The 56,789-nt window shown below is 72.2% G+C and carries 49 protein-coding genes, 3 tRNA genes and 2 pseudogenes (2 of these 54 only partly in view); 42 read left to right on the top strand and 12 right to left on the bottom strand.

Annotated elements, in window-relative coordinates; translation table 11 throughout:
• Window positions 1-17, bottom strand: the 5' end (the start) of a protein-coding gene (locus ACF07V_RS13900) for a M48 family metallopeptidase (protein ID WP_392153989.1). The gene continues 1,144 nt to the left of window position 1, outside the view; the window shows 17 of its 1,161 coding nt (coding positions 1-17); it begins with the start codon at window positions 15-17; its stop codon lies off the left edge, out of view.
• A gap of 129 nt (window positions 18-146) precedes the next feature.
• Here ACF07V_RS13900 and ACF07V_RS13905 point away from each other — a divergent pair, with 129 nt between their 5' ends.
• From ACF07V_RS13905 to ACF07V_RS13935, 7 genes are all read left to right on the top strand, one after another.
• The gene (locus ACF07V_RS13905) at window positions 147-377 is read left to right on the top strand and encodes a hypothetical protein (protein ID WP_392154211.1); all 231 of its coding nucleotides are present in this window, start codon (window positions 147-149) and stop codon (window positions 375-377) included.
• Between the two features lie 83 nt (window positions 378-460).
• The gene (locus tag ACF07V_RS13910) at window positions 461-622 is read left to right on the top strand and encodes a hypothetical protein (RefSeq protein ID WP_392153990.1); all 162 of its coding nucleotides are present in this window, start codon (window positions 461-463) and stop codon (window positions 620-622) included.
• 52 nt (window positions 623-674) lie between these two features.
• Entirely contained in the window at window positions 675-1,295 is a 621-nt protein-coding gene (nadD, locus tag ACF07V_RS13915; RefSeq protein WP_392153992.1) for a nicotinate-nucleotide adenylyltransferase, read from the top strand.
• A gap of 19 nt (window positions 1,296-1,314) precedes the next feature.
• Complete coding sequence (locus ACF07V_RS13920; protein WP_392153994.1) at window positions 1,315-3,027, top strand: LCP family protein; 1,713 nt, start codon at window positions 1,315-1,317, stop codon at window positions 3,025-3,027.
• Between the two features lie 84 nt (window positions 3,028-3,111).
• A complete protein-coding gene (rsfS, locus tag ACF07V_RS13925) occupies window positions 3,112-3,576 on the top strand; it encodes a ribosome silencing factor (protein ID WP_392153995.1) in 465 nt (154 codons plus the stop codon).
• Window positions 3,573-4,226, top strand: a complete 654-nt coding sequence (locus tag ACF07V_RS13930; RefSeq protein ID WP_392154202.1) for a histidine phosphatase family protein — start codon at window positions 3,573-3,575, stop codon at window positions 4,224-4,226. Before rsfS ends, ACF07V_RS13930 begins: the two co-directional genes overlap by 4 nt.
• 95 nt (window positions 4,227-4,321) lie before the next feature.
• Window positions 4,322-4,394, top strand: a tRNA-Ala gene (locus tag ACF07V_RS13935).
• Between the two features lie 47 nt (window positions 4,395-4,441).
• On the opposite strand, the gene ACF07V_RS13940 is transcribed toward ACF07V_RS13935, so the two are convergent.
• Window positions 4,442-5,311, bottom strand: a complete 870-nt coding sequence (locus ACF07V_RS13940; RefSeq protein ID WP_392153997.1) for a helix-turn-helix transcriptional regulator — start codon at window positions 5,309-5,311, stop codon at window positions 4,442-4,444.
• Between the two features lie 101 nt (window positions 5,312-5,412).
• Between ACF07V_RS13940 and ACF07V_RS13945 the strand changes: the two genes are divergently transcribed.
• Both ACF07V_RS13945 and ACF07V_RS13950 read left to right on the top strand, forming a co-directional pair.
• Entirely contained in the window at window positions 5,413-6,846 is a 1,434-nt protein-coding gene (locus ACF07V_RS13945; RefSeq protein ID WP_392153998.1) for an MFS transporter, read from the top strand.
• 137 nt (window positions 6,847-6,983) lie between these two features.
• Window positions 6,984-7,217 carry a hypothetical protein gene (locus ACF07V_RS13950; RefSeq protein ID WP_015033559.1) on the top strand — a complete coding sequence of 78 codons (234 nt, stop codon included), beginning with the start codon at window positions 6,984-6,986 and terminating at the stop codon, window positions 7,215-7,217.
• Here the strand turns inward: ACF07V_RS13950 and ACF07V_RS13955 are convergent.
• On the bottom strand, window positions 7,196-8,416 hold the full coding sequence (locus tag ACF07V_RS13955; protein WP_392153999.1) for a glycosyltransferase 87 family protein: 1,221 nt from the start codon (window positions 8,414-8,416) through the stop codon (window positions 7,196-7,198). The genes ACF07V_RS13950 and ACF07V_RS13955 overlap by 22 nt on opposite strands.
• A 121-nt stretch (window positions 8,417-8,537) precedes the next feature.
• Between ACF07V_RS13955 and ACF07V_RS13960 the strand changes: the two genes are divergently transcribed.
• The 11 genes from ACF07V_RS13960 (at window position 8,538) to ACF07V_RS14010 (ending at window position 21,352) form a co-directional block, all read left to right on the top strand.
• A tRNA-Ala gene (locus tag ACF07V_RS13960) sits at window positions 8,538-8,610 on the top strand.
• 73 nt (window positions 8,611-8,683) lie between these two features.
• Window positions 8,684-8,756, top strand: a tRNA-Ala gene (locus ACF07V_RS13965).
• Window positions 8,757-9,035: 279 nt separating this feature from the next.
• Window positions 9,036-11,909 (top strand): leucine--tRNA ligase, encoded by a 2,874-nt coding sequence (gene leuS / locus ACF07V_RS13970; RefSeq protein WP_392154000.1) that lies wholly within the window; start codon window positions 9,036-9,038, stop codon window positions 11,907-11,909.
• Between the two features lie 124 nt (window positions 11,910-12,033).
• Window positions 12,034-12,822 (top strand): hypothetical protein, encoded by a 789-nt coding sequence (locus ACF07V_RS13975; protein ID WP_392154002.1) that lies wholly within the window; start codon window positions 12,034-12,036, stop codon window positions 12,820-12,822.
• 97 nt (window positions 12,823-12,919) lie between these two features.
• Window positions 12,920-13,765, top strand: a complete 846-nt coding sequence (locus ACF07V_RS13980; protein WP_392154003.1) for a DegV family protein — start codon at window positions 12,920-12,922, stop codon at window positions 13,763-13,765.
• 484 nt (window positions 13,766-14,249) lie between these two features.
• Complete coding sequence (locus tag ACF07V_RS13985) at window positions 14,250-14,999, top strand: helix-hairpin-helix domain-containing protein (protein WP_392154005.1); 750 nt, start codon at window positions 14,250-14,252, stop codon at window positions 14,997-14,999.
• Window positions 14,996-17,509, top strand: a complete 2,514-nt coding sequence (locus ACF07V_RS13990) for a ComEC/Rec2 family competence protein (RefSeq protein ID WP_392154007.1) — start codon at window positions 14,996-14,998, stop codon at window positions 17,507-17,509. The genes ACF07V_RS13985 and ACF07V_RS13990 overlap by 4 nt, the downstream gene beginning before the upstream one ends.
• Window positions 17,510-17,630: 121 nt before the next feature.
• Window positions 17,631-18,251, top strand: coding sequence for a winged helix-turn-helix domain-containing protein (locus ACF07V_RS13995; RefSeq protein ID WP_392154009.1), 621 nt, complete (start codon window positions 17,631-17,633; stop codon window positions 18,249-18,251).
• On the top strand, window positions 18,248-19,519 hold the full coding sequence (locus tag ACF07V_RS14000; RefSeq protein ID WP_392154011.1) for an MFS transporter: 1,272 nt from the start codon (window positions 18,248-18,250) through the stop codon (window positions 19,517-19,519). The genes ACF07V_RS13995 and ACF07V_RS14000 overlap by 4 nt, the downstream gene beginning before the upstream one ends.
• Before the next feature lie 40 nt (window positions 19,520-19,559).
• Window positions 19,560-20,369, top strand: a complete 810-nt coding sequence (locus ACF07V_RS14005) for an arylamine N-acetyltransferase (protein WP_392154012.1) — start codon at window positions 19,560-19,562, stop codon at window positions 20,367-20,369.
• Window positions 20,370-20,467: 98 nt separating this feature from the next.
• A complete protein-coding gene (locus tag ACF07V_RS14010; protein ID WP_392154014.1) occupies window positions 20,468-21,352 on the top strand; it encodes a YceI family protein in 885 nt (294 codons plus the stop codon).
• 18 nt (window positions 21,353-21,370) lie between these two features.
• Here ACF07V_RS14010 and ACF07V_RS14015 read toward each other — a convergent pair whose 3' ends face one another.
• Entirely contained in the window at window positions 21,371-21,613 is a 243-nt protein-coding gene (locus tag ACF07V_RS14015) for a hypothetical protein (protein ID WP_392154015.1), read from the bottom strand.
• Window positions 21,614-21,675: 62 nt separating this feature from the next.
• Here ACF07V_RS14015 and holA point away from each other — a divergent pair, with 62 nt between their 5' ends.
• Window positions 21,676-22,665 carry a DNA polymerase III subunit delta gene (gene holA / locus ACF07V_RS14020; protein ID WP_392154017.1) on the top strand — a complete coding sequence of 330 codons (990 nt, stop codon included), beginning with the start codon at window positions 21,676-21,678 and terminating at the stop codon, window positions 22,663-22,665.
• A gap of 686 nt (window positions 22,666-23,351) precedes the next feature.
• On the opposite strand, the gene rpsT is transcribed toward holA, so the two are convergent.
• Window positions 23,352-23,618, bottom strand: a complete 267-nt coding sequence (gene rpsT, locus ACF07V_RS14025) for a 30S ribosomal protein S20 (RefSeq protein ID WP_188270270.1) — start codon at window positions 23,616-23,618, stop codon at window positions 23,352-23,354.
• A gap of 185 nt (window positions 23,619-23,803) precedes the next feature.
• On the opposite strand from rpsT, the gene lepA reads away from it, so the two are divergent.
• The 4 genes from lepA (at window position 23,804) to hemW (ending at window position 34,791) form a co-directional block, all read left to right on the top strand.
• On the top strand, window positions 23,804-25,669 hold the full coding sequence (lepA, locus tag ACF07V_RS14030) for a translation elongation factor 4 (protein WP_391903709.1): 1,866 nt from the start codon (window positions 23,804-23,806) through the stop codon (window positions 25,667-25,669).
• A gap of 182 nt (window positions 25,670-25,851) precedes the next feature.
• A complete protein-coding gene (locus ACF07V_RS14035) occupies window positions 25,852-27,729 on the top strand; it encodes an AMP-dependent synthetase/ligase (RefSeq protein ID WP_392154020.1) in 1,878 nt (625 codons plus the stop codon).
• A gap of 505 nt (window positions 27,730-28,234) precedes the next feature.
• On the top strand, window positions 28,235-33,496 hold the full coding sequence (locus ACF07V_RS14040) for an AAA domain-containing protein (RefSeq protein WP_392154021.1): 5,262 nt from the start codon (window positions 28,235-28,237) through the stop codon (window positions 33,494-33,496).
• 53 nt (window positions 33,497-33,549) lie between these two features.
• The gene (hemW, locus tag ACF07V_RS14045; RefSeq protein ID WP_392154023.1) at window positions 33,550-34,791 is read left to right on the top strand and encodes a radical SAM family heme chaperone HemW; all 1,242 of its coding nucleotides are present in this window, start codon (window positions 33,550-33,552) and stop codon (window positions 34,789-34,791) included.
• A 58-nt stretch (window positions 34,792-34,849) separates the two neighbouring features.
• Here hemW and ACF07V_RS14050 read toward each other — a convergent pair whose 3' ends face one another.
• The 3 genes from ACF07V_RS14050 to ACF07V_RS14060 all read right to left on the bottom strand — a co-directional run bounded on the left by ACF07V_RS14050 (window position 34,850) and on the right by ACF07V_RS14060 (window position 36,900).
• Window positions 34,850-35,224, bottom strand: coding sequence for a peptidoglycan-binding protein (locus ACF07V_RS14050; protein WP_392154025.1), 375 nt, complete (start codon window positions 35,222-35,224; stop codon window positions 34,850-34,852).
• 124 nt (window positions 35,225-35,348) lie between these two features.
• Entirely contained in the window at window positions 35,349-36,161 is an 813-nt protein-coding gene (locus ACF07V_RS14055; protein WP_392154027.1) for a DUF3097 domain-containing protein, read from the bottom strand.
• Between the two features lie 10 nt (window positions 36,162-36,171).
• Window positions 36,172-36,900 carry an MBL fold metallo-hydrolase gene (locus ACF07V_RS14060; RefSeq protein WP_392154028.1) on the bottom strand — a complete coding sequence of 243 codons (729 nt, stop codon included), beginning with the start codon at window positions 36,898-36,900 and terminating at the stop codon, window positions 36,172-36,174.
• 146 nt (window positions 36,901-37,046) lie between these two features.
• Here ACF07V_RS14060 and hrcA point away from each other — a divergent pair, with 146 nt between their 5' ends.
• The 4 genes from hrcA (at window position 37,047) to ACF07V_RS14080 (ending at window position 41,121) form a co-directional block, all read left to right on the top strand.
• Window positions 37,047-38,066, top strand: coding sequence for a heat-inducible transcriptional repressor HrcA (gene hrcA / locus ACF07V_RS14065; protein ID WP_189801870.1), 1,020 nt, complete (start codon window positions 37,047-37,049; stop codon window positions 38,064-38,066).
• On the top strand, window positions 38,067-39,206 hold the full coding sequence (dnaJ, locus tag ACF07V_RS14070; protein WP_093876158.1) for a molecular chaperone DnaJ: 1,140 nt from the start codon (window positions 38,067-38,069) through the stop codon (window positions 39,204-39,206). It begins immediately after the preceding gene.
• Between the two features lie 83 nt (window positions 39,207-39,289).
• A complete protein-coding gene (locus ACF07V_RS14075; protein WP_392154030.1) occupies window positions 39,290-40,381 on the top strand; it encodes a nitronate monooxygenase in 1,092 nt (363 codons plus the stop codon).
• Window positions 40,378-41,121, top strand: coding sequence for a 16S rRNA (uracil(1498)-N(3))-methyltransferase (locus tag ACF07V_RS14080; protein WP_369144187.1), 744 nt, complete (start codon window positions 40,378-40,380; stop codon window positions 41,119-41,121). Before ACF07V_RS14075 ends, ACF07V_RS14080 begins: the two co-directional genes overlap by 4 nt.
• Here ACF07V_RS14080 and ACF07V_RS14085 read toward each other — a convergent pair.
• Window positions 41,118-41,477: a hypothetical protein gene (locus ACF07V_RS14085; RefSeq protein WP_392154032.1), complete on the bottom strand. Its 360-nt coding sequence runs from the start codon at window positions 41,475-41,477 to the stop codon at window positions 41,118-41,120. The two genes, ACF07V_RS14080 and ACF07V_RS14085, sit on opposite strands and share 4 nt — an antisense overlap.
• A 75-nt stretch (window positions 41,478-41,552) precedes the next feature.
• Here ACF07V_RS14085 and ACF07V_RS14090 point away from each other — a divergent pair, with 75 nt between their 5' ends.
• The 6 genes from ACF07V_RS14090 to ACF07V_RS14115 all read left to right on the top strand — a co-directional run bounded on the left by ACF07V_RS14090 (window position 41,553) and on the right by ACF07V_RS14115 (window position 47,477).
• Complete coding sequence (locus ACF07V_RS14090; RefSeq protein ID WP_392154033.1) at window positions 41,553-42,914, top strand: ATP-binding protein; 1,362 nt, start codon at window positions 41,553-41,555, stop codon at window positions 42,912-42,914.
• On the top strand, window positions 42,911-44,005 hold the full coding sequence (locus ACF07V_RS14095; protein ID WP_392154035.1) for a tetratricopeptide repeat protein: 1,095 nt from the start codon (window positions 42,911-42,913) through the stop codon (window positions 44,003-44,005). The genes ACF07V_RS14090 and ACF07V_RS14095 overlap by 4 nt, the downstream gene beginning before the upstream one ends.
• Window positions 44,006-44,103: 98 nt before the next feature.
• Window positions 44,104-44,463 (top strand): histidine triad nucleotide-binding protein, encoded by a 360-nt coding sequence (locus tag ACF07V_RS14100; protein WP_392154037.1) that lies wholly within the window; start codon window positions 44,104-44,106, stop codon window positions 44,461-44,463.
• A 3-nt stretch (window positions 44,464-44,466) separates the two neighbouring features.
• Window positions 44,467-45,372, top strand: a complete 906-nt coding sequence (locus ACF07V_RS14105) for a ribonuclease Z (protein ID WP_392154038.1) — start codon at window positions 44,467-44,469, stop codon at window positions 45,370-45,372.
• Between the two features lie 2 nt (window positions 45,373-45,374).
• A complete protein-coding gene (locus tag ACF07V_RS14110) occupies window positions 45,375-46,373 on the top strand; it encodes an adenosine deaminase (protein WP_392154039.1) in 999 nt (332 codons plus the stop codon).
• 168 nt (window positions 46,374-46,541) lie between these two features.
• Window positions 46,542-47,477, top strand: coding sequence for an RICIN domain-containing protein (locus ACF07V_RS14115; protein ID WP_392154040.1), 936 nt, complete (start codon window positions 46,542-46,544; stop codon window positions 47,475-47,477).
• Window positions 47,478-47,529: 52 nt separating this feature from the next.
• Here ACF07V_RS14115 and ACF07V_RS14120 read toward each other — a convergent pair whose 3' ends face one another.
• The gene (locus ACF07V_RS14120) at window positions 47,530-48,885 is read right to left on the bottom strand and encodes an MFS transporter (protein WP_392154042.1); all 1,356 of its coding nucleotides are present in this window, start codon (window positions 48,883-48,885) and stop codon (window positions 47,530-47,532) included.
• Window positions 48,886-49,140: 255 nt separating this feature from the next.
• On the opposite strand from ACF07V_RS14120, the gene ACF07V_RS14125 reads away from it, so the two are divergent.
• Window positions 49,141-50,259: a carbohydrate kinase family protein gene (locus tag ACF07V_RS14125; RefSeq protein WP_369144179.1), complete on the top strand. Its 1,119-nt coding sequence runs from the start codon at window positions 49,141-49,143 to the stop codon at window positions 50,257-50,259.
• A gap of 396 nt (window positions 50,260-50,655) precedes the next feature.
• A pseudogene (locus tag ACF07V_RS14130) lies at window positions 50,656-51,078 on the top strand (PhoH family protein); the annotation flags it as partial.
• Here ACF07V_RS14130 and ACF07V_RS14135 read toward each other — a convergent pair.
• A pseudogene (locus ACF07V_RS14135) lies at window positions 51,072-51,167 on the bottom strand (hypothetical protein); the annotation flags it as partial. The pseudogenes ACF07V_RS14130 and ACF07V_RS14135 overlap by 7 nt on opposite strands.
• Before the next feature lie 484 nt (window positions 51,168-51,651).
• Between ACF07V_RS14135 and ACF07V_RS14140 the strand changes: the two are divergent.
• Genes ACF07V_RS14140 through ACF07V_RS14155 form a run of 4 tightly spaced genes read left to right on the top strand, consistent with a single transcriptional unit; the run spans window position 51,652 to window position 54,613 of the window.
• A complete protein-coding gene (locus ACF07V_RS14140) occupies window positions 51,652-52,452 on the top strand; it encodes a PhoH family protein (protein WP_392154204.1) in 801 nt (266 codons plus the stop codon).
• Window positions 52,453-52,464: 12 nt separating this feature from the next.
• Window positions 52,465-52,962: an rRNA maturation RNase YbeY gene (gene ybeY, locus ACF07V_RS14145; RefSeq protein WP_389206018.1), complete on the top strand. Its 498-nt coding sequence runs from the start codon at window positions 52,465-52,467 to the stop codon at window positions 52,960-52,962.
• Window positions 52,963-52,967: 5 nt separating this feature from the next.
• Window positions 52,968-54,263, top strand: a complete 1,296-nt coding sequence (locus ACF07V_RS14150; protein WP_392154045.1) for a hemolysin family protein — start codon at window positions 52,968-52,970, stop codon at window positions 54,261-54,263.
• Complete coding sequence (locus ACF07V_RS14155) at window positions 54,260-54,613, top strand: MmcQ/YjbR family DNA-binding protein (protein ID WP_392154046.1); 354 nt, start codon at window positions 54,260-54,262, stop codon at window positions 54,611-54,613. Before ACF07V_RS14150 ends, ACF07V_RS14155 begins: the two co-directional genes overlap by 4 nt.
• A 37-nt stretch (window positions 54,614-54,650) precedes the next feature.
• On the opposite strand, the gene ACF07V_RS14160 is transcribed toward ACF07V_RS14155, so the two are convergent.
• Window positions 54,651-56,072, bottom strand: coding sequence for an MFS transporter (locus ACF07V_RS14160; RefSeq protein WP_392154048.1), 1,422 nt, complete (start codon window positions 56,070-56,072; stop codon window positions 54,651-54,653).
• Between the two features lie 157 nt (window positions 56,073-56,229).
• On the opposite strand from ACF07V_RS14160, the gene ACF07V_RS14165 reads away from it, so the two are divergent.
• A protein-coding gene (locus tag ACF07V_RS14165) for a helix-turn-helix transcriptional regulator (protein WP_392154206.1) crosses the window boundary here: on the top strand, window positions 56,230-56,789 show its 5' portion. Its footprint extends 262 nt past the window's final position; 560 of the gene's 822 nt are visible here — the first part of the coding sequence; it begins with the start codon at window positions 56,230-56,232; its stop codon lies off the right edge, out of view.

A 56,789-nucleotide genomic window follows, 5' to 3' on the forward strand; every position in this document is an offset into this window, starting at 1 on the left:
TGGTCGTTCTCGGTCATGGATGCCCCCTGTTCGTACGAGTCGGTGCTCGTCCCCCTGACTGAGCCCAGCGTAGGCGCTGGCGCTACCGTGTGGCGGGGGCCTGTGGATAACTTGGGCGCCGAGGACGACCGAAGGGCACGACCGACATGCCGGACACCGCCGACGCGGCGAGCGCACTGCTCGCGGCCGCCGCACAGCAGGGGCCTGGCGACACGCTCCGGATCCTGCTGCTCGTCTCGATCGTGGGCGGTGCGCTGCTCGCCTGGTTCCTGCTGCGCGGGTACCGCAGCGACGGCACGGACGGCGACGGCACCGCCGCCGGCAGCGACACCGAGGCCGAGCGCGACGCCGACGCGGAGCGCGACGCCAACGCCTGAGTCGGCGTGAGCGCGCCGCGACCGCCCGCATACGATGTGCGCGAAGTCTCCGCTCCCATCCCCGATCGATAGGTCTGCCGAAGATGAGCCTCCACAGCACCGCCGCCCACCTGGTCACCCTCGCCGAGGGCGCCGAGCACGGCGGCAACCACGACAGCCTCAGCCCCTACCTCACCGGCTTCGGTGCCCTCGGCACCCTGCTTCTGCTGCTGTGGATCACCACCCGCTTCAACCGCGACCGCTGAACCGGATACCGCTGATCCGGCGTCCGTCGCCGTGCCAGTAGGCTCTGCACGCATGGGAGAGCAGGAAGTGCCTACTGGCGGGCGCGGCAAGCGCCGACTCGGCGTGATGGGCGGAACCTTCGACCCGATCCACCACGGACACCTGGTGGCGGCCAGCGAGGTCGCCGCCCTGTTCCACCTGGACGAGGTGGTGTTCGTGCCGACCGGGGAGCCGTGGCAGAAGAGCCACAAGGTCGTCTCGTCGGCCGAGGACCGCTATCTGATGACGGTCATCGCCACGGCGTCCAACCCGCAGTTCTCCGTGAGCCGCATCGACATCGACCGCGGCGGCGCGACGTACACCATCGACACCCTGCGGGACCTGCGGTCTCTCAACAGCGACTCGGACCTGTTCTTCATCACAGGGGCCGACGCGCTGTCGCAGATCCTCACCTGGCGCGACGCCGAGGAGCTCTTCTCGCTCGCCCACTTCATCGGCGTCACCCGGCCGGGCCACGACCTCACCGACGACGGACTGCCCAAGGGCGGCGTCTCGCTCGTCGAGATCCCCGCGCTCGCCATCTCCTCGACCGACTGCAGGGCGCGGGTCGCGCAGGGCGATCCCGTCTGGTACCTGGTCCCGGACGGCGTGGTGCGCTACATCGACAAGCGCCAGTTGTACCGCGGCGAGTGAGCTTCGGGGAGGGCCACCGGTGAACGATCAGCAGCACCCGTACGACCCGTACTATCCGCAGCCGCAGATCATCGGCTACGACGAGTACGGGCAGCCGGTGTACCAGCAGCCGCAGGCACAGCAGCAGGCGCCCGCACAGCACTACGACCCGTACGGGCAGCAGCCGCAGCAGCAGGCGTACGGCTACGACCCGTACGCCCAGCAGCAGCCGCACGCCCAGGAGCAGGGCCGGCCCCCGCAGTACGACCCCTACGGGCAGCAGGGCTACGCCTACCCGTCCTACGACACCGGGCAGCAGTGGACCCCCCAGGCCGAGCCCGCTCCGGCACCCGCTCCCGCCCCCGTACAGGCGCCCGTCCAGGCCGCGCCGGCGGCCCCGGCCGCCCCGGTCGCCGCGCCAGCCGGCGTCCCCGGCCAGCGCCCCGCGTCCGAGCGGTCCGCGCCGCCCCGGCGGGACGAGGACGACCGCGCGTACCGCACCGAACAGTTCTCGTTCATCGAGGAGCCCGACGAGGACTCCGAGGACGTCATCGACTGGCTCAAGTTCACCGAGAGCCGCTCCGAGCGGCGCGAGGAGGCCAGGCGGCGTGGTCGCAACCGCATCGTCGCGCTCGTCGTCGTCCTCGTGCTCGCCGTCGCCGGCGGCCTCGGCTACCTCTGGTCCGCCGGTCTGCTCCCCGGCTCCTCCGACCCGGAGCAGAAGGGCGGGAACACGGCGACCGGCCCGCAGCAGCGCGACACGATCGTCGTCCACCTGCACGACCTCAAGAACGGCAACACCTCCACCGCCCTGCTCGTGAACAACACGACCACCCGCCAGGGCACCACGGTCCTCGTCCCCAACTCCGTCGTCGTCGCCGACGCCGAGGGCTCGGGGACCACCCTCGGGAAGTCCATCGAGGACGACGGCTCCAGCGGCACCCGGGAGGCGATCGGCAACCTGCTCGGGGCGAAGATCGCCGGCACCTGGCGGCTGGACACCCCGTACCTGGAGAACCTCGTCGAGTCCGTCAGCGGCATCGAGATCGACACCGACACCGAGGTCCCCGACACCAAGAAGGGCGCCGAGCCGCTGGTCAAGCAGGGCGAGAAGCAGACCCTGAACGGCCGTGCCGCCGTCGCCTACGCCACCTACCGGGCGCCCGGCGAGGCCGAGGCCAAGCAGCTCCAGCGCTTCGGCCAGGTCATGTACGGGGTGCTGCGCAAGTTCTCCAGCGACCCCGAGGCGGCCACGGTCACCATCGAGACCCTCCAGCAGATCCTCGACCCCTCGCTCCCCGAGAAGGACCTCGGCGCCTCCCTGGCCAAGCTCGCCGAGCACGCCAAGGTCGGCGACTACAAGACGGCCCTGCTCCCCGTGGGGCAGGACGGAGCGCTGACCGAGGGCGCGAGCGACAGTGTGGTGAAGGACATCCTGGGCGGCAAGGTCACCGCCCCCGAGGCGGGCGAGGTGCCCCGGGTCTCGGTCCGGGACGGTTCCGGCAAGAAGGCGGCCGAGGCGGCCAGGGTCGCCCTGATCAACGGCGGCTACGCCTTCGTGGGCGGCGCCGACGCCCCTGCCCGGGCGGAATCGCAGGTCCTCTACGGCGACGACAGCCAGAAGGCGACGGCGGCCGAGGTGGCCAAGACGCTGGGGCTGCCCGCCGGCTCGGTCGAGAAGGGCAAGCCCTCGGGAACGATCGCGGTCACCGTGATCCTGGGCCGGGACTACAAGGCCCCGGGGGCCCCGTAAGGGGCGCCCCGGAAAACGCCGACAGGCCCGTCGGCGGTCCGTGAGACCCTGGAGGGGTACTGGACCGCCGACGAAAGCCTGCTTGTGACCGCCACGGACCGTTCCATCGAGCTCGTCAAGACCGCCGCCCAGGCGGCCGCCGACCGGCTCGCGCACGACATCATCGCGTACGACGTCAGCGACGTGCTGTCGATCACCGACGCCTTCCTGCTCGCCTCCGCGCCCAACGACCGCCAGGTCAAGTCGATCGTCGACGAGATCGAGGAGCGGCTGCAGAAGGAGCTCGGCGCCAAGCCGGTCCGCCGTGAGGGCGACCGCGACGCGCGCTGGATCCTGCTGGACTACGTCGACATCGTCGTCCACGTCCAGCACAGCGAGGAGCGGGTCTTCTACGCCCTGGAGCGGCTGTGGAAGGACTGCCCCGAGCTCGACCTGCCCGAGGACGCCCTGAAGACCCGCGGCAAGGCCGCCGAGCACGCCGCTCTGATCGGCGCCGACATCGAGGCCGGCTCCGGTCTCCCCGAGGGACCGGACGGTGAGCTGAGCTGAGCGCCACCAAGGGCGGCAGCGGCCGCCGCATCGTGCTCTGGCGTCACGGCCAGACGTCCTGGAACCTGGAGCGCCGTTTCCAGGGCTCGACCGACATCGAGCTGACGGAGACCGGTGTCGCCCAGGCGCGCCGGGCCGCACGGCTGCTCGCCGCGCTCAAGCCGGACGCCATCGTGGCCTCCGACCTGAAGCGGGCGGCGGCCACCGCCGCCGAGCTCGCGGCGCTCACCGGTCACGCCGTCGCGCACGACTCCGCCCTGCGCGAGACGTACGCGGGGGAGTGGCAGGGGCTGACCCACGACGAGATCGTGGCGCGGTACGGCGAGCAGTACGCCGCCTGGAAGCGCGGTGAGCCCGTGCGCCGGGGTGGCGGCGAGCTGGAGACCGAGGTGGCCGACCGGGCCGCCCCGGTGGTCCTCGAGCACGCCGACAAGCTCCCCGAGGACGGCACGCTCGTCGTGGTCAGCCACGGCGGCACCATCCGCACCACCATCGGCCGGCTCCTGGGCCTGGAGGCCCGGCACTGGGAGAGCCTGGGCGGGCTCTCCAACTGCTGCTGGTCGGTGCTCGGCGAGGGCGCCCGCGGCTGGCGTCTGATGGAGCACAACGCGGGCACGCTGCCCGAGCCGGTCCTCGGCGACGACGACTGAGCCCCACGACCGGCCTGCCGGACCCGGATTTCACTTTCCGGCAGGTCACAGGCTAAAGTTCTTCTTGTTCGCAGCGCGGAGCGCGAAGAACACGAGGGGCTATAGCTCAGTTGGTAGAGCGCCTGCATGGCATGCAGGAGGTCAGGAGTTCAATTCTCCTTAGCTCCACAGTCACCGAATCCCGTCCCCGTCAGGGGGCGGGATTCGTCGTTCCATCACCCCTTCGCGCCGCGCAGCAGCTCGATCCCCCGGCGGCTCTCCTCGTCGCTCGGCGTGTACGTCACGATCCGGCACTCCGGCATCCCGTTGACCGAGAGGGAGACCGAGGTCAGCCGCACCTCGCCCACCAGCCCGTGCCGGAAGGTCTTCACCCTCGTCCCCGGGGGCACCACGTCACCGCTGCTCCAGAGCCGGGCGAACTCCGGGCTGGTCTCCGCGAGACGCCGTACGAACTCCTCCCACTCGGGCTCGCCGACATGGCGGCCGTACGCGCCCCGAAGCTGGGCCACCATGAGCGGCAGCTCCCGCTTCCGGTCGACCACCGGGCACTTGGGCCCGGGCACGCTGAACAGCGCCCACAGCACGTTGCGTATGCCGAACGGTCCGGTGTCCAGGCCCGCTCCGTCCTGCATCAGGAGCCGCTCGTACAGGGCGTTGGTCGCGAGCACGTCGTACCGCGCGTTGTACAGCACCGCAGGGAGCGGGTCGAGGGCGTCGAGGATCCCCTGGATCTCCGGGCTGACCACCTGGGCGTCCGCGGCGGACCGGTCCGGAGCGTACGGCACTTCGGCGAGGTGGTAGAGGTGCTCGCGCTCCGGCCGGTCGAGGCGGAGGGTGCGGGCCACGGCGTCGAGGACCTGCGCGGAGGCGTTGATCGGCCGGCCCTGCTCCAGCCAGGTGTACCAGGTGACGCCGACGCCCGAGAGCTGGGCGACCTCCTCGCGGCGCAGCCCCGGTGTGCGCCGGCGGAGTCCCGGCGGCATGCCCACGTCCTCCGGGGTCACCCTGGCCCGGCGGCTGCGCAGGAACGCGGCCAGTTCCGGTCGTCGTCGTCGCTGCGTCGGCAGTGCTGCCACAGTCGTCACACCCCCATGGTCGAGTCCCCGTGCCGCCGCTGCCAGGTGGTGTCAGTACCAGCATCGGCGGGCTCTCGTTACCCGTATCCGATCGCGGTCACGCTCGACGCATGACCTCGACCACAACACGTCCCGCACTCAGTAAAGACGGTGCCACCGACAACCGCCCGGGACTGCTGCTCGGCGTGGTGCTCGCCGCCCAGTTCATGGCACTCCTCGACGTCTTCATCGTCAACGTCGCCGCCCCCACCATCAGGGCCGAACTCTCCGCGTCCGGAGGCGCGCTCCAGCTCGTCATCGCCGGATACACCATCTCCTACGCGGTGTTGCTGATCACCGGGGCCCGCCTGGGCGACCTGTTCGGCCACCGCCGGGCGTACCTCGGCGGCCTCGCCCTGTTCACCGCGGCCTCCCTCGCCTGCGGACTGGCAGCGGGATCCGGCCAGTTGATCGCCTTCCGTCTGGTGCAGGGCGCGGGCTCGGCCCTGATGATCCCTCAGGTGCTGAGTCTCATCCAGCGCAACTTCACGGGCGAGCGCCGGGTCCGGGCCCTCAGCGCCTACTCCGCGGTCCTGGCCACCGGCGCGGCCGCCGGGCAGGTCGCCGGCGGCGTCCTGGTGAGTGCCGACCTCTTCGACACCGGCTGGCGGCCGGTCTTCCTGGTCAACGTGCCCATCGGGATCGCCCTGCTCGTCCTCGGTGCCCGGGTGCTGCCCCGTGACCCCCACACCGGACCCACGCGTGCGCGTGCCCTCGACCTGCCGGGTCTGCTCCTGCTCGGTGCGGCCGTGTCCCTGCTGACCGTCCCCCTGGTCCTCGGGCAGGAGCAGGACTGGCCGCTGTGGTCCTGGCTCTCCCTCGGCGCTTCGCCCGTGCTCGCCTTCGTGTTCGGCGTGTACGAGTCCCGGCTCGCCCGGCGCGGCGGCGCCCCGCTGATCGCCCCGCGCGTGCTGCGCGTTCCCGGAATGGGGCGGGCCGTCCTGTCGATCGCGGTGGCGATGGGCGTCAACGCCGGCTTCCTGTTCACCCTCACCCTGCACCTGCAGGGCGGGCTCGGCCACAGCGCCCTGCGCGCCGGACTCACCTTCGGGCCCGCCGCCCTCGTCTTCGGGGCCGTCGGCCTGACCTGGCGGCGCTGGCCGGCCCGGCTGCACCGCGGCCTGGTCCCGGCCGGATTCCTGCTCGCGGCCGCGGCGGTCCTCGCCCTCGGAGCGCTGCTCGGGGACGGCGGCACCGGCGGCTGGGCTCTCTACCCGGCCCTCGGCGCGTTCGGCGCGGGGATCTCGCTGGCCTTCAGCCCGGCCCTGACCGGGGCCCTGGCCACCGTACGGCCCGAGGACGCGGCCGACGCCAGCGGACTGCTCGCCACCGTCACGCAGCTCGGCCAGATCGTCGGGGTCGCCGCGTTCGGCACTCTCTTCCTCGGCCGGTACGCGGGTTCGGGAGCCCAGAACTCCGCAGACGCGCTGTGGGCGACCGCCCTGGCCCTGGCCGCCGCCTCCGTCGTGGGTGCCGCGGCGGGACTGCCGCGACGATCACGCTGACCCTCTTGCGGGGCCATGGCAGAATCGGACGGCCGGAGGGGGACGAGGATCCGGACGGGAGGGTGGCCCAAGTGCTCGGCGACAACGGCAGGGTGTCCTATGGGTGCACGGCCTGCGGCCACAGCTGGAGCTGATTGATGGGTGCACACAGGCGGAAGTGCGACTGGTGCGGCAGCGGTACGCCCATCGTGCGCGACATGGATCCCGTCAACCCCGGGTTCCAGTACTGGTGCGAGGAGTGCGCGCGGGCGCTGATCATAAAAGGCGACCCCATCGAGACCTACCGCGAGCTGGAGGGGGAGCCGATCTACGGTCGGCTCCTCGACGAGCACTGCACCCTCAAGCGGTTCTACTCCTTCGCCACGGCCTGACGCCGCAGGGTCAGCGCGTACCCGACGAACAGCGCGGTCGCCGTCAGCGGATAGATCGCCGACAGCAGCATCTGCCCCGCGTTCTGGTCCAGTTCGGGGCGGCCCGGGTCGTGCGGGACCCACCACAGCGCGAACGAGGCGAAGGCCAGTGCCACCGCCCCCGTCACCGGCCACGCGCGCGTGGTGCGGTCGGCGAGCAGGATCAGCAGGGGCACGCACCAGACCCAGTGGTGGGACCAGGAGATCGGGCTGATCATCAGCGCCGTGAACGCGCAGACGACCACGGCCACGGCCTTGTCGCCGCGCACCGCCGCCCGCACCGCGAGCACCATCGCCGCGCCGCCCAGGACGGCCGCGGTCACCGCCCACCACATGCCCGGGTCGTCCGTGTGCAGCAGCCGGGCCAGGACCCCGCGGATCGACTGGTTGGCGGTCTCCTCGGCGAAGCCGACCCGGCCGGTCTCGAAGAGGGTCTGCGTCCAGAACCGCTTCGAGTCCGCGGGCAGGGCGAGCGCCACCGCCAGTGTCGTCCCGAGGAACACCCCGGTCGCCGTCAGCGCGGTGCGCAGCCACTGGTTCATGCCCCGGTCCCGGCGCCACAGCAGCAGACCCGCGAGGAGCAGCAGGACCACGAAGAGTCCCGGGGTGAGCTTCACCGCGGCCGCCAGGCCGATGCCCAGGCCGGCCCAGCGGCTGTCCTCGCGGCGGGTGAGGTCCCAGAGCACCGCCACCGCTATGAGCAGGTTGATCTGGCCGTACCGCAGGGTCGTCCACACCGGCTCGCACCAGACCACGACGGCGGCGACCCACAGCGTCGTGCGCCACAGGTCGGTCCGCGACAGGGAGGGGCGGACCAGCTGGAGCGACAGCTGCACCAGGGCGACCACCAGGAGCAGGTTCCCCGCCGTGGTGAGCGTCCGCATCAGCGGGACGCCCACCAGCGTCAGCGGGACGAACAGCAGGGCCGCGAAGGGCGGGTAGGTCATGCCGAGGTTCGCCGAGGTCGCGCGCATCGCGTACAGGTCGCCGCCGGCCCGGACCGTCTCGCCCTCGGCCCGGTAGACCATCACGTCGAGCATGTTCACGTGGGCCAGGCGTTGCGCCACCCAGAAGGCCGCGAACGAGAGCAGACAGACCGCCGCGGCGGTGGCCAGGGGCCACGGCCGGGCGCGGGTTCGGGAGAGCACGGAGACGGACACAGTCGGCGACCCTACCCGGGGCTCCGGAAGGGGCGGAGAAACCGATTTGGCGATCTGCCGGGCGGGCCGTTACTGTTCTGTCCGTCGCCGCGAGCGAGAGTGAAGCGAGACGACAGAACAAGGGGCTATAGCTCAGTTGGTAGAGCGCCTGCATGGCATGCAGGAGGTCAGGAGTTCAATTCTCCTTAGCTCCACAGAACGGACGTGAGCCATCCGGAACGGATGGCTCGCACCGGTTCTGCGGTAATCTGAATAATTCCCGCACGCGGGGCTATAGCTCAGTTGGTAGAGCGCCTGCATGGCATGCAGGAGGTCAGGAGTTCAATTCTCCTTAGCTCCACAGAAAAGAAGCGGGTCACCCGGATCGGGTGGCCCGCTTCTTCGTATGCGGATCCTCGGCGCCGCTCCGTGGAACGCCGGTGCGGCCCGCTCGGGCCCTGCGGTACCCTGGCGCCATGCGTGCCGTACGCCTCCTGCTTACCGAGCCGCGCTGACCAGTCCCGACGGGTGACAGACATCCCGTCGGAGTCGGCGCGGCATCCCCTCCTGTGCGAGGGGATTTTTCATTTCGGGCAGTTCGTGGCAGTGGGCAGAGACGATCGATGGAGCATCTAGGACCATGACCGAGATCACTACGGCCGCCGAGACGGCGGCCCCTCATCGCTACACGGCGGCCATGGCCGCCGACATCGAGGCACGCTGGCAGGACTTCTGGGACGCCGAGGGAACCTACGAGGCGCCGAACCCCACGGGTGACCTGGCGGGCGACCCCGCGGTCGCGGCCCTGCCCAAGAAGTTCATCATGGACATGTTCCCGTACCCCTCGGGTGCGGGCCTGCACGTCGGCCACCCGCTGGGCTACATCGCCACGGACGTCTTCGCCCGCCACGCGCGCATGACCGGCCACAACGTGCTGCACACCCTGGGCTTCGACGCCTTCGGCCTGCCGGCCGAGCAGTACGCCGTGCAGACGGGCACGCACCCGCGCGTGTCCACCGAGGCCAACATGGAGAACATGAAGGTCCAGCTGCGCCGGCTGGGCCTGGGCCACGACAAGCGCCGGTCGTTCGCCACGATCGACCCGGACTACTACAAGTGGACCCAGTGGATCTTCCTGCAGATCTTCAACTCCTGGTACGACGACGAGGCCAAGAAGGCCCGGCCGATCGCCGAGCTGATCGAGCAGTTCGAGAACGGCACGCGTGAGGTCCCCGGCACGCGCGCGTGGAGCGAGCTGAGCGCCGCCGAGCGCTCCGAGGTCCTGGGCGAGTACCGCCTGGCGTACGCCTCCGACGCGCCGGTCAACTGGTGCCCCGGCCTGGGCACCGTCCTGGCCAACGAGGAGGTCACCGCCGACGGCCGCTCCGAGCGCGGCAACTTCCCCGTCTTCAAGGCCAAGCTGCGCCAGTGGAACATGCGGATCACCGCCTACGCGGACCGCCTGCTCGACGACCTGGACGCGCTGGACTGGCCCGAGGCCATCAAGCTGCAGCAGCGGAACTGGATCGGCCGCTCCGAGGGCGCCCGCGTCGACTTCCAGGTCGGCGACACCGGTGCCATCACCGTCTTCACCACCCGCCAGGACACCCTGTTCGGCGCCACCTACATGGTCCTGGCGCCCGAGCACGACCTGGTCGAGAAGATCGTCCCGGCCGCCTGGCCCGAGGGCACCCACGAGGTGTGGACCGGCGGTCACGCCACCCCCTCCGAGGCCGTCGACGCCTACCGCAAGCAGGCCGCCTCCAAGTCCGACGTCGAGCGCCAGGCCGAGGCCAAGGACAAGACCGGCGTCTTCACCGGCGCGTACGCGACCAACCCGGTCAGCGGACAGCCCGTCCCGGTCTTCATCGCCGACTACGTCCTGATGGGCTACGGCACCGGCGCGATCATGGCCGTCCCCGCGCACGACAGCCGCGACTTCGCCTTCGCGCGCGCCTTCGAGCTGCCGATGCGCTGCGTCGTCGAGCCCTCGGACGACCGCGGCACCGACCCCTCCACCTGGGACGACGCCTTCTCCTCGTACGAGGCCAAGCTGGTCAACTCCGCCAACGGCGAGATCTCCCTGGACGGCCTGGGCGTCGTCGACGCCAAGGCGAAGATCACCGCCTGGCTGGCCGACCGCGGCATCGGCGAGGGCACCGTCAACTTCCGGCTGCGCGACTGGCTGTTCAGCCGCCAGCGGTACTGGGGCGAGCCCTTCCCGATCGTCTACGACGAGGACGGCGTCGCCCACTCGCTGCCCGAGTCGATGCTGCCCCTGGAGCTGCCGGAGGTCGAGGACTACTCGCCGCGCACCTTCGACCCCGACGACGCGGACACCCAGCCGGAGACCCCGCTGTCCCGCAACGAGGACTGGGTCAACGTCACCCTGGACCTGGGCGACGGCCGCGGCCCGCGCCGCTACCGGCGCGAGACCAACACCATGCCCAACTGGGCCGGCTCCTGCTGGTACGAGCTGCGCTACCTGGACCCGCACAACTCCGAGAAGCTGGTCGACCCCGCCGTCGAGCAGTACTGGATGGGCCCCCGCGAGGGCATGCCGACCGGCGGCGTCGACCTGTACGTCGGCGGCGCCGAGCACGCCGTGCTGCACCTGCTGTACGCCCGCTTCTGGTCCAAGATGCTGTTCGACCTGGGCCACATCTCCTCGGCCGAGCCGTTCCACAAGCTGTACAACCAGGGCATGATCCAGGCCTTCGTCTACCGGGACGCGCGCGGCATCGCCGTGCCGGCGGCCGAGGTCGAGGAGCGGGACGGCGCGTTCTACTACCAGGGCGAGAAGGTCAGCCGCGTCCTGGGCAAGATGGGCAAGTCCCTGAAGAACGCGGTCACGCCGGACGAGATCTGCTCCGAGTACGGCGCCGACACCCTGCGCCTGTACGAGATGGCGATGGGCCCGCTGGACGTGTCCCGCCCCTGGGACACGCGCGCGGTGGTCGGCCAGTACCGGCTGCTGCAGCGGCTGTGGCGCAACATCGTCGACGAGGCGACCGGTGAGGTCACCGTCGTCGACACCGCGCCCGACGAGGACACGCTCCGCGCCCTGCACAAGGCGATCGACGGCGTCGCGCAGGACATGGCCGCGATGCGCTTCAACACCGCCATCGCCAAGATCACCGAGCTGAACAACCACCTGACCAAGTCCGGTGGCGCGATCTCCCGCCCGGTCGCCGAGCAGCTGGTGCTGCTGGTCGCCCCGCTGGCCCCGCACATCGCCGAGGAGCTGTGGCGCAAGCTGGGCCACACCGGCTCGGTCGTCCACCAGGACTTCCCGGTCGCCGACCCGGCGTACGTCGTCGACGAGACCGTGACCTGCGTCGTGCAGATCAAGGGCAAGGTCAGGGCCCGCCTGGAGGTCTCCCCGTCGATCACCGACGCGGAGCTGGAGACGCTGGCGCTGGCCGACCCGCACGTCGTCGCGGCGCTGGGCGGCGCGCAGATCCGCAAGGTGATCGTGCGCGCGCCGAAGCTGGTCAACATCGTCGCGGGCTAGCGGCACATAGGGGTTTCCCCTAGTGGCAGGTTGGGGGTTCCGATGGAACCCCCGGCCTGCCACTTCCGTTTACGGTGGAGGAACCACAGCCGTGGGGATTCGACGGACGCCGGAGGGGCCGCACATGGAAGCCACGATTATCACGATCATGGCGCTGCTCTTCTTGTCCTTCGTGGCACTCGGGGTGTTCGTCACCGTGAAGGTCGCGAAGGCCGCCAAGCGCGGCGTCGACCGCACCATCGACCAGGCCCGGCGCACGGTCGAGGACACCACCCTGCGCGCCAAGAGCCTCGGCCAGGCCGGGGTCGCCGGCGAACTGGCCCGGCTGCGACTCTCGCTGCGCACCTCGATGCGCGCCACGCAGGAGGCGCTGCAGGCGGGGGTCGGCGAGGACGCCTCGCTGAAGGAGTCGCTCGACCTGTTCCGCCGGCTCAGCGCCCACGGGCTCGAACTGGACGCGGACCTCAAGCGTCTGGAGCGCGAGCCCGACCGGGCGTGGGTGGCCGGCCAGCTGCCCGAGCTCGCCGCGCGGACCGAGCGGATCACGGGCTCGGCCGACGCGCTGCGGCGCGCCGCCCGGGACCGGGCGCTGAAGTTCGCGGAGGACGACCTGTCGACGCTCAGCGCGCAGATCGACGTCGAGGCGGGCGCACTGCGTCACTGGACGGGTCCGGAGAGTGCGCAGGGGGCCACCTCGGGGACCACGTCGGGGTCGGCGCGGGCGGGTGGTCCCGGGGCCGGGGCGCCGGACGCGGCCCCGGCCGACGGACGGCGGCAGCCCGCAGGGCCCGCCAGGCCCGCCGGTCAGGCCGGTCCGCGGGCAGCCGGAGAGCCGTCCGCGATCACGGGGCCCGACCCCCGCCGGACCGCCTACCCCTGGGAGAAGTCGGCCCGCCCGGAGACCACCACCTGACGGAACGGCCCCCGGCGAAGTCTCGGCTGGGCGCGGACGGGCGTCCGGTGGGGGGCCGGGCTGCCGTGCGACAGCCTCGGCGGGTAACCTCCCGCTCATGTCCCGGCATGTCGCGATCGTCACCGATTCCACGGCCTACCTGCCACGCCAGACGAGGGAGCGGCACGCCATCACCACGGTCCCGCTGACCGTCGTCATCGGCGACCGCGCCCTTGAGGAGGGCACCGAGATCTCGGCGAAGGCCCTTGCCGAGGCCTTGCAGAAGCGCCGGCCCGTCACCACCTCGCGGCCGAGCCCCGAGGTCTTCGCCGAGGCCTACCGCGAGGCCGCCGCGGCGGGCGCCAAGGGCGTCGTCTCGCTCCATCTGTCCGCCGAGGTCTCCGGGACCTACGACGCCGCCGTGCTCGCCGCCAAGGACGCCCCCCTGCCGGTACGCGTGGTGGACACCCGCATGGTCGGCATGGCGCTCGGCTTCTGCGCCCTCGCGGCGGCGGAGGTCGCGGAGGCCGGCGGCTCCCTCGACGAGGCGGTCGCGGCGGCCGAGAAGCGCGCCGCGGGCACCTCCGCCTACTTCTACGTCGACACCCTGGACTATCTGCGCAGGGGCGGGCGCATCGGTGCCGCGCAGGCACTGCTCGGCTCCGCGCTCGCCGTGAAGCCGCTCCTCGAACTCGACGGCGGGCGGATCGAACTGCGGGAGAAGGTGCGAACGGCCTCGAAGGCGATCGCGCGCCTGGAGGAGATCGCCGTGGAACGGGCCGGCTCCGGCCCCGTCGACATCGCCGTGCACCACCTCTCCGCACCGGAGCGGGCCGACGCGCTCGCGGACCGGCTCGGGGAGCGCGTCCCGGGAATCGAGGAACTCCACGTCAGCGAGGTGGGCGCGGTCATCGGCGCCCACACCGGCCCCGGGCTCCTCGCGGTCGTGGTCTCGCCGCGCTGAGACCCCTCGTCCCAGCGGGCCGAGTCCCAGCGGGCCGAGTCTCAGCCGGCCGAGCCCCAGGCGCCCCCCCGCAAGGGTGACGGAGTTTTCCACAGCGGAGCGCCTGTCCACGGAAGACTGCTGAGCTCCGCACGGACCTGCCGTGATCTCTACCGTCACGGACATGACTCTTCGTACACGTATCCCATCGACGACCTCCAGGACCTCGGGCCGGGCGGGTGGCCCGACGAGCGGGCCCGGTCGGGCGCCCGGTTCGGACGGGCGCAGTCGCCCCGGAGGGCGCGGCTCGCCCGCAGGACGGGCACGGAGGCGCGTCCCGGCCGGCCGGAGCCTCGCAGAGCCGGGGGATGCCGTACGGCGACGGGGGGACGCCCTGTTCCCGACGGCGACACCACCGGTGCCGGTGGTCCCGACGGGGACACCACCCGTGCCGGTGGCGGCATCGCCTCCCGTGTGCGCGCCAGAGGTACCGGAGGTCCGGGAGGTGCCGGAGGCGCCGGAGCGTGGTTCCCCGCCGGGGGTACGGGAGCGGCTGGCCGCGGTGCTCCGCGACCGGACGCCGCTGTGGGTGCAGACCAGGTGCGGTCTGGAGCCGAGGGCGCTGGGCGCGCTGACGGTGGTCCTGCTCGTCGCCGCGGGCCTCGCGGGCGGGTACTTCTGGACCGGGCGGCCGGAGCCGGTGCGCGCTCCCGAACTCGTCCGTGCCGCCGCCCCCGCGGCCGCCGTGCCCGAGCCCGCGCCGAGGGCCGGTTCGATGGCGGTACCGGGACCGGGTCCGGTGCCGGAGGCCGGGGCTTCCGGGGGCCGGGTCGTCGTCGACATCGGCGGCAAGGTGCGCAGGCCCGGGGTGCTGACCCTGCCCGCCGGCTCGCGCGTGGCGGACGCCCTGCGGGCGGCGGGCGGGGCGGAGCCCGGCGCGGATCTCACCGGGGTCAACCGGGCCCGTGTCCTGTTCGACGGCGAGCAGGTCCTGGTCGGTCTGCCGGGGAACCCTGCCGGCGGTACGGGGCCGGGCGGCAGTGCCGGAGGTGGTGCGCCGGGGATGCCGCTCAGCCTCAGCACGGCCACGGCGGAGCAGCTCGACGGCCTCCCGGGTGTGGGGCCCGTGCTCGCCCAGCACATCGTCGACCACAGGACGGAGCACGGCGGCTTCCGATCGGTCGGGGAACTGCGAGAGGTCAATGGCATCGGTGAGCGCCGGTTCGCCGATCTCGAACCGCTGGTCCGGCCATGAAGCACGAGGAGCTCACCGGCGAGGAACCGGGCGCTCGCGGGGCGGTGCGGCGGGAGGAGCCGGTCGATCTCCGGCTCGTTCCCCTCGCGGCGGCGGCCTGGGCGGCGGCGTCCTGCGCCGTGGGCATCACCGGGTGGTGGACGGTGGCCGGTGTCACGGTCTGCCTGGTGGGGGCGCTGGTTCTGTTGGCGCGCCGGCCGGTTCGGGGGCGCGACGGTCCCGGTCCTCGTACTGGCGCCGCAGCACCGGGGGTCACGCCGGGGTGGCGGTTACGGGCGACCGCGTGGGCCGGGGTGCTGCTCTGCGCCGCGGCCGGGGCCACCTCGGCGGGTCTGCACGCGGCGGACCTTCGGCGGGGGCCCGTGCCCGAGCTGGCGCGGGAGTACGCCCGGGCGCGGCTGGAGGTGGCGGTGACCTCCGATCCACGGCTCACCAGGCCCAAGGTCCGGGGCGACGCGATGGCGCCGGTCTCGATCGTCCTGGACGGCGAGGTGACCCGGGTCGAGCGGTCGGACGGCTCGGTCCACCGGACCCGGACACCGGTCCTGCTGATCGTGCCGTCGGGGGAGGGGCGGGAGGAATGGCTGCGGCTCCTGCCCTCCACCCGGCTGCGGGTCGGCGCCCGGCTCGCGCCGCCGTTGCGGCCCGGCGAGCCCTTCGCTGCGGTGCTCAAGGTCGACGGGGCCGGACCGCCGCGGATCGTCGGCCCGCCGAGCGCGTTGCAGCGGACGGCGGGGGACCTGCGCGCCGGGCTGCGGAGGGCGACCGAGGGGCTCGATCCGGACGCGAGGGCGCTGCTGCCCGGGCTGGTCGTCGGGGACACCTCCCGCATCGGGCCCGAGCTGAGGGAGGCGTTCGAGGCGACCGATCTCACCCACCTCCTGGCCGTTTCCGGGAGCAACCTCACGGTGGTGCTGCTTCTGCTCATCGGGCGGCCCGGGCGGGCGCACCAGGTGGAGCGGGGCGGGCTCGCGCCACGGGTCGGGTTGTCGCTGCGGTTCACGGCGCTGGCGGGGGGAGTGCTGACGCTGGCCTTCGTGATCGTCTGCCGGCCCGATCCGAGCGTGCTGCGGGCCGCGGCCTGCGGGCTCGTCGTCCTGCTGGCGATCGGGACCGGACGCCGGAGATCCCTGATCCCCGCGCTGGCCGCGGTCGTCCTCTTCCTGGTGCTCTACGACCCCTGGCTGGCGCGGAGTTACGGCTTCCTGCTTTCGGTGCTGGCGACCGGGGCGCTGCTGACGATCGCCCCGCGCTGGAGCGAGGCGCTGCGGCGGCGCCGGGTGCCGGGCCGGCCGGCCGAGGCGCTGGGCGCGGCCCTGGCCGCGCAGGCGGTGTGCGCGCCGGTCGTGGTGGTCTTCGCGGCCCGGATGAGTCTGGTCGCCGTCCCGGCGAACCTCTTCGCCGAACTCGCGGTGGCGCCGGCGACGGTGTGCGGGTTCGCCGCGCTCGCCCTCGCGGCGGTCTGGATGCCGGCCGCGGAGGGGCTCGCGTGGGTGGCGGGATGGCCGGCCGGGTGGCTGGCGCGGGTGGCCCGTACGGGCGCCGCGCTGCCGGGGGCGGAGCTGGCGTGGCCCGGCGGGTGGTGGGGAGGCGTCGCGCTGGCGCTGGTCACGGCACTGGTGGTGCTCGGGGCGCGCAGGCTGCCGTACCGGGGTGCGGTCGGCGTGATCGTCGCCGCGGTGCTGCTGCTCGTGGTGGTGCGGCCGGTGCCGGTGGTCCGGTGGGTCACGGGGTGGCCGCCGCCGGGCTGGGTGTTCGCGATGTGCCAGGTGGGGCAGGGGGACGCGACGGTGCTCGCGGCGGGCGGGGACTCCGCCGTCGTGGTGGACGCGGGCCCCGACCCCGTACCGGTGGATCGCTGTCTGCGGGAACTCGGGGTGCGGCGGGTGCCGTTGCTGGTGCTCACCCACTTCCACGCGGACCATGTGGCCGGACTTCCCGGGGTGTTGCGGGGGAGGACGGTGGGCGCGATCCAGGTCACCGGGCTCGAAGAGCCGCCCGGCCAGGCCGCGTTCGTGCGGCGGACCGCGACGGCCGCCGGGGTGCCGCTGATCCGGGCGGGGCCCGGCGAGAGACGGAGGATCGGGGGCCTGGAGTGGCGGGTGCTCTGGCCGTGGGCGGGTGGCGGGGAGTTCGGCGACGGGCCCAATGACGCCAGTGTGACGCTGCTTGTCCGTACCGCCGGAGGGCTGAGTCTGCTGCTCCTCGGGGACCTCGAACCGCCGGCCCAGCGGGCGTTGACGCGGGTTCATCCGGGGCTTGGGCCGGTGGATGTGCTCAAGGTCGCCCATCACGGTTCCGCGCACCAGGACCCGGGGCTGATGCGGCTGGTGCGGCCGAGACTCGCGCTCGTGTCGGCGGGGCGCGACAACCCGTACGGGCACCCGGCGCCCCGGACGCTGGAGGCGCTGCGGGCGGGCGGTGCGCGGGTGCTGCGGACCGATCGGGACGGGGCCGTCGCGGTGGTGGGGGCGGGGCGTGGGCTCGTGGCCGTACCGGGAGGAGGGTGAAGCCGACGAGCGTGCTTGGAGGAGGGTGAAGCCGACGAGCGTGCTTGGAGGGAGGTGTTTGTCGAGAAGCGCTTGTAAAGGAGTGGTTGTAAAGGAGTCTTTCTAAAGATATCTTTTCATCATGCCGGAGACCAGCGACCAGCAGCCCGGGGGCGAGCAGCCCCGCAGCATCCGACTCACCGACCCGCGCGCACTGCGGGCCTACGCCCATCCGCTGCGGATGACGCTGGTGGGGCTGCTGCGCAGCAGCGGGCCGTTCACCGCCACCCGGGCCGCCGAGCTGACCGGCGAATCCGTGGCCAGCTGCTCCTACCACCTGCGGATACTCGCCAAGTACGGGCTGGTGGAGGAGGCGCCCGGCGGGCGGGGGCGGGAGAAGCCCTGGCAGGCCACCGCCCGGTACACCGAATGGCCGGAGTACAGCGAGGACGCGACGGTCGCCGATGCGGCCGACGCGCTCAGCGCCGCCGTCGCCGAGCGCTACTTCGAGCGGGTCACCCGGGCCATCGAGAACCGGCACCGGCTGCCGAGGGAGTGGCGGGAGGCCGAGCAGTTCGGCGACTCCCTGCTCCACCTCACCCCCGAGGAGCTGGCCGGCCTCGGAGAGCGGATCGACGAACTGCTCCGGCCCTACGAGGCGCGGGGGGCCGACCCGGCCCTCAGGCCCGAGGGAGCTCGGCCCGTCAGCATCCTGCGGATCGCCTACCTGGACCAGGACGTCCCCGACAGCGAAGAGGAGTGACCGAGATGGCCCTCGTGGAACGCATACCGGCGCTGCTGCGCGAGCGGACCTTCCGCCGCTACTGGACCGGGCAGACCGTCTCCCTCGCCGGGGACCAGATCTCGCTCATCGCGATCCCGCTCGCGGCCGTCCTGGTCCTCGGTGCCGACGCCGCGGAGATGGGCCTGCTCAAGACCGCCGAACTCCTGCCGGCCCTCCTGCTCAACCTGCCGATCGGCGCCTGGGCCGACCGGCAGGCCAGTCGCAGGCGCGCCATGATCGTGGCCGACCTCGGGCGGGCGGCGCTGGTCCTGAGCCTCCCCGTCGCCTATGCGCTGGACGCGCTGACGCTCGGCCAGCTGTACGCGGTGGCCTTCGGGATCGGCGCGCTCACCGTGCTCTTCGAGGTCTGCAACGTCACGCTGTTCGTCGCCCTCGTCCCCACCGAGCGCTACGTCCAGGCGAACGCACTGGTCAACGGCAGCCGTTCGATGGCCTGGCTCGCGGGACCCGGTGTCGGGGGCCTGCTGGTGCAGTTCCTCACCGCGCCGTTCGCGCTGGTGGCGGACGCCCTCACCTATCTGGTGTCGGCCGGGTACCTGAGCCGGGTGAAGCCGGTCGAACCGCCGCCGGCGCCCGTGACCAAGGGGCACTTCACCGAGGGGCTGCGCTGGGTGGTCCGGGAGCGCTCGATGCGCGCGCTCTTCGCCGCCGCCGGCACGGTCCAGTTCTTCAACCTCATGTTCCACACCCTCTTCGTGCTCTACGCGACCACCGAACTCGGCATCGGCGCGGGTCTGCTCGGCCTCGTGCTCGCGGCCGGAGCCGTGGGCGGCCTCCTCGGCGCGGCGTGGAGCGGAGCGATCGTCCGGCGGATCGGCATCGGCGGCTCGATCGTCGCCGGCTTCCTCGGATTCACGCTGCCGCTGCTCCTGATACCCCTGGCGGGCGGGCCTCTTCCGCTGGTGGTGGGCGTGCTCTTCGTCGCGGAGTTCCTCTCCTGCGTCGGGGTGATGATGGTGGACATCTCCGTGGGCTCCTTCCAGATGGCGGCGATCCCCGACGCCGTACGGGCGAGGGTCATGGGCGCGTTCCGCACGCTCAACCACGGTTTCCGTCCGCTCGGCGCGCTCGCCGGCGGTCTGCTGGGAACCGCCCTCGGGCTGCGCCCCACGCTGTGGATCGCCACCGCCGGAGCCGTCCTCGCCGTCCTCTGGCTGCTGCCCTCGCCGGTGCCGAAGATGCGGGAACTGCCCGTGAGGGACGGGGAATCGGTGCCCGTCGGGTAACCCGTTGAGGAGTTGATCACCGAGCGGGCAGACTGCCGGAATGACCACACACGAACCTGCCGCCATCGACGCCTATCTGCGCCGTATCGGGGCGGAGCGGCCGGGGCGCGCGGACGCCGCCGCGCTGCGTGAGCTGCATCTGCTGCACCTGAGGACCGTGCCCTTCGAGAACCTCTCCATCCATCTCGGCGAGCCCGTCGTCCTGGACGAGAAGGCGCTGCTCGAAAAGGTGGTCGGCGCCCGGAGGGGCGGGTTCTGCTACGAGGTCAACACGGCGTTCGCCGTGCTGCTGCGGGGGCTCGGCTACGAGGTCGCGCTGCTCCAGGCGCGGGTGATCGGGCCTGACGGGGAGCCGGGGATCCCGTACGACCACATGGCGCTGCTCGTGGAGACGGCGGAGGGGGAGCGGTGGCTGGCGGACGTCGGCTTCGGCGAGCACAGTCACCATCCGCTGGCCTTCGACGCGCGCGACGACCAGACCGACCCGGGCGGGGTCTTCCGGATCGTGGAGACCGCGGATGGCGACCTGGACGTGCTGCGGGACGGGAAGCCGAAGTACCGGCTGGAGCCGCGGCCGCGGGAGCTCGCCGACTTCGCGGCGGGCGCCTGGTACCACCAGACCTCGCCCGACTCGCACTTCCCGCGGTCCCTCATCTGCTCCCGGCTCACCGAGGACGGCCGGATCACGCTCAGCGCCCCGAAGCTGATCACCCGGGCGGGCGGCGAGCGCGAGGAGCGGATTCTCGACGGCGAGGACGAGGTGAGGAGCGCGTACCGGGAGCTCTTCGGGATCGAGTTCGACGTGCTGCCGGCCGTGCGAAGCGGAATCTTTAATTCGGACCCTCGGTAACACTTGCCTCCACTCGCCCCGTTTGCCTCGAACGCCTCAACGGTGATCGAATGCGACTTCGTTGCATAGTGAACGAGTCGCACGGGGGTGCGTGAAGAATGTTCGATCGTCTCTTCGGGAAGCACGCGGCGGGAGCCGCGCGCGGCGGTCCGCTCGCCGGTCTCGCCGTCCCCTCCTCGGCGGGCGTGCTCAGCTGCCGGGTGCTCGACCCCGTGCACGAACCCGTCCGCCAGGCCGAGTTCGTCGTCAGCGACACGGCGGGCCGCAAGGTCCTGGGCGGAGAGACCGACCCGTACGGCACGGTCCTCGCGACCGTGCCGGCGGGCGAGTACAGGGTCGCCGTCACCTCCGAGGGGTACACGCCCTACCACGGCAGCGCCGTCGTCACCGAGGGTCAGCACCAGGGCCTCGGCGACGTGCTGCTCCAGGTCGCGCCGCAGCCACAGCTCCCGGAACCGGGCGACTGGGAGATCGACCCCCTGCACTCGCAGATCGGCTTCACCGCGCGCCACATCGGCCTCGCCCGGATCCACGGACGGTTCAACAGCTTCGCGGGCGCGGTACGGATCGCCGAGCGCATGGAGCACTCAGCGATGCACGTCGTCATCGACGCCGCCTCCATCGACACCGGGGTGCAGATGAGGGACGACCACCTGCGCTCCGGCGACTTCCTCGACGTCGGCGCCTACCCGACGCTGGAGTTCTTCAGCGAGCGCTTCGTCCACAGGGGCGGCAGCCGCTGGGCCGTCACCGGCGCGCTCACCCTCCACGGCGTGAGCCGCACGGTGACCCTCGACACCCAGTACCTGGGCCTCGGGAACGGCCTGGAGGGCGAGACCCGGGGCGCCTGCCGGGCCACCACCGAGCTGCACCGGGAGGACTTCACCCTCACCTGGCAGACGCTGCTCGCGCGCGGGATCGCGGCGGTCGGGTCCAGCATCACGATCGACCTCGACGTCCAGATCGTCCCCAAGAAGGGCTGACGGGCGCCCCCGGCGGTCCTACGGGGCCTCCAGCCAGCCCTCGTACTCGGCGGCCAGCTCGTCCAGCGCCGCCGGGTCGAGGCGGGCGTCCGGGTCCTCCACGACCACCAGCCACTGCGCGTCCTCGGCGTCGTCCTCCCCGGCCAGGGCGTCCCGTACGAGCTGCGGTTCCTCGGCCAGGCCGAAACGGTCGGGGAGTTCCCCGGCGACCTCCTCGGCGGCGTCGCGGTCGGGGAGTACCAGTACGTGTCGTTCACTCACCCCGCCATTCTCGTCCCCTGCGCGGGCGGTGGTGTCAGTGGCCCGTGGGATGCTGGATCGCGATGGCCACCAGAAAGACTTCCCCCGACGACCTCCTCGGCCCCGTGACGCTCGCCGTGGGGCAGGAGGACCTGCTCCTCGACCGAGCCGTCCAGGAGGTGGTGGCGGCCGCGCGGGCCGCCGACGCCGACACGGACGTGCGCGACCTCACCCCCGACCAGCTCCAGCCCGGCGGGCTGGCGGAGCTCACCAGCCCCTCGCTCTTCGCCGAGCGCAAGGTGCTGGTCGTGCGGAACGCTCAGGACCTCTCCGCCGACACGATCAAGGACATCAAGGCGTACCTGGCCGACCCGGTCGAGGACATCTCGCTCGTCCTGCTCCACGCCGGCGGCGCCAAGGGCAAGGGACTGCTCGACGCGGCGCGCAAGGCCGGGGCCCGTGAGGTCGCCTGCCCGAAGACGACGAAGCCGGCGGAACGGCTGACGTTCGTACGGCAGGAGTTCCGGGCGCTGGGGCGGTCGGCCACGCCCGAGGCCTGCCAGGCGCTCGTGGACTCGATCGGCAGTGATCTGCGGGAGCTCGCGTCCGCGGTCTCCCAGCTCACCGCCGACGTGGACGGGACGATCGACGAGGCCGTCGTCGGGCGGTACTACACGGGCCGCGCCGAAGCCTCCTCCTTCAACGTCGCGGACCGCGCCGTCGAGGGGCGGGCGGCCGAGGCCCTGGAGGCCCTGCGCTGGTCGCTCTCGACCGGGGTCGCGCCCGTGCTCATCACCAGCGCGCTGGCCCAGGGCGTACGGGCGATCGGCAAGCTCTCCTCCGCCCGCGGCGGGCGGCCCGCCGACCTGGCGCGGGAGCTGGGCATGCCGCCCTGGAAGATCGACCGCGTGCGGCAGCAGATGCGTGGCTGGACACCCGACGGGGTGTCGCTGGCGCTGCGGGCGATCGCGGAGGCGGACGCGGGGGTGAAGGGCGGGGGCGACGACCCGGAGTACGCCCTGGAGAAGGCGGTGGTCGCGGTGGCGCGGGCGGCGAGGATGCGGCGCGCCTGAGGCCTTGCGGGGGCCGTGCGGGGGGCCGTGCGGCGTGGCGGTTCGGCGTCGGTGCGGGGGGCCGTGCGGCGCGGGCGGTTCGGCGTCGGTGCGGGGGGCCGTGCGGCGCGGGCGGTTCGGCGTCGGTGCGGGGGGCCGTGCGGCGTGGCGGTTCGGCGTCGGTGCGGGGGGCCGTGCGGTGCGGGCGGTTCGGCGTCGGTGCGGGGGGCCGTGCGGGTGGTCGGCGTCGGTGCGGGGTCGGGTGGTGCGCGTCCGGAGGGTCCCCCACCCCGCCCCGTCCCGAAACCCTGCCGGGGCTGGTGGGGGCTGAGGTCCGGTTCCTCCGGGGGCTCCGCCCCGGACCCCGCACCAAGACGGCAGCCGGCCCCCGAGGGGGCCGGTCTGTTCCGCGGTGCCACCAGGCACCGAAGGCTGCCTCGCGCGTCAGCTTCGCGTCGCCGAGGCGGGCCCGAAGCGTGGCCGTCCAGCCGCGCCTCCCGCTACCGGCCCCCGCGAGGGTCGCCCCCTTCCGCCCCGCACACGGCGAAGGCCCCGCTGCTCCTGGGGAAGGAGGCAGTGGGGCCTTCGGCGTTGTTCCTGGTGGGCTCGCGCCCGCGTGGCGAACGCGTCCGTGCGCGAGTCCGGGTGGCCGGGCGGGAGCGGGGTAGAGGGCCCGCTGAGTCCCGTACGGCCGATCACATCAGAGCTCAGCCCTGGAGGGAGGCAACCTTGGTGGCCAGCGCCGACTTCTTGTTGGCGGCGGCGTTCTTGTGGATGACACCCTTCGAGACAGCCTTGTCGAGCTGACGCGAGGCGGCGCGAGTGGCAACGGTGGCCTTCTCGAGGTCGCCGGCGGCGACAGCCTCACGGGCCTTGCGGATCGCGGTCTTGAGCGAGGACTTGACGGCCTTGTTGCGCAGGCGCGCCTTCTCGTTCGTCTTGTTCCGCTTGATCTGGGACTTGATGTTCGCCACGAAAAGAGCCTTTACAGGTTCGATGTTCCTTCTGGATGCGCCCCGCAGCTGAGAGGGCATGCGAGACACAGCTGTCCACACTATCAGTCACTCTCGGGACCGCCCAAACCGGGCGCAGGGCGGCGGGCATGGGACCATGGTGTCTACGTATCCGTTCTGAACATCGCCCGAGACGAGATCCCTGCGTGCCCGCGACTCCTACCAACGTGCCCGAGCCGAGCCGTACCGACCCGGCTCTGATCCGCAACTTCTGCATCATCGCGCACATCGACCACGGCAAGTCCACGCTCGCCGACCGGATGCTCCAGCTGACCGGTGTGGTCGACCAGCGGCAGATGCGTGCCCAGTACCTCGACCGCATGGACATCGAGCGGGAGCGCGGCATCACGATCAAGTCCCAGGCGGTCCGGCTGCCGTGGGCGCCGACCGAGGGGCCGGCTCAGGGCAGTACGCACATCCTGAACATGATCGACACCCCCGGGCACGTCGACTTCACGTACGAGGTCTCGCGGTCCCTGGCGGCCTGCGAGGGCACGATCCTGCTCGTCGACGCCGCGCAGGGCATCGAGGCGCAGACTCTCGCGAACCTGTACCTCGCGATGGAGAACGACCTCACGATCGTTCCCGTGCTCAACAAGATCGACCTGCCGGCCGCCCAGCCCGAGAAGTTCTCCGAGGAGCTGGCCAACCTCATCGGCTGCCAGCCGGAGGACGTCCTCAAGGTCTCCGCGAAGACCGGCATGGGCGTCGAGGCGCTGCTCGACCGCGTGGTCCGGGACGTTCCGGCGCCCGTCGGTGTCGCCGACGCCCCCGCCCGCGCGATGATCTTCGACTCCGTGTACGACTCGTACCGGGGTGTCGTGACGTACGTCCGAGTCGTCGACGGGCAGCTCAACAAGCGTGAGCGCATCCGGATGATGTCGACCGGCGCCACCCACGAGCTGCTCGAGATCGGCGTCTCCTCGCCCGAGATGACGTCGTCCGACGGTCTCGGCGTCGGCGAGGTCGGCTACATCATCACCGGTGTGAAGGACGTCCGTCAGTCCAAGGTCGGTGACACGATCACCTCCCTGAACCAGGGCGCCACCGAGCCGCTCGGCGGTTACAAGGACCCGAAGCCGATGGTCTTCTCGGGCCTCTACCCGCTGGACGGCTCCGAGTACCCGGACCTCCGCGAGGCCCTCGACAAGCTGCAGCTCAACGACGCCGCTCTGGTCTACGAGCCGGAGACCTCCGCGGCCCTCGGCTTCGGCTTCCGTGTCGGTTTCCTGGGGCTGCTGCACCTCGACGTCATTCGTGAGCGGCTCGAGCGCGAGTTCGGGCTCGACCTGATCGCCACCGCGCCGAACGTGGTCTACCGGGTCGTGATGGAGGACGGCAGCGAGCACACCGTCACCAACCCGAGCGAGTTCCCCGAGGGCAAGATCAGCGACGTGTTCGAGCCCGTCGTGCGCGCCACGATCCTCGCCCCGAGCGAGTTCATCGGCGCGATCATGGAGCTCTGCCAGACCCGCCGCGGCACCCTGATCGGCATGGACTACCTCTCCGAGGACCGGGTCGAGATCCGCTACACCCTGCCCCTCGCCGAGATCGTCTTCGACTTCTTCGACCAGCTGAAGTCCAAGACCCGCGGTTACGCCTCCCTCGACTACGAGCCCACCGGCGAGCAGGCCTCCAGCCTGGTCAAGGTCGACATCCTGCTGCACGGCGACAAGGTCGACGCCTTCTCGGCCGTCACCCACAAGGACGCCGCGTACGCCTACGGTGTCCGGCTCGTCGCCAAGCTGCGCGAGCTCATCCCGCGGCAGGCCTTCGAGGTGCCGATCCAGGCCGCCATCGGTTCCCGGGTCATCGCCCGCGAGACCATCCGCGCCATCCGGAAGGACGTCCTCGCCAAGTGCTACGGCGGTGACATCTCCCGTAAGCGGAAGCTGCTGGAGAAGCAGAAGGAAGGCAAGAAGCGCATGAAGATGGTCGGCTCGGTGGAGGTGCCCCAGGAGGCCTTCATCGCCGTCCTGTCGAGCGACGAGTCCTCCGGCAAGAAGAAGTAGCCGGACAGGAGTAGCTGCCTTATGCACCGAATGGGCCCACGTGCGGAGCGCACGTGGGCCTGTTCGTTATCCAGGGGCCCTTACGTGGCAGCATTCCGGCCTCTACTCTGATCCCGGCTCGAAGGTTACTCGCCAGTTAGTTACGAACCACCAGAAGGCACCGCCGCCGCCCGGAGGACGTCGTGAGCGACACACAGACCCAGATCGAGAATCGGCCGCCCTCCGTGGCGTGCCTCTTCCTTGAGCGCGTCGAGCGGACCCCGGATGCGGAGGCCTACCGCTACCCGGTTCCCGCCGCCTCCGGCGCCGGCCCGGACGACTGGAAGTCGCTCAGCTGGGGACAGGCCGCCGAGCGGGTCTACGCGATCGCCGCCGGCCTCGTCGACCTCGGCGTCCAGCCCGAGGAGCGCGTCGCCCTCGCCTCCTCCACCCGGGTCGAGTGGATCCTCGCCGACCTCGGCGTGATGTGCGCGGGCGCGGCGACCACCACGGTCTACCCGCAGACGAACGCCGAGGAGTCGGCGTTCATCCTCTCCGACTCCGAGTCGAAGGTCCTCATCGCCGAGGACGCCGCCCAGCTGGCCAAGGCCGTCGAGCGCCGCGCCGAGCTCTCCGACCTCCGTCATGTCGTGGTCGTCGACGCCGGCGGCGTGGAGACCGACGGTGACTTCGTCCTCTCCCTCGCCGACCTGGAGGCGCGGGGCAGGGCCTATCTGGAGACGCACCCCGAGGCCGTCAAGGAGCGGGTCGCCGCGATCACCTCCACGCAGCTCGCCACCCTCATCTACACCTCGGGCACCACCGGCCGCCCCAAGGGCGTCCGCCTCCCGCACGACAACTGGTCGTACATGGCCAAGGCCATCGCCGCCACCGGCCTCGTCACCCAGGACGACGTCCAGTACCTGTGGCTGCCGCTCGCCCACGTCTTCGGCAAGGTCCTCACCTCCGGCCAGATCGAGGTCGGCCACGTCACCGCCGTCGACGGCCGCGTCGACAAGATCATCGAGAACCTTCCGGTGGTCCAGCCGACCTACATGGCGGCCGTGCCCCGCATCTTCGAGAAGGTCTACAACGGGGTCGCCGCCAAGGCCCGCGCCGGCGGCGGCGCCAAGTACAAGATCTTCCAGTGGGCCGCCGAGGTCGCCCGCGCGTACGCCAAGGCCACGCAGGACAACTTCCGCCGCACCGGCACCGCCTCCGCGCCCTTCGGCCTCTCGGCGAAGCACAAGGTCGCCGACGCCCTCGTCTACGGCAAGATCCGCGAGGCCTTCGGCGGCAACCTGCGCGCCTGCATCTCCGGCTCCGCCGCCCTCGCCCCCGAGATCGGCTACTTCTTCGCCGGCGCCGGCATCCACATCCTGGAGGGCTACGGCCTCACCGAGTCCTCCGCCGCCTCCTTCGTGAACCCTGGCGAGGCCTACCGCACCGGCACCGTCGGCAAGCCGCTCCCCGGCACCGAGGTCCGGATCGCCGACGACGGCGAGATCCTGCTGCGCGGCCCCGGCATCATGGAGGGCTACCACGGCCTGCCGGAGAAGACCGCCGAGGTCCTGGAGTCCGACGGCTGGTTCCACACCGGTGACATCGGCGAGCTGTCCGCCGACGGCTACCTCCGGATCACCGACCGGAAGAAGGACCTGATCAAGACGTCCGGCGGCAAGTACATCGCGCCGGCCGAGGTCGAGGGCCAGTTCAAGGCCGTCTGCCCCTTCGTCTCGAACATCCTCGTCCACGGCGCCGACCGGAACTTCTGCACCGCCCTCATCGCCCTCGACGAGCCCTCCCTCCTCGGCTGGGCCGCCGAGCACGGCCTCGGCGGCAAGTCGTACGCGGAGGTCGTGGCCGCCCCGGAGACCGTCAAGCTCATCCAGGGCTATGTCGACCGCCTCAACGAGGGCCTCCAGCGCTGGCAGACGATCAAGAAGTTCCGCCTGCTGCCGCGCGACCTCGACATCGAGCACGGCGAGCTCACCCCGTCCCTGAAGCTGAAGCGGCCGGTCGTCGAGCGCGAGTACAAGGACCTCATCGAGGAGATGTACACGGGGTCGCGGGAGTCCTGACCCCAGGGGTTCGGGGCGTGCCTTCTCGAGCGAACGGCGGGATCAGGAAACCGGAACCCCGCTGCCGCGGCTGACACTTAGGATCTCCGCAAGATCTTCAGGTTGGTCGTTCGTCAGCGAGGTAACCGTGTCAGACCCCGCCGTTGTACCCGAGGACGCTGCGCGCGTCCGGCAGATCTTCCGTTACCTCGCCGAGGTGGGCGGAAGCCGGACGAAGCCCGTGCGCCACGACGACGGGGCGAGGCACGCCCTCTGGTTCGGTGAGCTCCCGCCGCAGTTCCAGGACTTCCTCCGGGGGCCGGTCGGGGGCGACCGGCCCCTGTGGCTGAGCGCGGACCGCCCGCTGGTCGCCCAACCGCCCGCCCCGCCCCAGCCACTCGCCACCTGGCTGGAAGCGGCCCACATACGCGAGTCGGAGCGCGACGAGGCCCCGCGGCCCCGTGCCACCGCGGAGGTCTCCGTCTCCGAAGTGACCCCCGACGGCAGCACTCTCACACGCCTCGCCATGACCACCCTCGACGCCTACCACCGGCGGGACGAGGTGCTGGCCCAGTACGAAGACTGGGAACCGCTCTGGACCGGCTGGGCCCGGCACGACCGTGCCATGAAGCCGGTGGTACGGGCCTACGACCGCCTCTACCGTGTTCACGAGGACGTCAGCGACCTCGGCGAGAGCTTTGAACTCCTTCTCGGCCTTGGCCATCTGACCTGGCAGTCGGGCGACGAACCCGTCCGGCGTCACCTCGTCACTTGCCGGGCGGTCATCGCCCTCGACCCGGACACCGGCACCATCACCGTCGGCCCGGATCCCGAGCACGGAGCCTTCGTCCTGGACGAGTCGATGCTCGACGCCGACCAGAAGGCCCGGGCGCACACGCGGGAACTCGTCCTCAAGGATCTCGAAGCGTCCGGCGACGCCACTGAACCGGACGGCTGCGAACTGCTGCACCGTGCTCTCAACACCTGGGCGATCGCGGCCCACCAGTCGGGAGAATACGTCCCCGACCCTGCCCGCCCCGGCCGGAGCGGCCAGAGAACCGCACCCGTCGTCCACTTCGCACCGGTTCTCCTCCTGCGTGAGCGGACCCGCCGCAGCATGCAGGAAGCCCTCCAGGGCATCGCCCGCCTCATCGAGCACGGAGCCGAGCCGACCCGGCTGCTGCGGGCGATCGCGGGGACCGACGACACAGCCCCGCTCGATGAGTCCGGTCGCCCCGACAGCCAGGACCGGAGCGGAGAAGGGACCCCGCCGCAGGAGCTCTACTTCGCTCTGCCCTCCAACGATGAACAGCGCACGATTGCCGAACGGCTGCGGGACCGCAGCCTCGTCGTGGTCCAGGGACCGCCCGGCACCGGCAAAACGCACACCATCGCCAACCTCGTCACCGATCTGCTCGCCCACGGACAGCGCGTGCTGATCACCAGCCACACCTCGAGGGCCCTCAGGGTCCTCAAGGAGAAACTTCCCGTCTCCGTGCGAGAGCTCTGCGTGAGCCGCACGGACGAACTGACGGCCCAACAAGAACTGGAGCAGTCGGTCAAGGCGATCCTCGACCGGCAGGGCGAGTTCTCCCCGCGCGACTACGAGCGGCGTATTCAGGGCCACGAGGAGAAGCTGCGCGCCGCCCGCTCCATCCAGGCCGGCTCCCTCAAAGAACTTCGCGCGATCCGCGAGCGGGAGACCTACCGCCATCCCGTGGGCATCGGCGAATACCAGGGCACGCTCGCACAGATCGCGAGCCGCCTCCACGACGAGCGTCCCGCTCATGCGTGGATAGGCACCGTTCCCGCCCCGGAACCCCTCATAGGTGTAGAGACGCTGGCCGAACTCCGGCGGGCCTCCCTCGCCTTCACCACACGGCACCGGGCCCTGGCCGCTTCCATCTCCGCGAAGCTTCCCGCGGCACAGCAGCTCCTGTCCGGACCGGAGTTCGCCGAGGCCGTGGCCTCCGTCCGAGCCGCGGAGGCCGATCTGGCCGTCCTGCGGGAGGCGCCGCAGGCGTCGGGCCTCGACGGGACCGTCTCAGGTCTGCCCGTGGACCGGCAGGAAAGCCTTGCGCGGGCACTGGACGACTTCCTCACGGCCACGGCCGAGAGCGCGCAGGAACATGCGCCGTGGTTCGTCACGCTACGCGGGGAAGCGCTCGACGGAAGGGAACACGAAGTCAGGGACCGGTTCGACCGTTCCCGCGCCGCCCTGGAAGCGGCCGGGGAGGCCGCGGACTCCTGCGGGAACGCCCTGGTCAGCGGCTTGGAGACGCTGACCGTGGCGGACGCGCTCGGCCTGGCCGCCACTCTCCGTGACGGCCTGGAAGCGGGAGAGCGACTCCGTGGCCCCCTCGGCCTCAAGACCCGGCTGCGCAAGGCGGTCGGGGACTTTCCGGAGACCGTGAAGGTCGACGGGCAGGCCGTGCAGACCCAGAGCGCTGCCGAGACCGTGCTCCAGCGCGTACGCCTGGAACGCCATCTCCAGGAGACCGAGGAAGAGTACGGGACCGTTGAGCCCTGGCAGCCTCCCTCCCGCAGGCTGGCGCGGCTCCGGCAGCAGGTCCAGAGCCTGGAGACCCTGGTGACACTGGCCGATCGCCGCACGGCGCTCGTGCGCGCGGCATCGGGCACCTCCGGCTTGGCAGGCCTCGCCTGGCAGCACGACGAGCCCCGGACGACCGTGGCGGCGCTGCTGCGCGCCCACGCCGCCAGCCGCAAGGCCGCTGCACCGCGACGGCAGCTGGAGGAGACCGCCTCCGCCCTCAGCGCCGCCGCCCTGAGGCGCGGCGCTCCGCCGGCAGTGGACCGCGCCCGGCGAGCCGCCGAGGGTGGGGACGTGAAGGCGTACGCCGAGGCGATCGGGGAGCTGGAGGAACTGCGGGAGGCGCTGGCCCGCAAGCACGCCTGCGACCTGGCCTACTCCGCGGTCGCCGACTGTCTGCCCGAACTCGCGGACCAGTTGGAGGCGGAAGCCGAGTCTCCCGTCTGGGACGAGCGGCTGCGCCGCTACGAGGAGGCGTGGGCCTGGTCGGCCTGGTTCCTCCGGATGGAGGAGCTGACCGACCCTGCTGCCGAGAAGCGGGCCCTGGCTCGCCTCTCCCAGGCCGACGCCGACATCCGCATCGGTCTGGAGCGGCTCGCGGCCGACAAGGCCTGGTACGGCTGTCTCTCCCGGCTGACCGACGACCAGGCTGTCGCCCTCACCTCGTACCAGCAGAGCGTCCGACGGCTGGGCAAGGGAACCGGGAAGTACGCGCATCGGTACCGGCAGCAGGCCAGGGAGAGCCTCAAGGCGAGCCAGGAGGCGGTCCCGGCGTGGATCATGCCGCTGCACGCGGTCACGGATACCGTCCCGATGGACCGGTCCGGTCGCTTCGACGTGGTCATCATCGACGAGGCGAGCCAGTCCGGCCCCGAGGCGCTGCTCCTGGCCTGGCTCGGCGCCAAGATCGTCGTGGTGGGTGACGACAAGCAGGTCAGCCCGGCCAATGTCGGGATCGACCACGACGAGCTCTTCGCCATCCAGGGCAGGGTGCTCAGCGGTCTCCCCGACTTCCGGCGCAGTTTGTTCGCGCCCACGGCGAGCTTCTTCGACATCGCCTCCGGCCTGGCCGGTGGTCGCGGGCGCCTCATGCTGCGTGAGCACTTCCGCTGTATGCCCGAGATCATCGGCTTCTCGAACGAGCTCTGCTACGGCGGCAAGCTCCAGCCGCTTCGGCAGTACGGTGCCGACCGGCTGCCTCCGCTCCGCTCGGTCCACGTGGCCGACGGCTACGTGGAGGGAGTCGGACAGAAGCAGGTCAACCGGCCGGAGGCCGAGCGTCTGGCGGAGACGGTGGTCCGGTGCATCGAGGATCCCGCGTACGCGGGCCGCACCATGGGGGTGATCACGCTCCTTGGGCAAGGCCAGAAGTACCTCGTCGAGGACCTGCTCGCCGATCGCGTCCCGCTCGACGAGCGGCAGCGGCGCCGTCTCCGGGTCGGCAGCGCGGAGGAGTTCCAGGGCGATGAGCGGGACGTCGTCTTCCTCTCCGCGGTGGCTTCGTTGACCGGGCCCGAGGGACCGCGCAGGATCGGTTCGTACAGCAGCACGCTGTCCCAGCAGCACATCAACGTGGCGGCTTCCAGGGCTCGGGACCAGGTCTGGCTCTTCCACAGCGTCACATTGACCGAACTCGCCGAGTCGGACTTCCGGCGCCGGTACCTCGACTGGTTCTCTCGCCCCGCGGAGCAGCTGGACGGATCGGGTCTTGGCGACGTCACGGCCGACGAGCCCCATGAGGCCTTCGACAGCCTCTTCGAGCAGCGGGTCTTTCTGGCCCTGCGGAGTAGGGGCTACCGGGTCCGTCCGCAGTATCCGGCCGGGCGGTACCGCATCGACCTCGTTGTCGAAGGCGGTACACGGCGACTCGCCGTCGAGTGCGACGGGGACGCCTACCACACCGAGGAGAACGCGGACGCGGACGCGGCCCGGCAGCGCGAGCTGGAACGGGTCGGCTGGACATTCGTACGGATCAGAGGAAGCCGCTACTTCCTCGATCCGGAGAAGGCTCTGGAACCCCTGTGGGCCGAGCTCGACAGACTGGGCATCGAGAAGGCGACGAGCGGATGGGCAGCCGTTGCGGGCGTTGCCACAGCTGTACTCGACGAGACGCCGCTCCTTCCTTCCCAGTCCGAAGCCGCACGCGTGTCTGAGGCCGAGCAGGCACCGCCACTTCCGCGCGTGCGGACAGGGGAGCCGGTGGCTTCGCAGCAGAGACCCAAGGGCTCCTCGCAGTCGCAGTCGCAGCCGATGACGCCTGTCGCTGCCACGACGGGCGAGAGTGAAGACGCGGCGGACAGGCCGCGGTGGACCCTTGATCCCACAGGGTTTCGTACCGTCGCTTGGTTGCGTCGAGGCGAGGTCAACGCGGCGCAGCACGCGTTCAGCATGAGGCGTACGGTCCCCGACGACGAGGATGCCACGGGGTCGGCCCGATTCCTGTCCAAGGCGGGAACGGCCGGCGCCGACCTTGTAGAGGTCGTCAGGGCGGGTGAACCGCTCGTGCGACTCACACAGGACGAGGTGCAGGGGGTCATCCGCGCGGCTGTGGCCAAGACCGATGTTCCGGTTCTCGCGGGCGATCGCCAAGTTGCTCTTGTGCGGTACCACGATCGGCGATCAGCCGAGGCGGTTCGGCACGGCTCCTCCACGGAGCTGCTTCGCCGACCCGCCCGGGAGCCGGAGACCCGAGCGCCCAGGGCGAAGTCCCCGGTGTCGCGAGCGCGGGTCGCCGCGACACCGCCGGTCGTGGCGGACAGCGTTCCCTCGGCCCGAGACCGCCGTATCAGGGTGGACCGGCTGTCCGTCACCGCCTACCGCAGGGTCCAGCGCGAACTGGACAGGATCAGGGACGAACTCGAGAAGCCCCTTCCCGAGGTGGTTGCCGTCGATTCCGCGTCCTGGCGGGCGCAGCAGGCCGGCCGGGAACAGCTGCAGAAGACGCTGCTGGACCGTAAGGAGTTCCTGCGGACGCTCCTGGACGAGGTGGCGGTCGATCCCGGCAGCGGTGGTGGCAGCCTTGTCACGCCGGGTTGCCTGGTTGGAGTGGAGGACCCGGACGACCCCGGTATCACCACGTACGAGATCGCGCTGCGGCCCGGCGAGGAGGCGGAGAAGCTCAGCCCGTACACCCCGCTGGGAGAGGCCCTGCTCTGGAGCGAGGTGGGAGACACCGTCCGGTGGAAAACGGAGGACGGCCGGCGGCACAGCGTGATCGTTCGCTACGTCGACAGCTGACCGGGACGGCAGTGACCCCGGGGGCCGGAGGTTCACCCGGGCAGTACGGGACAATGGATCCCATGCCTTCCGTACTGCCCGATGGTGAGCCCGTGCCCGACGACGGGGCGCTGCCCCCGCGCGCCCTCGAAGGGGCCGGGGAGCGGCCGCTCGGGTTCTATCTGCACGTGCCGTACTGCGCGACGCGCTGCGGCTACTGCGACTTCAACACGTACACGGCGAGCGAGCTGCGCGGTACGGGCGGTGTGCTCGCCTCCCGGGACAACTACGCCGAGCAGGTCGTCGAGGAGATCCGGCTCGCCCGGAAGGTCCTCGGGGACGACCCCCGGCCCGTGCGGACCGTCTTCGTCGGCGGCGGCACGCCGACGCTGCTCGCCGCCGGGGACCTCGTACGGATGCTCGGAGCGATCCGGGACGAGTTCGGGCTCGCGGACGACGCCGAGGTGACGACGGAGGCCAATCCGGACTCCGTGAACCCCGCCTATCTCGCCGAGCTGCGGGACGGGGGCTTCAACCGGATCTCCTTCGGGATGCAGAGCGCCCGGCAGCACGTCCTGAAGATCCTCGACAGGACCCATACCCCCGGGCGGCCCGAGGCCTGCGTCGGGGAGGCGCGGGCCGCCGGGTTCGAGCACGTCAACCTCGACCTCATCTACGGCACGCCCGGGGAGTCCGACGACGACTGGCGGGCCTCCCTCGACGCGGCGATCGGCGCGGGGCCCGACCACGTGAGCGCCTATGCGCTGATCGTCGAGGAGGGGACGCAGCTCGCCCGGCGCATCCGGCGCGGCGAGGTGCCCATGACCGACGACGACGTGCACGCCGACCGGTACCTGATCGCCGACGCGGCCTTCGAGGAGGCGGGCTTCTCCTGGTACGAGGTGTCCAACTGGGCCACCTCCGAGGCCGGGCGCTGCCTCCACAACGAGCTGTACTGGCGCGGCGCGGACTGGTGGGGCGCCGGGCCCGGGGCGCACTCGCACGTGGGCGGCGTCCGCTGGTGGAACGTGAAGCACCCCGGCGCGTACGCCGCCGCGCTCGCGGAGGGGCGTTCTCCCGGCGCCGGGCGGGAGATCCTCGCCGAGGAGGACCGGCGCGTCGAGCGGATCCTCCTGGAGCTGCGGCTGCGGGAGGGCGTCGAGCTGTCGATCCTCAAGCCCGCGGGCCTCGCGGCCTCGCGCAGGGCACTGGGGGACGGGCTGCTCGACCCCGCGTCGTACGAGGCGGGGCGCGCGGTCCTGACGCTGCGCGGGCGGCTGCTGGCCGACGCGGTGGTGCGGGACCTGGTGGACTAGGGGCCCGATCCGAAGCCCCTGCCCCGCCGGTCGGCGGGGCAGGGGCGCGGAGGGCGGGTCAGTAGTGCGTCGGCAGGTAGTCGTAGCACTGGTCCGCGAGCGCCGGGGCCTGGCTCAGGACCTCCATCATCTTGTCGCCCGTGGTGGGCCCGACGATGCCGTCCGCCTGGGAGTCGCCCAGCTTCCACCGCTGGAAGCCCACGACGCCCCACTGCGTCCGCTCGCCCCAGACGCCGTCGATCTCCAGCGGCACCGAGACGGCATGGGCCAGGTTCACCGCGGCCTGCACGCACTTCACGCCCTCGCCCCGGCTTCCGTACGAGAGATACGGGGCGGAGGTGTCGGCACTGGCGGTGCCGGCGCAGGTCACCAGGGCGACGGCGACGGAGGACGTCAGCAGTGCGGCCCTCCTGAGGGTGGGGCGGTGGGACACGGGTTCCTCCAGGCGTGGGGCGGTACGAGTGATCGTTTCCGCACGCTGGCACGTCCGCGTCCGTCCCGGCACGTGTCCCGGTGTCCCGGGACACCGGGACACCGCCTTTCCGGGACGCGCCCGCCTACGGCTCCCGCGGCGCCGTCACGAAGTCGATCAGTTCCTCCACGCGGCCGAGCAGCTCCGGTTCCAGGTCCTTGTAGGACGTCACGCGCTTGAGGATCGCCTGCCAGACCGCGCCCGTGTTGTCCGAGGGCCAGCCGAGGGCGCGGCAGACGCCCGTCTTCCAGTCCTGGCCCCGGGGGACCGCCGGCCAGGCCGGGATGCCGAGGGAGGACGGTTTCACGGCCTCCCAGACGTCGATGTACGGGTGGCCGACGACCAGGACGTCCGGGGAGGTCACCCGGGCGGCGATCCTCGACTCCTTCGAGCCCGGCACCAGATGGTCCACCAGGACGCCGAGCCGGGCGTCCGGGCCAGGGCCGAACTCCGCGACGATCGCGGGCAGGTCGTCGACGCCCTCCAGGTACTCCACGACCACGCCCTCGATCCGCAGGTCGTCGCCCCAGACCCGCTCGACGAGCTCCGCGTCGTGGCGGCCCTCGACGTAGATCCGGCCCGCCCGCGCCACGCGCGCGCGTGCGCCCGGCACGGCGACCGAGCCGGAGGCCGTACGGGTGGGGCGGGACGGAGCCGACACCGGTCGCACCAGCGTCACGACCCTGCCCTCCAGGAGGAAGCCGCGCGGCTCCAGCGGGAAGACCCGGTGCTTGCCGAAGCGGTCCTCCAGGGTCACCGTGCCCGCCTCGCAGCGGATCACCGCCCCGCAGAAGCCCGTGGCGACCTCTTCGACGACCAGGTCGGGGTCCGCCGGGACCTCGGGGACGGGCTTCGGCTTCTTCCAAGACGGCGTCAGGTCCGGGTTGTAGCTGCGCATTTGGGCGACGCTACGACACCTCGAAGCGGCGTGCCAGTTCATCGCGCTGTGCCCGGACGAACGTGGCGTCCACCACCGCGCCGTGCCCCGGTACGTACACCGCCTCCTCGCCGCCCAGGGCGAGCAGCCGGTCCAGGGCGTCGGGCCAGCGGGACGGGATCGCGTCCGGGCCCGCCTGCGGCTCGCCCGACTCCTCCACCAGGTCGCCGCAGAAGACGACCTCCCGCGTGCCGGGGACGCAGAGCGCCAGGTCGTGACCCGTGTGGCCCGGGCCCACGTTCGCCAGGAGGACCTGCCGGTCGCCCAGGTCGAGCGTCCACTCGCCCGAGACCACGTGCCGCGGTGCCACCAGGAGGTCGGCCGCCTCCGCTGCCGCCGCCCCGTCCAGACCCTGCTTCACCGCGTCCGTGCGCAGCTCGTCCCGGTCCCGCACCCGCCGCATCAGCTCGTCCGAGCCCACCGCGCCGAAGACCTCCGCTCCCGCGAACGCCGCCGTGCCGAAGACATGGTCGAAGTGGGGGTGACTGAGTGCGATGTGTGTCACCTTTCGGCCGCCCGTGAGCGCCGCCACCTGTCCCCGCAGTTCGGCGCCCTCGGCCGTCGAGGAGCCCGTGTCGTACAGCAGCACCCCCCGTGTGCCCAGGACCAGCCCGACCGTGGCGTCCCAGCCGGGCAGCCGTCGCCGGCCCACCCCGTCCGCGAGCCGCTCCCATCCGTACGCTTCCCAATCCACGTCCATGGGGCGACGCTAACCGGTGCGGGCGCCGCCTCCTTGCCAGGAGCGATGCCCGCCGCCGTACACTGGCCGGGGGATCGCTGGCACTCGGACAGGGCGAGTGCCAAAAGCGGAGCAACCGGAACGACGACAGCTGGAGGTGCGCCACGATGCTCAGCGAACGCAGGCTCGAGGTCCTGCGCGCCATCGTCCAGGACTACGTCGGGACGGAGGAGCCCGTCGGCTCCAAGGCGCTCACCGAGCGCCACAAGCTCGGCGTGTCGCCCGCCACCGTGCGCAACGACATGGCCGTCCTGGAGGAGGAGGGGTACATCGCCCAGCCTCACACCAGCGCCGGACGCATCCCGACCGACAAGGGCTACCGCCTCTTCGTCGACCGGCTCGCCGGCGTCAAGCCGCTGTCGACCCCCGAGCGGCGCGCCATCCACAACTTCCTCGACGGAGCCGTCGACCTCGACGACGTCGTCGGGCGCACGGTACGACTGCTGGCCCAGCTGACCCGCCAGGTCGCCGTCGTCCAGTACCCCTCGCTGACCCGCTCGACCGTCCGGCACGTGGAACTGCTCTCGCTGGCCCCGGCCCGCCTGATGCTCGTCCTCATCACGGACACCGGCCGGGTCGAGCAGCGCGTCGTCGACTGCGCCGCCCCCTTCGGCGAGACCTCGCTCGCCGACCTGCGGGCCCGGCTCAACAGCCGGGTCGTCGGCCGCCGGTTCGCCGACGTGCCGCAGCTGGTGCAGGACCTCCCCGAGTCCTTCGAGGAGGTCGAGGACCGCGCCACGGTCTCGACCGTGCTCGCGACCCTCCTCGAAACGCTCGTCGAGGAGCACGAGGAGCGGCTGATGATCGGCGGCACCGCCAATCTCACCCGCTTCGGACACGACTTCCCCCTGATGATCAGGCCCGTCCTGGAAGCCCTGGAGGAGCAGGTCGTGCTCCTCAAGCTGCTCGGCGAGGCCAAGGAATCGGGCATGACCGTACGCATCGGGCACGAGAACGCCCACGAGGGGCTGAGCTCCACGTCCGTCGTCTCGGTCGGCTACGGTTCGGGCGGCGAGGCAGTCGCCAAACTCGGCGTGGTCGGACCGACCCGCATGGACTACCCCGGAACGATGGGAGCGGTACGCGCAGTGGCACGTTACGTCGGACAGATCCTGGCGGAGTCGTAAGTGGCCACGGACTACTACGCCGTACTCGGCGTGCGCCGCGACGCTTCCCAGGACGAGATCAAGAAGGCGTTCCGGAGGCTCGCGCGCGAGCTGCACCCGGACGTCAATCCCGATCCGAAGACGCAGGAACGCTTCAAGGAGATCAACGCCGCCTACGAGGTCCTCTCGGACCCGCAGAAGAAGCAGGTCTACGACCTCGGCGGCGACCCGCTCTCGGCCTCCGGCGGCGGTGGCGCGGGCGGCGGCTTCGGAGCCGGTGGCTTCGGCAACTTCTCCGACATCATGGACGCCTTCTTCGGCACGGCCTCGCAGCGCGGCCCGCGCTCGCGCACCCGCCGCGGCCAGGACGCCATGATCCGGCTGGAGATCGACCTCAACGAGGCGGCCTTCGGCACGACGAAGGACATCCAGGTCGACACGGCGGTCGTCTGCACCACCTGTTCGGGTGAGGGTGCCGCGCCCGGCACCTCCGCGCAGACCTGTGACATGTGCCGCGGCCGCGGCGAGGTCTCCCAGGTCACCCGGTCCTTCCTCGGCCAGGTCATGACCTCCCGCCCCTGCCCGCAGTGCCAGGGCTTCGGCACCGTCGTCCCGACCCCGTGCCCCGAGTGCGCGGGCGACGGCCGGGTCCGGTCCCGTCGCACGCTGACGGTCAAGATCCCGGCCGGCGTCGACAACGGCACCCGCATCCAGCTCGCGGGCGAGGGCGAGGTCGGCCCCGGCGGCGGCCCCGCCGGCGACCTGTACGTCGAGATCCACGAGACGCCGCACGAGGTCTTCCAGCGGCGCGGCGACGACCTGCACTGCACGGTCACCATCCCGATGACGGCGGGCGCGCTCGGCACCAAGGTGCCGCTGCAGACGCTCGACGGCGTCGAGGAGATCGACATCCGGCCGGGCACGCAGTCCGGCCAGTCGATCCCGCTGCACGGACGCGGCGTCACGCACCTGCGGGGCAACGGCCGGGGCGACCTGATCGTGCACGTCGAGGTGACGACCCCGAGCAAGCTCGACGCCGAGCAGGAACGCCTCCTGCGCGAACTGGCCAAGCTGCGCGGCGAGGAACGGCCCACGGGCCAGTTCCAGCCGGGGCAGCAGGGGCTGTTCTCGCGCCTCAAGGACGCGTTCAACGGGCGGTAGCGCTTTTGCGTACGGGAAGGGGGCGGCACCCCGGTGCCGCCCCCTTTTTCCGCGCCTCGCCCCGCGCATGACACGATGCCCATATGTCCACCACCGCACTGAACGATCTCTCTCGGTTTCCGATCGTGCAGGCCCCCATGGCGGGTGGCGCCTCCTGTCCCGAGCTCGTCGGAGCCGTCTGCGAGGCCGGGGCGCTCGGCTTCCTCGCCGCCGGGTACAAGACGGCCGGAGGCCTGTACCAGGAGATCAAGCAGGTCCGCGGGCTCACCTCCCGCCCCTTCGGCGTCAACCTCTTCATGCCGCAGGACGGGCGGCCCGCCGACCCCGCCGCCGTCGAGGTCTACCGCCACCAGCTCGCCGGCGAGGCCACCTGGTACGACACCCCGCTCGGCGAGACCGACGACTCCCGCGACGACGCGTACGACGCCAAACTGGCCATCCTCCTGGAGGACCCGGTCCCCGTCGTCTCCTTCACCTTCGGCTGCCCCGCCCGCGAGACGTTCCACGCCTTCGACCGCGTCGGTACGTACACGATCGTCACCGTCACCTCCGCCGACGAGGCCCTCGCCGCGCAGCGCGCCGGCGCCGACGCCGTCTGCGTCCAGGGCGTCGAGGCCGGCGGCCACCAGGGCACGTACCGCGACGACCCGGCCGACGAGGGAGCCCCCGGCACCGGGCTCCTCACCCTCGTCACCCAGGTCCGCGAGGCCGTCGCGCTGCCGATCGTCGCCGCCGGAGGGATCATGCGCGGCGCGCAGATCGCCGCCGCCCTCGCCGCCGGCGCCGACGCCGCCCAGCTCGGCACCGCCTTCCTCCGCTGCCCCGAGTCGGGCGCCCACCCCCTGCACAAGCAGGCCCTGACGGACCCGCTGTTCACCCGGACCGCCCTCACGAGGGCCTTCTCCGGGCGTCCGGCGCGCGGCCTCGTCAACCGCTTCATGCGCGAGCACGGGCCGTACGCCCCCGCCGCCTACCCCGAGATCCACCACCTCACCGCCCCGCTCCGCAAGGCCGCCGCCACCGCCGGCGACGCCCAGGGCATGGCCCTGTGGGCCGGCCAGGGCCACCGCCTCGCCCGCGAACTCCCCGCCGGGCAGCTGGTCGAGGTGCTGGCCGCCGAACTCGACACCGCCCTCACCGACCTTTCCGGGCTCGCCCCCAGGAGCGCCTCATGACCGCACCCGTCTTCGTCGTCGACACCGTCCCCGGTGCCGGGAGTTTCCTCCTGGACGGGCCCGAGGGGCGGCACGCCGTCTCCGTGAAGCGGCTGCGGGCCGGGGAGGAGCTCGTGCTCGCCGACGGGCGGGGCCGCTGGGCCGCGTGCGTGGTGGTCTCCGCCGAGGGCAGGGACGAGCTGACCGTGCGGGTCGACGAGGTCCACGAGGACCCCGAGGAGGAGCCGCGCATCACGGTCGTCCAGGCCCTTCCCAAGGGCGACCGGGGCGAACTCGCCGTCGAGACCATGACGGAGACCGGCGTCGACGCGATCGTGCCCTGGGCCGCCTCCCGCTGCATCACCCAGTGGAAGGGCGACCGGGGCCTCAAGGCGCTCGCCAAGTGGCGGTCCACCGCGCGCGAGGCCGGCAAGCAGTCGCGCCGCACCCGCTTCCCCGAGGTCGCCGACCTCATGACGACCAAGCAGGCCGCCGCCCTCCTCGCGGACGCCGACTTCGCGGCCGTCCTGCACGAGGACCGCGACCACCCCAGCGGCGCCCTCGCGACCGCCGAACTCCCGGCCAAGGGCTCGATCGTGCTCGTCGTCGGCCCCGAGGGCGGGGTCTCCCCGGACGAGCTCGCCGCCTTCGAGGCCGCCGGCGCGAAGCCGTACCGCCTCGGCCGCAGCGTCCTGCGCACGTCGACGGCCGGTACGGCGGCGACCGCCCTGGTCCTGGGGCGCACCGGCCGCTGGAGCTAGGCCTCCTCGGGGGCCGTGAGCGTGTCGTAGAGCGGCCAGGCGTCCTCCTCGCGGACGCCGTGGGTGGTGGGGAGGAGGCCGCGGGCCCCGGCCTCCTCCAGGAACCGGCGTACGATCCCGGGCCTGTTCAGGTTCAGGATGTCGCCGTCGGCCGAGGCCACGTCGCCCAGGCCGAAGGGGTATCCGGCCACGATGCGGCCGGGGCCGTCCCGGAAGACGAGACGGAGCTGGGCGTGGCGGTGCTCCGCGCGGCGCAGCGAGAGCACCGTCCGGCAGTCGGGGTGTCGGTGCCGGACGTTCCACAGCCACACGGTGCCGCCCACGGTCAGCCTGCGCGGCGCGCCTTCCCGTCTCATGCCGCGCACCCTACGCCCCGCGCGCTGCCGCACCCGGTGGACATCGGCCCCCGAACGCTCCTTAGGCTGACCCGCATGGCCGACGAGTCCCCCCTCATCCGCAGTCTGCGCGCCGCCGTGGCCGCCGCCCCCGGTGACGTGCCCCTGCGCCTCCACTTCGCCGAGCTCCTCCTCGCGGAGGGGCGCGGCGACGAGGCCGTCGCGGAGGCGGCCGTCGCCCTCCAGCACGCGCCCGGTGACGCGGACGCGCGTGCGCTGATGGTGCGGGCGATGGGGATGCCCGCCCCGCCCGCGTTCGTCCGCGAAGAGCCCGTGGCGCCCGTCCGCGAAGAGCCCGCGGCGCCCGTTGCCGAGGAAGCCTCCGCGCCCGTTGCCGAAGAGCCCGTGGCGCCCGCGCCCGCACCCGCGCCCGCACCCGCGCCCGCACCCGCGCCCGCGCCCTCCTTCGACTGGGACGCCGCCGAGCAGCAGGTGCAGGACCTCGTCGGGCCCCGGTTCCTCGACGAACCGCAGGCCGAGGGCGGCGACGGGATCGCCGGCGACGCCGCCGCCTGGGACGTCGACGCCCCCGGCGCCGTACGCCTCGCCGACGTGGGCGGCATGGAGGAGGTCAAGGAGCGCCTGGAGGCCGCCTTCCTCGCGCCCATGCGCAACCCCGAACTGCGCAGGCTGTACGGCAAGTCGCTCCGTGGCGGCCTGCTCCTGTACGGCCCGCCCGGCTGCGGCAAGACCTTCATCGCGCGGGCCGTCGCGGGCGAGCTCGGCGCCAACTTCCTCACCGTCTCGCTCTCCGACGTCCTCGACATGTGGATCGGGGCCTCCGAGAAGAACATCCACGACATCTTCGAGACCGCCCGCCGCCAGGCCCCCTGCGTCGTCTTCCTCGACGAGCTGGACGCCCTCGGCGCCAAGCGCTCCCGTACGCACCACAGCGGTCTGCGCAATGTCGTCAACCAGCTCCTCACCGAGCTCGACGGCATCGCGAGCGGCGCCGGCAACGAGGGCGTCTTCGTGCTCGCCGCGACCAACGTGCCCTGGGACGTGGACATCGCGCTGCGCCGCCCCGGCCGCCTCGACCGGACCCTGCTCGTGCTGCCGCCGGACGCCGCCGCCCGCGAGGCGATCCTCCGCTACCACCTGCGGGACCGCCCCATCGAGGCCGTCGACCTCGGCAAGCTCGTCAAGGTCACCGAGGACTTCTCCGGCGCGGACCTCGCCCACGTCTGCGAGACGGCCGCCGAGGCCGCGCTCCTCGAATCGGCCCGCACCGGCTCCGTACGCCTGATCACCACCAAGGACCTGCTCGGCGCGGCCAAGCAGATCAAGCCGTCCACGGAGCCGTGGTTCGCCGCCGCACGGAACGTCGCCATGTTCGCCAACGAGGGCGGCCTGTACGACGACCTCCTCGCCCACCTCAAGCGGAAGCGCAAGCTGTGACCGCCTCCACCGCGCTCGCCCGCGCCGAGGCGCTCTACGAGACCGGGCGGTACGCGCAGGCCGGCGAGATCGTCGCCCGGCACCTGGCGACCGAACCGGAGGACGCCGAGGCGCTCGTCCTGCTCGCCCGCTGCCACCACCGGGCCGGCGAACGGGCCGCCGCCCTCACCGCCGTCGACCAGGCGCTGCGGGCCGAGCCCGAGCTGCTCGGGGGCTGGCTGATGCGCGTCCACATCCTCCTCGCCGACCGGCGCTTCCAGGAGGCCGAGGCCACAGCCCGGCACGCCGTCGAGCTCGCCCCGAACCACTGGGGCACCCACTACGCGCTCGGCACCGCCCTCGCCGAGTACGCCGAACACACGCGCACGCCCGCGCGTACCGTCGAGGCCTACGAGGCGGCGCGGACCGCCGTCGGCCTCGCCCCGGAGGAGGACGCGGCCCACTTCCTCGTCGGCCTCACCGCCCAGCGGCGCGGCGACCACGCCACCGCACAGCGCGCGTACGAGACGACCCTGCGCCTCAACCCGCAGAGCAGCGAGGCCCACAACAACCTCTCGCTGCTGCGGCTGCGCCGCCGCTGGTTCCGGCGCGGCGCCTGGACCCAGGCCGCCGAGGGCTTCGTCGCCTCCGCCGCCCTCGACCTCCAGGACCGCAAGGCCCGCTACAACCTGGAGGCCATGGCCTGGAACACCGCCGCGGGTGCCCGCTGGGTCGCCCTCGTCGGCTTCCTGGCCGCCGCCGTCGCCCTCGCCGCGATCCCCACCCCCGCGACCTGGTCCGACGCGGCCGTCCCGCTGCTGGTCGGCGGGGCCGTGATCCTGGGGGCCTGGACCGGATGGGCGGTGTGGATGGCCCGCCGGGTGCCGCCGCGGCTGCGCCGGCCGCTGCTCCTCGTGGCACGCAACTGCCGGCCCGTGCTGTTCATGGCCGGGGCCGTCGGGCTCCTCGGCCTCTACTCGCTCGCCTCGCTCGCCCTGTGGTCCTTCGACTCGGGCGTGGTGAGCGGAATCGGCACGCCCCTGTTCTGGGGCGTGATCATCACGTACTGGGTGAGCCGCTCCGCGCTCAACCGCCGTGCACCGAAGGACTGAGGGTTTTCCACAGGCTTCCAGCGGCTTCCACCGACTGCCGGAGGCGGCGGATAGCATGACCGGGTAGTGATCGTCATCCGACCTAGGAGGTCCGGGACATGGCCGGAGAGCCGCAGAGCGACTGCCTGTTCTGCAAGATCGCGGAAGGGGACGTGCCGGCGACGATCGTGCGCGAGACGGAGACCACCGTCGCCTTCCGCGACATCAACCCGCAGGCGCCCACGCACATCCTCGTGATCCCGCGCCTCCACTACCCCGACGCCGCCTCGCTGGCCGCCGCCGCGCCGACCGTCGCCGCCGACATACTGCGCGAGGCGGGCGAGATCGCCGAGCAGGAGAAGATCGACGGCAGCGGCTTCCGGATCGTGTTCAACACCGGCGCCGGCGCCGGCCAGACCGTCTTCCACGCCCACGCGCACGTCCTCGGCGGCCGCGGTCTCAACTGGCCCCCCGGATAAGCCGTGTCCGTACGCGAACTGGTCGTCCTCGGGACCGCGAGCCAGGTCCCGACCCGGCACCGCAACCACAACGGCTATGTGCTCCGCTGGGACGGAAGAGGGATCCTCTTCGACCCCGGCGAGGGCACCCAGCGGCAGATGCTGCGGGCCGGGGTCGCCGCGCACGACCTCGACCGGATCTGCGTCACGCACTTCCACGGCGACCACTCGCTCGGCCTGGCCGGGGTGATCCAGCGGATCAACCTCGACCAGGTCCCGCACCCGGTCACCTGCCACTACCCGGAGAGCGGGCAGCGCTTCTTCGAGCGGCTGCGGTACGCGACGGCCTACCGCGAGACGGTGACGCTGACGGAGGCCCCGGTGGCCGCCGACGGGCCGCTCGCCGTCACCGAGGAGTTCACCCTCGACGCCCGCCGGCTCTCCCACCCCGTCGAGTCCTACGGCTACCGGATCACCGAGCCCGACGGGCGCCGCATCCTGCCCGGGAAGCTCGCCGCGCTCGGCATCAAGGGCCCCGACGTGGGCCGGATCCAGCGCGACGGCAGTCTGAACGGCGTCACCCTCGACGACGTCAGCGAGGTCCGGCGCGGACAGCGTTTCGCCTTCGTCATGGACACCCGGCTCTGCGACGGGGTGCACGCCCTCGCCGAAGGCGCCGACATGCTCGTCATCGAGTCGACCTTCCTCGACGAGGACGTCCGGCTCGCCACCGACCACGGCCATCTGACGGCCGGACAGGCCGCCGCCGTCGCACGGGACGCGGGCGTACGCCACCTCGTCCTGACCCACTTCTCGCAGCGCTACTCCGACCCCGCCGCCTTCGAACGGCAGGCGCGGGCGGCCGGGTTCGACGGCGAGCTCAGCATCGCCCAGGACCTCATGAGGGTCCCCCTACCGAAACGAACGTGACCATGCCTGTACCCAAGGCCGAACTGCACCTCCACATCGAAGGCACCCTCGAACCCGAGCTGGCCTTCGCGCTCGCCGCGCGCAACGGCGTCACCCTGCCGTACGCCGACACCGCCGCCCTCCGCGAGGCGTACCGCTTCAGCGACCTCCAGTCCTTCCTGGACCTCTACTACCGCCTGATGGCGGTCCTGCGCACCGCCGAGGACTTCACCGAGCTCGCCGACGCCTACCTGGAGCGTGCCGCCGCCCAGGGCGTCCGGCACGCCGAGATCTTCTTCGACCCGCAGGCGCACACCGCCCGCGGCATCCCGATCGGCACCGTGATCGAGGGCCTCGGCGCCTCCCTCGACCGCGCCGAGGAGCGGTACGGGATCTCCACCCGGCTCATCCTGTGCTTCCTGCGCGACGAGTCGGCCGAGTCGGCGCTGGCGACCCTGGAGGCCGCGAAGCCGTACCTCCACCGGATCACCGGGGTCGGCCTCGACTCGGCGGAGGTCGGCCACCCGCCGGCCAAGTTCCGCGAGGTGTACGAGGAGGCCGCCCGGCTCGGCCTGCGGCGCGTCGCCCACGCGGGCGAGGAGGGCCCCGCCGCCTATGTCCGCGAGGCCCTGGACGTCCTCGGCGTGGAGCGGATCGACCACGGCCTGCGCTGCATGGAGGACCCGGAGCTCGTCGACCGGCTGGCCCGCGAGCGGGTGCCGCTCACGCTCTGCCCCCTGTCGAACGTCCGGCTCCGCGTCATCGACACCCTCGCCGACCATCCGCTCCGCACGATGATGACGGCGGGTCTCCTGGTGACCGTGAACTCCGACGACCCCGCGTACTTCGGGGGCTACGTCGGGGACAACTTCGACGGCGTGCGGCAGGCGCTGGACCTCACGGACGACCAGCTCCGCGAGCTGGCGCGGAACTCCTTCGAGGCGTCCTTCCTGGAGGACGACGAGGAACGGCGGGCGCGCTACCTGGCCGAGGTGGAGGCGTACGAGTTCGGGGGCCGGTGAACGGGGGAATCCGGGGCCGGTGAGCGGGGAATCCGGGGCCGGTGACGGGAGGAACCGGGGCCCGGTGATCCGGAGGCACCGGGCGTACGTGTTTTCGGATTGCGGGTTTCCGGGTCCGGCCGTGGGGTGATACTCGGGCGACGACAGTTGTTTCGGGGGGAGCAGCACGTGTCAGACACGCCCGATCCCGCAGGGGACACCACGGCCACGCCGCCCCGGGATCCCGCAGGGGGCACCACGGCCACGTCGCCGCGTCCCGGAGCCGCGGGAGCAGCCCCGGCCGACCGGGCGGCCCCGCATCCGCCCCGGTGGGCCTGGTGGGTGGCCGGGGTGGTGGTGCCCCTGGTCGGCGCTCTGGCGACGGTCCTGACCCAGACGCAGCGCACGGGCAACGCGTCGGCGCCGCCGCCCGCGCAGGTCGCGCCCTCGGCGGTCTCGTCCACCGCGGGCCGGCCTCCGGGCACCGGGCCGACATCCGCGACACCGTCCCCGACGGCGACGGGAACGACCGCGCCGGGGACGGCCGCGCCCAGCTCCGCGCCGGAACCGAGCGGCGCCCCCACCCGGGCACCGGAGACGACGCCGCCCGCCCGGCCGTCCCCGACGCGGGTGCCGCCCGCGCCGCGCGACGGCGGCGCCATGACACCCCCGGTCGGTCCGGCGGTACGGATCGTGAACGGCAACAGCGGCCTGTGTCTCGCGGTGCCCGGCGCCTCGACCGCGGTCGTCGACCTGAACCAGTTCGCCTGCGGCCCGTACGCCGACCACTTCTGGCACCTGCGGCCCGCCGGTGCGGACGGCGCCGGACGGGACCGCTACCGGATCGTGAACGACAACAGCGGGTACTGCGCGGCCGTTCCGGGGGCCAGCAGAGCCACAGCGGTGAACGTCAACCAGTACCCCTGCGGCGACTACCCGGACCACCTCTGGCGGGTCGAGTACCAGAAGCGGGACACGGCCGGACGCCCGCTCTACCGGATCGTGAACGCCAACAGCGGGCTCTGCCTCGCCGTCCCGGGGGCGAGCACCCAGCAGACGGCGCCGGTCAACCAGTACCCCTGCGGCCCGTACGCCGACCACTTCTGGCGGTTCGGCCAGGGGTGACCCCTCAGCCCCCATCCGAAGCAGCCCGGGTCCGCCTCAACCCCGGTCCGCCTCAGCCCCGGTCCGAAGGGCGGGCCAGCCGGAACGCCGACTTCGCCGCCCGGAGGCGGCCCGTGCCGACCGGGATCGGGGTGACCTCCTGCTCGGGGGCTCCCATCTGGGGGACCAGCGCCGTGCCCGAACCCCGGCCCGCGAGGACCGCAGCGGGGGCCCCGCCGCGGCGGCGGATCGAGCCCGGGACCAGGGGGCGGCCGGAGGCGTGGCGGGCGACGGCCGTCATCGGCGCGGCGACGAGCAGGAGCAGGGCGCAGAGGGCCAGGCCCATGCCCGGGTAGCCGGCGCGGTCGGAGAGCAGGGAGCCGGCGACCGGGCCGCAGGCCACGCCGAGGGACGAGGCCGAGCCGACCATGACGGCCCAGCGGCCGCGCGGGTCGAGGGAGGCCGCCAGGCCGAGCAGGTAGGACAGGACGACCGGGTAGACGGCGTTCCAGAGGATCTCGCCGGTCGCGAAGCCCGCGAGGCTCTCGGCGGTCGAGCTCAGCAGGACGCAGCCCGCGATCGCGACCGTGCCGGCGCCGATCGGGACCGCCCGGCCCAGGCGGGAGCCGAGCGCGCCGGCCGCCGTGACGCCGGCGAGGCCGGCGCCGAGTGCCGCCGCGAAGACCGCGCCGACGGTGACCTCGGAGAGGCCGGCCTGGGTGAGCCCGATGCGGCCGCTCACGCCCCAGAGGGCGTTCTGCGCGAGGGACCAGCAGAGGATGCCCCCGGCGAGCACCGCACCCGCCCGCCGGTGGGGGAGGGGGCCGGAGACGCCCGCGGTCTCGCGGACGCCGGAGCCGCCCGTCGTCTCGCGGACCGTGTGCGGGGTGGCCGGCAGGCCGCGCGTGAAGGGCCACACCAGTGCCGCCCCGCAGGCGATCGCGAGGAGCGGGGCGGCGTGGCCGCCGCCCAGGTGCGGAAGGGTCAGGTAGAGGGCGCCGGCCGTCGCCGAGACGGAGAGCAGGCCGAGGGTGGAGGCCCGGTGCGGGTCGCGCCGCCCGGCGATCCCGGCCACGGCCACCGCCGTCGCCGTGCCCGAGCCGAGGCCGCCGAGGACGGCGCCCGCGACGACCAGCGGCACGAGGCCGGTCGCGGCGGCGGAGCCGTATCCGACGGTCATCGCGAGCAGGCCCGCGCGGGCGGCCCGGCGCGGCCCGATCCGCTCCCCGCGCGCGGCGAGCGTGAAGCCGGCCGTGGAGGAGCCGAGGAGCAGCACGGAGCCGATCAGGCCCGCCTGCGACGGGGTGAGGCCGAGACCGGCCGAGAGGCGGCCGACGACGGTCGGCAGGAGGTACGGGGCGAGGTAGCCGGCCGTGAAGAGGGCGACGAGGGCGACGAGGGCCCCCGCGCCGCGAGTCCGCGAGGACATGGGCGTTCCCGGGAACGGAAGGGGAGGGGTGGAGCGCCCGGTGGTGTGCGTGGGGCACGGGGTCGCGGACCATGTGTATCAAGCAGGTGAGTGGCGGGAGAAGGTGGTTTCCGCCCGTTCGGGGTGTGATCCGAGTCACTATTTGTTTCGTGGATGAGTTCGTGGGTAACCAGGCGCCTTCTTGTGCGTCCCACCCGTCACCCCACCCCCATCGGGCACACTGATCTGATCCGCACCACGACCGGGGAGCCTGCCGTGACCACAGCAAGGGGAGAGCAGCCGCAACACGACGCCGGGGTCGACCCGTTGGTGTGCCTGCGCGAGCCCACGGACCCCGCCTGCGACGTCTTCCTCACGGGCACCGTCTTCCTCGACATCATCTTCACCGGCCTGGACAGCGCCCCCGTCCGCGGCACCGAGTCCTGGGCCCGCGGCATGGGGTCGAGCCCGGGCGGCGTCGCCAACATGGCCACCGCCCTCGCCCGCCTCGGCCTGCGGACCTCGCTCGCCGCCGCCTTCGGCGACGACCACTACGGCGAGTACTGCTGGGACGCCCTGGAGCAGGGCGAGGGCATCGACCTCTCGCTCTCCCGGACCGTCCCCGGCTGGCACTCCCCGGTCACGGTCTCCATGGCCTACGAGGGCGAGCGCACGATGGTCTCCCACGGGCACGAGGCCCCGCCGCTCGACGGCGCCCTGCCCGCCTACCCGCCGCACGCGCGCGCGGCCGTCGCCTCCCTCGTGCCCGGCCGCTCCGAGGACTGGGTGGCCCAGGCCGCCCGCGGCGGCGCCAAGGTCTTCGCCGACGTCGGCTGGGACGACACCGGCCGCTGGGACCTGGCCGGCCTCACCGACCTCCAGCACTGCGAGGCCTTCCTGCCGAACGCCGCCGAGGCGATGCGCTACACCCGCACCGACTGCCCCCGGGCCGCCGCCCGCGCCCTCGCCGACAAGGTCCGCTACGCCGTGGTCACGCTCGGTTCCGAGGGCGCCTACGCCGTCGACGGTGCCACCGGCGAGACCGCCGAGGTCCCCGCGATCCAGGTCTCCGCCCTCGACCCGACCGGCGCCGGGGACGTCTTCGTCGCCGGTTTCGTCACCGGCACCCTCGCCGACTGGCCGCTCGCCGACCGGCTCGCCTTCGCCGGCCTGACCGCCGCCCTCTCCGTGCAGGAGTTCGGCGGCTCGCTGTCCGCCCCGACCTGGGGAGAGATCGCCGCCTGGTGGCAGCACGTCCAGGGCCATGCCCGCCAGGACCCCGAGGCGCTGCGCGGCCGCTACGCCTTCCTGGAGCGGCTCCTGCCCGCCCCGGCCCGCCCGTGGCCGCTGCGCAGGGCGGTGCCGACGATCGGGTTCAGGGCCGCCCACTCGTAAACCGCTACGGGCTTGTCGGACCCGAGTCGTAGGCTTGGAGCCCAGAGGCCGTCGAGCGGCGACAGCCCTGCAACGGGAGGTGTGTGCAGGCCACAGTGCCGGCCCATGACTCAGCAGACGCCCACATCCCACAACGGCGCGCCCGGCGAGGTACGAGCCCACTTCACCGTCCCCGCCAAGCACCCGATGGTGACCGTCCTCGGATCCGGTGATTCGCTGCTCCGCGTCATCGAGCGGTCGTTCCCCCAGGCCGACATCCACGTCCGGGGCAACCAGGTCAGCGCTGTCGGCGACCCGGTGGAAGTCGCTCTGATCCAGCGCCTGTTCGACGAGATGATGCTGGTGCTCCGCACCGGTCAGCCGATGACGGAGGACGCAGTGGAACGCTCGATCGCCATGCTGCGGGAGGAGACCGGGGAGGCTGCGGTCGAGACGCCCTCCGAGGTGCTCACGCAGAACATCCTCTCCAGCCGGGGACGCACGATCCGTCCCAAGACGCTCAACCAGAAGCGGTACGTCGACGCGATCGACAAGCACACGATCGTCTTCGGCATCGGCCCCGCCGGCACCGGCAAGACCTATCTCGCCATGGCGAAGGCGGTCCAGGCCCTGCAGTCCAAGCAGGTCAACCGGATCATCCTGACCCGCCCCGCCGTCGAGGCGGGCGAGCGGCTCGGCTTCCTGCCGGGCACGCTCTACGAGAAGATCGACCCGTACCTGCGGCCGCTGTACGACGCCCTGCACGACATGCTGGACCCCGACTCGATCCCCAAGCTCATGGCCAGCGGCACGATCGAGGTCGCGCCCCTCGCATACATGAGGGGCCGTTCACAGCCGGTCTTTACCAACGTTCTGACGCCGGACGGCTGGCGTCCCATCGGCGACCTGGAGGTCGGTGACCTCGTCATCGGCTCGAACGGCGAGCCGACCCCTGTCCTCGGCGTCTACCCGCAGGGCGAGCGGGACATCTACCGGGTCTCCGCCCAGGACGGCTCCTGGACCCTCTGCTGCGGCGAGCACCTGTGGACCGTCCGTACGGCCTCTGACAAGCGTCGTGACAAGCCGTGGCGGGTCCTGGAGACCCAGGAGATGATCGGCAACCTCCGTGCCGCGCACGCCCGCCGGTACGAGCTGCCGCTGCTCACCGCGCCGGTGGCGATGCCCGAGCGCGAGGTCCCGATGGACCCGTACGCGGTGGGCCTGCTGCTCGGGGACGGTTGCCTGACCGGCTCCACCACCCCGTCGTTCTCCAGCGAGGACCACGAACTCGCTGAGGCGCTGGAAGCGGCGCTGCCCGGGGTCACCGTACGGGCGAAGGGCGGTCCGGATTACGTCCTGAACCGTGCCAAGGCCCCCGGGGACGTCGTCACTCTGGAGAACCCCGTCACGGGCATGCTCGGGCAGCTCGACCTCGTCGGCACCCGGTCCCACTCCAAGTTCGTCCCGGACGACTACCTGTACAACTCCGCCGAGGTCCGGCTCGCGGTCCTTCAGGGGCTGCTGGACTCCGACGGCGGCCCGGTCACTCAGGCCGACCGCACCTGCCGGATCCAGTACACGACGACGTCGATCGTGCTCCGCGACGACGTGATCGCGCTGGTCCAGTCGCTGGGCGGGGTCGCGTACACCCGGCGGCGCGAAGCCGAGGGACGTCCCCAGGGGAGCGCCCTGGGCAAGCACCGCCACGACTCCCACATCGTCGACATCCGCCTCCCCGAGGGCATCGAGCCCTTCCGGCTCGCCCGCAAGCGGGACACGTACCACGCGGCCGGAGGCGGCGGACGGCCGATGCGGTTCATCGACTCCATCGAGCCCGCCGGGCGCGAGGAGACGGTCTGCATCCAGGTGGCGGCGGAGGACTCGCTGTACGTCACGCAGGACTACCTGCTGACGCACAACACCCTCAACGACGCGTTCATCATCCTCGACGAGGCGCAGAACACGAACCCCGAGCAGATGAAGATGTTCCTCACCCGCCTCGGCTTCGACTCGAAGATCGTCATCACCGGTGACGTCACCCAGGTCGACCTGCCGAACGGGACGAAGAGCGGTCTGCGGCAGGTCCGCGACATCCTCGACGGTGTCCCGGACGTGCACTTCTCGATGCTCACGTCGCAGGATGTCGTCCGGCACAAGCTCGTCGGCCGTATCGTCGACGCGTACGAGCAGTACGACAGCCGCAACGGGAAGTAGTAACTGAGCACCATGTCGATCGACGTCAACAACGAGTCCGGTACCGAGGTCGACGAGCAGGCGATCCTCGACATCGCCCGCTACGCGCTCGGACGCATGCGCATCCACCCGCTCTCCGAGCTCTCGGTGATCGTCGTGGACGCGGAGGCGATGGAGCAGCTCCACATCCAGTGGATGGACCTGCCCGGGCCGACGGACGTCATGTCCTTCCCGATGGACGAGCTGCGCCCGCCGTCGAAGGACGACGAGGAGCCCCCGCAGGGCCTCCTCGGCGACATCGTGCTCTGCCCCGAGGTCGCCACCCAGCAGGGCAAGGACGCGCCGACGCAGCACTCCATGGACGAGGAGCTCCAGCTCCTCACCGTCCACGGGGTGCTGCACCTGCTCGGGTACGACCACGAGGAGCCGGACGAGAAGGCCGAGATGTTCGGCCTCCAGGCGGCGATCGTCGACGGCTGGCGCGCGGAGAAGGGCCTCACCGGCCCGTCCCCGGCTCCGACCGTGTCCTGACCCCGATGGACGTTTCGCTGATCCTCGGCGCCGTCGCGCTGGTCATCGTGGCCTGGCTCGCCGCCTGCGCCGAGGCCGGTCTCGCCCGCGTCTCCAGCTTCCGCGCCGCCGAGGCCGTACGGTCCGGGCGGCGCGGTGCGGAGAAGCTGGCCCAGGTCGCCTCCGACCCGACCCGCTATCTCAACGTCGCGCTGCTCGTCCGCGTCGCCTGCGAGATGGCGGCCGGCGTCCTCGTCACCTACGCCTGCCTGGAAGCCTTCCCGGAGACCTGGGAGGCCCTGCTCGTCGCGATCGCCGTCATGGTCCTCGTCTCGTACGTGGCCGTCGGCGTCTCGCCGCGCACCATCGGCCGCCAGCACCCGCTGAACACCGCGACGGCCGCCGCGTACGTGCTGCTGCCGCTGGCCCGGATCATGGGCCCGATCCCGCAGCTGCTCATCCTCATCGGCAACGCGCTGACCCCGGGCAAGGGCTTCCGCAAGGGCCCCTTCGCCTCCGAGGCCGAACTGCGGGCCATGGTCGACCTCGCCGAGCAGGAGTCGCTCATCGAGGACGAGGAGCGCCGCATGGTGCACTCCGTCTTCGAGCTGGGCGACACCCTGGTCCGCGAGGTGATGGTGCCCCGCACCGACCTGATCTGCATCGAGCGGTACAAGACGATCCGTCAGGCCCTCACCCTCGCGCTGCGCTCCGGGTTCTCCCGGATCCCGGTCACCGGGGAGAACGAGGACGACATCGTCGGCATCGTCTATCTGAAGGACCTGGTCCGCAGGACCCACATCAACCGGGACTCCGAGGCCGACCTGGTGTCCACCGCGATGCGGCCCGCCGCCTTCGTGCCCGACACCAAGAACGCCGGTGACCTGCTGCGCGAGATGCAGCAGGAGCGCAACCACGTCGCCGTCGTCATCGACGAGTACGGCGGCACGGCCGGCATCGTCACCATCGAGGACATCCTGGAGGAGATCGTCGGCGAGATCACCGACGAGTACGACCGGGAGCTGCCGCCCGTCGAGGAGCTCGGCGACGACCGCTACCGGGTCACCGCCCGCCTCGACATCGGCGACCTCGGCGAGCTGTACGGCTTCGGCCCCGACGAGTACGACGACGAGGACGTGGAGACCGTCGGCGGGCTGCTCGCCAAGGCGCTCGGCCGCGTCCCGATCTCCGGGGCCAAGGCGGTCGTGGAGCTGCCGGACGGCCGCTCGCTGCGGCTGACGGCCGAGGCCCCCGCCGGCCGCCGGAACAAGATCGTCACCGTGCTCGTGGAACCGCTGGAACCGGAGGAGAAGCCGGAATGACCCCGAACGAGCTGCGCGCCTTCTGCCTGGACTTCAACGACGCCTCGGAGGAGTTCCCGTTCAGCCCGGACGTCTCCGTCTTCAAGGTCGCCGGGAAGATGTTCGCGCTCTCGTGGCTCGACGCCGAGCCGCTGCGGGTCAATCTCAAGTGCGACCCGGACGAGGCGGTACGGCTCCGCGAGGAGCACCCCGCGATCGCCCCCGGGTACCACATGAACAAGCGGCACTGGAACACCGTGACCGTCGGAGAGCTCCCGGACCGGATGGTCCGGGAGCTCGTCGAGGACTCGTACGACCTGGTGGTCGCGGGTCTGCCGAAGGCCGTACGGCTCCGCCTCGACAGGCCGTAGTCGAGGCCGTTCGGATCCGGCCCCGACAGGCGGTGGTTCAGGACCGGCGCCGCAGGCCGAGGGCGACCAGGACCGCCGCGCCGACCACGATCGCCGCGTCGAGGGCGATGACCGTGCGCACCCCGGCGAACAGGTCGGAGCCGGTCGTGGCGAGCACGCCAAGCAGCGGGATGCCGACGGTCAGACCGACCTGCTGGGTGGTGGTGACCAGACCGGTCGCGAGCCCCTGCTCCTCGTCGCGGACGCCGGAGGTGACGGTCACGCCGTACGAGATGATCGCGCCGAGGTGCAGCATCGACGCCAGGGAGACGGCCACGGTCGCCAGGACCGCGCCGGACTCCCGGCCGATGCCGAGCAGCCCGGCGGTGAGCAGGCCCTGGCCGAGCAGCGAGACCACCAGGGTGCGGTGGGCGCCGAACCGGCCGATCACCTTCGGGGTCACCATGCCGGCGAGCACCGAGAACGCGCCCTGGACGCCGAAGACGATGCCGGACGCGAAGGCCGAGAGGCCGAGGGTCTGCTGCAGGTACAGGGTCAGGGCGAAGACGATCGTCGACATCATCGAGAAGGTGACCAGACCGCCCAGGTTGCCGAAGGCGACGGTACGGCGGCGCAGCACCGGCAGCGAGACCAGCGGGGCCGGGTGCCGGGACTCGATCACGCCGAAGGCCACGAGCAGCAGCACGCCCAGGGCGAGGGTGACGGGGACGTCCACGCCGCCGAAGCCGCGCTCGGCCGCCGTCGTCAGGGCGTAGATCAGGGAGAGCAGACCGCCGGTGACGGTCAGCGCGCCGGGCACGTCGAGGCGGGGCCGCTCGGGGGTGCGGGACTCGGGCAGCAGGCCCGGGGCGAGCGGCAGCACGATCAGGGTGAAGACGGCGAGCAGACCCATGGTGGAGCGCCAGCCGAGGGTGTCGGTCATGACGCCGCCGAGCACCATGCCGATGGTGAAGCCGAGGGACATCAGGGTGCCGGAGATGCCGAGCGCCCTCGCCCGCAGCGGGCCCTCGGGGAAGACGGTGGTGAGCAGCGCCATGCCGGTCGGCACGATCGCCGCCGCGCCGAGGCCCTGGAGGGCGCGGCCGGCGAGGAAGGAGCCGGGGCTCCAGGCGAGGGTGGCGAGCAGGGAGGCCGCGCCGAAGAGCACGAGACCGGAGAGGAAGAGCTTCTTGCGGCCGAAGAGGTCGCCGATCCGGCCGAAGAGGAGCAGGAAGCCGCCGGAGGGCAGGGCGAAGGCGGTGACCGCCCACTGGAGCCCGGACGGGTCGAAGCGGAGGTCGGCGCCGAGGACGGGCAGCGCGACGTTCAGGACGGAGAAGTCGAGCGCCACCATGAACTGGGCGGCGCACAGGACGAAGAGGACGAGCCGGTCGCGGTGGGTGAGGGCCGGGGGAGCGGCAGGGGTGGTGGGGGCGGTGGAGGCGGTGGGGGACTCGGGCGGGGAGGTCGTCGTTGCCATGACCCCACCTTCGGCGCACGGGAACAACGCTGGGGAGCGGGAACTTATCCTGTTGGTCGCACCACCAGGCATCCAGGGGGAGGAAGCACACGTGGCCACCGCTCTCGAGAGCACCAGCGCGAAGCAGCACCGACTCGCCGAACTGCGCGAGTTCCTGATGAGCCGTCGGGCCCGGGTGAGCCCGGCCGAGGCGGGACTCCCGGACGGCGGCGCGCGCCGCCGCACCCCGGGCCTGCGCCGCGAGGAGGTCGCCGTCCTCGCGGGCGTCGGGGTCTCCTGGTACCAGTGGCTGGAGCAGGGCCGGGACATCACGGTCTCCCCGCAGGTCCTCGACTCGGTGGCGCGGGTGCTGCGGCTGAGCCCGGCCGAGCGGCGCCATCTGTACGTCCTGGCCGCGCTGAACCCGCCGGCTCTGGAGGCCGCCCCGGAGGACCGGGACATGTGCCACGGTCTGCGGCGGCTCATCGACGCGTGGATGCCGTTCCCGGCGCACATCATGGACCAGTACTGGAACACCGTGATGTACAACGACGCGGCGGCGATCGTGATGGGGATGCGGCCGGAGATCGTGCAGAACTGCCTGATCGCGTTCTTCACGGACCCCCTGTACCGCGCGCGGTCGACGCGCTGGGAGGAGCTGGCGCCGAAGGTCGTCGCGCAGTTCCGCTCGGCGTGCTCGGAGTGCCCGGACGACGAGGGCTTCCAGGCGGTGGTCGA

It is taken from the genome of Streptomyces sp. NPDC015661 (assembly GCF_043077765.1).
In the GTDB taxonomy this organism is placed as follows: domain Bacteria; phylum Actinomycetota; class Actinomycetes; order Streptomycetales; family Streptomycetaceae; genus Streptomyces.

What these genes read in the sequence shown, in the direction of transcription:
- ACF07V_RS13905 (WP_392154211.1), top strand. Translation starts at nt 147, where the DNA reads ATGCCGGACACCGCCGACGCGGCGAGCGCACTGCTCGCGGCCGCCGCA.
- ACF07V_RS13910 (WP_392153990.1), top strand. Translation starts at nt 461, where the DNA reads ATGAGCCTCCACAGCACCGCCGCCCACCTGGTCACCCTCGCCGAGGGC.
- nadD (WP_392153992.1), top strand. Translation starts at nt 675, where the DNA reads ATGGGAGAGCAGGAAGTGCCTACTGGCGGGCGCGGCAAGCGCCGACTC.
- ACF07V_RS13945 (WP_392153998.1), top strand. Translation starts at nt 5,413, where the DNA reads ATGACCTCGACCACAACACGTCCCGCACTCAGTAAAGACGGTGCCACC.
- ACF07V_RS13950 (WP_015033559.1), top strand. Translation starts at nt 6,984, where the DNA reads ATGGGTGCACACAGGCGGAAGTGCGACTGGTGCGGCAGCGGTACGCCC.
- leuS (WP_392154000.1), top strand. Translation starts at nt 9,036, where the DNA reads ATGACCGAGATCACTACGGCCGCCGAGACGGCGGCCCCTCATCGCTAC.
- ACF07V_RS13975 (WP_392154002.1), top strand. Translation starts at nt 12,034, where the DNA reads ATGGAAGCCACGATTATCACGATCATGGCGCTGCTCTTCTTGTCCTTC.
- ACF07V_RS13980 (WP_392154003.1), top strand. Translation starts at nt 12,920, where the DNA reads ATGTCCCGGCATGTCGCGATCGTCACCGATTCCACGGCCTACCTGCCA.
- ACF07V_RS13990 (WP_392154007.1), top strand. Translation starts at nt 14,996, where the DNA reads ATGAAGCACGAGGAGCTCACCGGCGAGGAACCGGGCGCTCGCGGGGCG.
- ACF07V_RS13995 (WP_392154009.1), top strand. Translation starts at nt 17,631, where the DNA reads ATGCCGGAGACCAGCGACCAGCAGCCCGGGGGCGAGCAGCCCCGCAGC.
- ACF07V_RS14005 (WP_392154012.1), top strand. Translation starts at nt 19,560, where the DNA reads ATGACCACACACGAACCTGCCGCCATCGACGCCTATCTGCGCCGTATC.
- ACF07V_RS14010 (WP_392154014.1), top strand. Translation starts at nt 20,468, where the DNA reads ATGTTCGATCGTCTCTTCGGGAAGCACGCGGCGGGAGCCGCGCGCGGC.
- holA (WP_392154017.1), top strand. Translation starts at nt 21,676, where the DNA reads ATGGCCACCAGAAAGACTTCCCCCGACGACCTCCTCGGCCCCGTGACG.
- ACF07V_RS14040 (WP_392154021.1), top strand. Translation starts at nt 28,235, where the DNA reads ATGACCACCCTCGACGCCTACCACCGGCGGGACGAGGTGCTGGCCCAG.
- hemW (WP_392154023.1), top strand. Translation starts at nt 33,550, where the DNA reads ATGGATCCCATGCCTTCCGTACTGCCCGATGGTGAGCCCGTGCCCGAC.
- ACF07V_RS14055 (WP_392154027.1), bottom strand. Translation starts at nt 36,161, where the DNA reads ATGCGCAGCTACAACCCGGACCTGACGCCGTCTTGGAAGAAGCCGAAG.
- ACF07V_RS14060 (WP_392154028.1), bottom strand. Translation starts at nt 36,900, where the DNA reads ATGGACGTGGATTGGGAAGCGTACGGATGGGAGCGGCTCGCGGACGGG.
- hrcA (WP_189801870.1), top strand. Translation starts at nt 37,047, where the DNA reads ATGCTCAGCGAACGCAGGCTCGAGGTCCTGCGCGCCATCGTCCAGGAC.
- ACF07V_RS14075 (WP_392154030.1), top strand. Translation starts at nt 39,290, where the DNA reads ATGTCCACCACCGCACTGAACGATCTCTCTCGGTTTCCGATCGTGCAG.
- ACF07V_RS14080 (WP_369144187.1), top strand. Translation starts at nt 40,378, where the DNA reads ATGACCGCACCCGTCTTCGTCGTCGACACCGTCCCCGGTGCCGGGAGT.
- ACF07V_RS14085 (WP_392154032.1), bottom strand. Translation starts at nt 41,477, where the DNA reads ATGAGACGGGAAGGCGCGCCGCGCAGGCTGACCGTGGGCGGCACCGTG.
- ACF07V_RS14090 (WP_392154033.1), top strand. Translation starts at nt 41,553, where the DNA reads ATGGCCGACGAGTCCCCCCTCATCCGCAGTCTGCGCGCCGCCGTGGCC.
- ACF07V_RS14100 (WP_392154037.1), top strand. Translation starts at nt 44,104, where the DNA reads ATGGCCGGAGAGCCGCAGAGCGACTGCCTGTTCTGCAAGATCGCGGAA.
- ACF07V_RS14110 (WP_392154039.1), top strand. Translation starts at nt 45,375, where the DNA reads ATGCCTGTACCCAAGGCCGAACTGCACCTCCACATCGAAGGCACCCTC.
- ACF07V_RS14120 (WP_392154042.1), bottom strand. Translation starts at nt 48,885, where the DNA reads ATGTCCTCGCGGACTCGCGGCGCGGGGGCCCTCGTCGCCCTCGTCGCC.
- ACF07V_RS14140 (WP_392154204.1), top strand. Translation starts at nt 51,652, where the DNA reads ATGCTCGGGCAGCTCGACCTCGTCGGCACCCGGTCCCACTCCAAGTTC.
- ybeY (WP_389206018.1), top strand. Translation starts at nt 52,465, where the DNA reads ATGTCGATCGACGTCAACAACGAGTCCGGTACCGAGGTCGACGAGCAG.
- ACF07V_RS14150 (WP_392154045.1), top strand. Translation starts at nt 52,968, where the DNA reads ATGGACGTTTCGCTGATCCTCGGCGCCGTCGCGCTGGTCATCGTGGCC.
- ACF07V_RS14155 (WP_392154046.1), top strand. Translation starts at nt 54,260, where the DNA reads ATGACCCCGAACGAGCTGCGCGCCTTCTGCCTGGACTTCAACGACGCC.
- ACF07V_RS14160 (WP_392154048.1), bottom strand. Translation starts at nt 56,072, where the DNA reads ATGGCAACGACGACCTCCCCGCCCGAGTCCCCCACCGCCTCCACCGCC.